Here is a 57,671-nt window from a genome sequence, read left to right as displayed (position 1 = left end):
CGAAATTCAGGCAATCCAGATTGAGCTTTACCAAAAAGATCACCCTCGCCACGCATTTTAAGGTCTTCTTCTGCTAATTTAAAGCCATCATTGGTAGCAGCAATTATTTTCATTCTTGCTTTACCAGAATCAGTCTTCGGATCAGCTATAAAAACGCAATAACTTTGCGTCTTACCACGTCCAATTCTTCCGCGAAGCTGATGCAGTTGACTTAATCCGAAACGATCCGCATTATAGATGACCATCATATTGGCATTAGCCACATCGACTCCAACTTCAATTACGCTAGTTGTAACCAAAATATTTATTTTTCCACTAGCAAAAGCGGTCATAATTTCGTCCTTTTTAGGACCGGGCATTTGACCATGAAGCAAAACCACATTTTGATTAGGAAAATCATGACTTAACTTAGCATGTAATTCCTCCGCATTCTTTAAATCCAATGTTTCAGATTCAGTAATCAGCGGCGTAACAGCATATATTTGAAAACCTTGTGCAAGTTGCTCCTGCATTTTCTGATAAACATCTTTCATCTGACTACTAGTCTTCCAAGATGAAATGATTGGTTTTCTACCGGCAGGCATATGATGAATTTCAGAAACAGTCATATCTCCATATACTGTTAAAGCCAGCGTTCGAGGAATTGGAGTGGCCGTCATAGCTAGAATATCAGGCTGATCACCTTTATTAATTAAAGCCTGTCTTTGTCCAACGCCAAAACGGTGTTGTTCATCAATGATTACCAAGCCTAACTTTTTAAAAATGACACTGTTCTGAATTAAAGCGTGTGTGCCAATTACCACATTAATTGTGCCATCAGTTAATTCACGATAAATTTCTCTACGCTCGAGTGTTTTGGTATTACCTGTTAATAGAGCAACTCTTACGCCCAAGGGCCTCAGTAATTCATCAATCTTTTTAAAGTGCTGTGTAGCTAAAATTTCAGTTGGCACCATCAAAGCTGCTTGATAACCCGCAGTAATCGCCGCAAAAATAGCATAAACTGCAACAACAGTTTTACCAGATCCTACATCCCCTTGTAACAGACGACGCATTTGACCTGATGAATGCATATCAGCAAAAATTTCATTAACAACTTCTTTTTGATCGTCTGACAATTCAAACGGTAAAGAAGAGGTCAATTGAGCTATTTCTTTTAAATCATAATTTTTAGGATAGCCTGCTTGTTTGCCATCATGGCTAGCCAAAAGAGCTAGCTGCAATTCAAAAATAAAAAATTCTCGAAAGATTGCACTTCTTTTAGCTAGATTTGCTTCAGTACTATTTTTAGGATGATGCATTTTTTGAATAATCGCTTGATCAGTCAACAAACGATATTTTTCTCTAATGCTCTGGGGAACAATATCTTGTACTTTATCTAAGAAACTATCTACCGCTAAATTAATCAAATTAACTAGCTTTTTTTGTTTAACATGACGATTAACAGGATAAATTGGCGCCATGCCACTATCATTTTCTTTTACTGCAACAAATTTAAAGGCAGAAAGACTTTGACGAGCAACATTATATTTACCATAAATTGCTACTTCTTCGCCAATTTCAATCTTGCTCTTAAGCCATGGCTGATTAAAAAAATTGACCATGATTACATCATGGTCAATTCTCATTTTAAAACTTAGGCGACTCTTCTTATAACCAAAACGACTAACAAAAGGTTCGGTGGCTACAATTCCCTTTAGCATTACTTTTTGACCATCCATGATTTGATCTAAAGGCAATGTCTGCAATTCGTCATAACGAAAAGGAAAATAAAAGAGCAAATCATAAATACTATAAATGCCTAAGCTACCTAGATCAGCCGCAGTTTTTGTTCCTACACCTTTTAAATCTGTTACAGGAGCAAATAATGCGTTTTCTATCATTTTTTATTCAACTGATACTAAGAAGTGATATACAGGTTGACCACCATCATGAATTTCAAATTCAAGATCATCATGACTGGCTTCAAGAGCTTCAACAACCTGTTGTGCCTCATCTTCGCTTGCATCACGACCATACATAATAGTGATAATTTCTGAATCTTCATCAAGCATCTTTTCGATCATTTCGATAGTAGTATTGATCAAATCAGCGTTATCAACCTTAATATTACCGTCGATGATACCAAGGTAATCATTCTTGTGAATTTCTACGTCGTCAATTTCAGTATCACGAGTAGCTTGAGTTACTTCACCTGAAACTACAGTGTCGAGATCTTCTGACATAGCTTCAACGTTATCATCAACGGAAGCATCTGGGTTAAATGAAAGCATTGCAGTGAGACCTTGTGAGATAGTCTTGCTTGGTACGATACCTACTGGAATGTCACTAACTTCTGCAGCTTGCTTAGCAGCCATCACGATATTACCGTTGTTTGGCAAAACAATTGCCTTCTTAGCACCTGACTTCTTGATTGCATCAATAAAGTCTTGGGTTGATGGGTTCATTGTTTGACCACCAGAAATAATTCTGTTTATGCCTTCGCTTTCAAACAATTTTCTAATACCGTTACCAGAAGCTACGGCAATAACAGCAAAGTCAACTGATTCTTGTTGTTCTTTATCTTGATCAACGATGCTTTCGTGTTGGATACGCATGTTGTCGATCTTGATCTTGCCTAATTGACCGAATTGACTACCGTACTTGAAGACATCACCAGGGTGTTCGGTGTGAACGTGAACCTTAGCAATTTCACCATCAGATACAGCTAAAAGTGAGTCGCCCAAACCTGACAAGTGCTTTCTGAATTCTTCCAAATCGAATTTCTTCTTGTTTGGCACGTCAGCGTTAAGGTCAACCATAATTTCAGTACAGTAGCCATTCTTGATATCTTGAGTAGCTAGTTGACTTTGTACAGAAGATTGGTGGTGCATTGCGTTGATCATTTCATCCATTTCAGTTTCGTCAGGTTGATATTGATCAGCAAAGTTTTCACCAAGAAGACCTTCTAAGAAACCTTCATAAATGAACAAAAGTCCTTGACCACCTGAGTCAACAACACCAACTTGCTTCAATACTGGAAGTAAATCTGGAGTTGATTTAAGAGCCTTCTTAGCACCTTCAACAACTGCCTTCATTACTTCAGTAACATCATCAGTGTCATTAGCCTTAGAAGCACCTTCTTGAGCAGCAACACGAGCTACAGTCAAAATAGTACCTTCGACAGGTTTCATTACTGCCTTATAAGCAGTAGCTACACCATTTGAAAAGGCGTTAGCCAATTCTTGTGCAGTTAAGGTCTTCATGCCTTGAGTAGCCTTGTAAAAGCCGCGGAACAACTGTGAAGTAATAACACCACTGTTACCACGTGCACCCATCAACATTCCTTTAGCTAAGCTTTCAGTCAAATCACCAACATTGCTGCTAGGATTTTCAGAAACGGCTCTTGCCCCACTTTCAATAGTTAAATTCATGTTGGTACCAGTATCACCATCAGGAACTGGGAACACGTTCAATGAGTTAACAAACTCAGCGTTCTTACCAATTCTGTGGGTGGCAACACGCACCATATCTCTAAATTGCTTACTATCTATTTCATTTAAAACCACTATTTAAAACCTCCGCTTACGTTATTCGTCAAGTACCTTTACACTTTGAACGATTACATTAACGGCTTTAGTGTTAATTCCTAATTGATTAGAAAGATTAAATTTAACACTATCTTGAACATTCTTACTTACTTCAGAAATCTTAAGCCCATAGCCTACGATAATGTATACATCAACAGTGATTTCGTTATCTTCTGACTTGACAACAACACCGCGCTTATAGTTGGCACGGTTAAGAATTCCATCGAATCCATCACGAATGGCATTTTTTGAAGCCATTCCCACAACGCCATAATTAGACGTAGCTGCGCCACCAACAACAGTTGCGATTACACCGTTTGAAATATCAATCAAACCATCTTTTGTCTTGATCTTAACAGCCATGTTCTTCCTCCGTCTTATTATCTACATATACGATTATTATTTTATCATAGTACTGCCGTAATCAATAAATAAAATACGTCCTAAAAAAAGTTGAATTGCGACAAAACATATGATAACCTAATTAAGTATGACACCATATATAAAGGAGGTTTAGCAAATGGCTAAAGATTACGTAACAGGTAAGAAGACCACATTCGGTAACAAACGTTCACACTCATTGAACTCAGCTCGTCGTGCTTGGAAGCCAAACCTTCAAAAAGTTCGCATTCTTGTTGACGGTAAGCCAAAGCGCGTATGGGTTTCAACCAAGGCTTTAAAGTCTGGTAAAGTTACTCGTGCCTAATAACCAGCCTTGCAGATTTATCTGTAAGGTTTTTTGTTTGCTAAAAATTTTGTACATCAAAAAAGGACAACTGATTTTTCAGCTGTCCTTTTTTAAATTATTTCATAATATTATGATTTTTATCATCATCTGAAATTTCATCAGCCATTCTTTCCTTAATTGGAGTATAGGCATATTCAGTAATCATTTCGCCCAATTTAGTTGGCAAGCCCAAGTCTTGGTAAGTAACGTTTCTAGCAAGGCCATTAATAGTTGCTACTTCCTTCTTCTTTTTCTTATCAAAAACGTGAACATGGTTTTTGTGCATTTAATTTTCTACATTTTGTTTTGCGCGATCAAGTCTTGCTTCATAGCGACCATCTTCAAAAGCGGCCACATTCTTTTCAAAATCAATATATTTCATAATTAATCCTTGATTCTTTTTCATCTATTTTAAACCAATCATTAAAGATTATGAAAGCGATTAACATCTTTTGAATAAATCGCCGCAAGCATCCCTTTTTCAAAATTAATTTCAAATTGAGAAGTATTCGGCAAAAATTCATTTGAAGAAAACACTCGTGGATAATCTCCAGAATAATGGTGCAACTCATAACGGGCACCTAAAATATTAAAATCTTTAATTGCAGTTAAAGCAGCAAAACCAATATATGGGTACTCTGATACTTTCTTTATTACATGACGTCCCGGATTGAAAAAGACAATTTCATTTTGCTTATCCATTATTGAGACCTGTTCAGCGAATTGTCGCAGAGATGGATCGAGCAGCATTAATAAATTAATTAAAAAATGATCTATTCTGCCCCCTGTTGCACCCAAAATATTTAAATTATCAATCTGATAATCATCAAAAACTGTATGCAGCATCAATTCAGAATCAGTCAAATCTTTAACCGGATTTGAATAACGAATATCTCTTACATTACTTTCAATTTCCGCTAGATCTGCTTTTTTTAATGAGTCAAAATCCCCCAGCGCTACATCAGGAGTTATTCCTAATTCTTCTAAGTACAAAGAACCACGATCTACTCCAACAATAAGATTATTTGTCTTTCTTGCATCTTTAAGTATTTCTTTGATGTTAACAGGCCACAAATCTGTTGGTCCACCTAATAATGCATATGCTTCCATTACTTAATAATTTTTTCTAATTTAAGTACTTGATTTGCAATATTACCATTTTCATATAAATAAGAGCCAACTACAAAGACATCAGCACCTGCATCTTTGGCAATTTTAATCGTACGGTCATTAATGCCACCATCAACTTCAATTGCCATGTTTGGTCCTACAATTTCTCTGACTTGCTTAATCTTCTCAGCTGAATCAGCAATAAAGCTTTGACCACCAAAACCAGGATTGACGGTCATGACTAAAACTTGTTTAATTTTTGGCAAAAATTTTTCGACAACGTCAGCTGGAATATCCGGTTTAATTGCTAAAACAGCCTCAACTCCATTAGAAGCCAAATAATCAAGCCAATAATTCAGCTTGGATTCACTCATCGCACCATAATGCAGCTCCATGATATCTGCTCCGGCTTCAACAAAGGCTGGAATAAGATCATCAGGATTATTACTCATAAAGTGAATCTCAGCATCTGTCATGGGAAATTCACGTTTAAAATCACTAATTAATTGTGGTCCAAAAGATAAATTTGGCACAAAATGTCCATCCATAATATCAATATGGAAACGATCAATGCCTACTGCAACAGCATCTTTAATATTTTCTTTTAAATTTAAATTATCTGCGTTCAAAATTGATGGCGCAATAATCATTTTCTTCTCCTATTATTTTAAATATTCGGGTAATCGGCCTTCACTAATTTCTGTCCGCATTGCCAGATAATCATCATAACGATGAGGCATTATTTGGCCTTCTTCAAGCAACTTTTTAACTTCACAGCCAGGTTCCTTTAAATGTTGGCACCCTCTAAATTTACATTTGCTGCTAGCACGTTTAAATTCAACGAAATAGTTACATAATTCATTCAATTTGATCGGTGTTAAATCAATCGAAGAAAAACCTGGTGTATCAGCTAAGAAACCTTCACCTAATTTAAATAATTCGACTTTTCTAGTAGTATGCTTACCACGGTTTAAACTAGTAGAAATTGCTCCCGTTGCCTGATTAGCATCCTTCTTCAAATGGTTAAGTAAAGTAGATTTACCTGCACCAGATTGTCCTGCCAATGTCCAAATTTGCCCCGCTTTAATCATTTGAGGAATTTGAGCTTCTACATCATGATAATCAGTAAACACTGGATAACCAATTTCTTGATAATATGATAGTTCTTCTTTAATTTTAGCTAACTTGTCACCTTTTAATAAATCGCTTTTAGATAAATAAATAGTGACTTGTACTTTTTGCCAAGAAAAGAAAGTTAAAAAGCGATCCAATAATTCTAAAGAAAAATCAGGTTCAACCGCAGAAATAACTAACAATACATGGCTGACATTTGCTACAGCGGGACGACCAATTCTGTTGAGTCGCGGTAAAATCTTTACCAAGTAACTCATACCCTGATCATCTATTTGAATTTCTACATGATCACCTACTGCAGGTTTTTGCTTTTTTTGACGAAAAACGCCGCGAGCACGCGTTCTAACGATACCCGCAGCAGTTTCCACATCATAATAACCAGCAATTAACCCGACAACGGTTCCTTCTGCTAGTTTCATTTATTTTGTCACCTTTTCATTCAAAACAGTTTCTCCGTTACGAACTACGCGCAACTGGCCGTTTCCATCCTTAATTGAAAATGGAATTGAGAAACTCATATCACGTTTAATATATAAGTCACGATAGATATTACTCAAGGAGTGATCATCATCTTTGATATAAATCTGAACATGGTCGCCTTTACTATTGTCTTCCTTAGTGTCAGTTTCTCCACTTTTACCATCGAATTTATCATCCTTTTTCAGATCGCTGCCAACATAATTAACAGTAAATGTCTTCGTAACAGTAGTATCTTTTTCTTCTTTTGGACCGCGTGAAACTTTAATGGTTACCGTAGATCCACGATCAACCTTAGTACCCGCTTCCGGCTGCATTGAGATAACCAAACCTCGCTCAATTTCATCAGAATATTCTTGATTAATCTGTAAAGTTAAGCCATGTTCCTTAGCATAATCTTGCGCACTCTTTAATGAGTAATTGTGCAAATCTTTTAAGGTAACGGTATTTATCTTTGGCTTTATCTGTTTTCCTCGAGAAACCACCAAAGTAATTGTAGTCTGCGTTGGTTTTACTTCTACACCAGCAGCAATACTCTGAGAAATGATGTTGCCTTTAGCCATTTTATTTGAATATTGATCTTCTCTAACAACATCGAAGCCTTGATTTTCTAATTTTTCTGCAGCTTCATCGTAATTATCCCCGACTACATCAGGTACCTTTACCATGCTGGTACCACTAGAAACAATTAAAATGATAGCCTTTCCTTGATCCACTCTATTACCGGCTGCTGGTTTAGTACCAATTACATTACCTTTTTTAATGTCATCAGACTGGCGTCTAATTACTTTTCCCACTTGTAACCCGGCGGCTTCTAACCGTTTTTCAGCACGCTTTTCAGTTATATTAGTTACATCAGGAATATGAACTTGACGTGGTTTATTATTATTGCCACTTAGTGCGAAAATCATAATAAAAATAATTAATCCAGCGGCAATAACTGAAAAAATCCACCACCATTTATGACTTTTAACATTTTGCCAAAAGTCTTTTTTCTTTTTCTTTTTATCAGGTTTATTTCCCTCTTCAGATTCTACAGTCTGCTCTTTTTCGGGGGCTTTAAAACCTGGCAGAACGATTGTTTTATCATTATTGTTACCATGATTAGGCACAAAAACCGGCTCATCTGCTCTTTCGGGATCTAAGCTACTATCTAGGTCAGCCTGCATGGCTTGTGCTGTAGCATATCGATCTCGTGGATCCTTAGCAGTTGCTTTTAACACAACATTTTCTAATGCTTGCGGAACACTTTGATCCTTCTTTCTAATAGAAGGTATTGGTTCCTGCGCGTGTTTTAACGCAATTGAAACAGGAGTATCACCATTAAACGGCACAGTGCCTGTAATCAATTCATACAGAATAATCCCTAAAGAATAAATATCGGACTGCTTAGTAACCAATCCGCCTCTAGTTTGTTCAGGTGACATATAATGAACTGATCCCATGACAGAATTAGTCTGCGTCACAGAGCTCTGATTCAAGGCAACCGCAATACCAAAATCAGCAATCTTAATATTGCCTCTCTTGTCCATCAAAATATTTTGTGGTTTAAGATCACGGTGGATGACATTATGTTTATGAGCCAAAGCAACTGCACTTAGAATTTGATCCATAATGCGAATCACTTCATGCAAATCCAAAGGAGCATTTTGACGAATATACTCTTTCAAATCTGGACCATCAACATATTCCATTACCATATATGGCAATCCATGATCAGTTCCTACATCAAGAACAGAGACAATATTAGGATGACTTAATTCACTAGTGGCTAAAGCCTCTCTTTGAAAACGAGCTTGTGTTTGAGGTTCATTTTGTAAATCTAACCGTAATATTTTAACTGCTACTTTACGTTGCAGAATAATATCTTCAGCCAGATAAACATTGGCCATACCGCCTTCGCCTAAAGTATCAATAATGCGATAACGTTCACCAAGCAGATAACCTTTATCGATCACTGCTCTCGTCCTCCTTATTCCAAATTAGGCAAACGGTAATATTGTCACCACCACCTAATCGATTGGCTTCACTAATTAATTTATTGCATCGTTCTTTTAAGCTTAATTCTTTTGTAGCTAAAACTTGTTGTATTTGTGGATCACTGAGTGAGTTTGTTAATCCATCAGTACATAGCAAAATGATGTCGTCATCATCAAGCTTAATTTCCTTAACTTCAGGATCAATTGTACTAGATACACCTAGGGCTTGAGTAATGATGTTCTTTTGGGGATGATGCTTAGCCTGTTCCTTAGTAATTTGCCCCATTTTGACTAGCTCATTAACTAAAGAATGATCTTCAGTTAATTGGACAAACTTTCCTTCGGAATAACTATAAGCACGTGAATCGCCCAAATGAGCTATCAACGCATTATCCTTAAATGCAAAAGCTAAAACAATTGTCGTACCCATTCCATTTAAGTCAGGAAATTTATCAGCTGTTTTTAAAATTGTTTCATTTTCAGAATTTAATTGCACATCTAGCCATTTTCGAGCAATATTAGCATCAGTAAAATCTGTTATGCCAAAATTATGTCCTAAGTGAGTGACAGCCATTGTAGAGGCAACATCGCCGCCTTGATGGCCACCCATACCATCACAAACAATTGCTAAGGTAATTCCCTTACGATTCTCAAAAACTTGTACAAAATCTTGATTGCTTTTTCGTACCTTGCCGATACTTGAAGCGTATGCTGTTTCAATCAAAAATCTAACCTCGTAATCTAAATTTTGCAATGAAAAATCCATCATTGCCATCTTGATCAGGCATTATTTTTAACATTCCTGTCTTGGACTCAAGCTTGCTTAATAAAAATGGTTTTAATTCAAAATCAGGATGAGTTCGCAAGAATTGCTTAACTACTTCTTCATTTTCTTCCATTGAAATTGAACAAGTTGAGTATACTAATTCTCCCTCAACTTTTAACAATGTGCTAACAGAATCTAAAATCCCTGACTGAATTTTTTGTAAGCTCTTCAAATCTTGCAAACTCTTGGTATAACGAATCTCAGGCTTGCGTCTTAATAGTCCCAAACCTGAACATGGAGCATCAACTAAAATTTTAGTGAACTCACCTGCATTAAACATTTCTTGCGCTTTTCTAGCATCACATGCCTTAGTTATTACTTTGTCCGACACATGCATGCGGCGAGCATTTTCTTTTACTAGACGTAATTTCTTTTCATGAATGTCTAGTGCAGTTACATCACCAGTGATATTTTCAGCAATCTGGACAGTTTTCCCGCCAGGTGCACTACATGCATCTAAAACATGTTCAGCTTGATTTTTATCAAAATCAAAAGCTTCTACCACTAAGCTAGCGGCTTCATCTTGAATTGTCAACTTTCCTTGTTCAAATAAATCACTTTCGCTAATGCCACCATGACTTAAAACGGCGTCATTAAGAGATAAATTTGACCATTTCGGTTGATATCCTTCTTTTGTTAATTGATCAAAAACATGATTTTTATCTGCTAGTGATGAAATTCGCACACTATTTTTGGCTGGTTCATTAATACTGCTTAAAACTGATTTTGCTTTTTGCATTCCCCAATTGTCAATTAAATACTTAACTAACCATTTAGGAACGCTTTCTTTAATACTTAAATATTTAACGGTATCCTTTTCATCAGGTAAAATCACACCGCGTCTAATAAATGCACGCAAGATTCCGTTCACTACTCTATAGCCTGAAGAATGATGTTTGCCAAACTGCTTAGCTAGTTTATTAGCTTCATCTAGTACAGCACGGTTAGGAACCTTGTCTAAGAATATTATCTGATAAAGTGACATCAACAAGAGCGGCTTCAAATATTTTTCAGTGATTTTTGTTTTAAGCAAACCGGTCAATTGATATTCCAAAAAAAGGCGATATTGAATCGTTCCGTAAACAATTCTAGTTGCTAAATTTTGATCAGCAATCGATAAATCAGAATGCTTTAAACTATTGTTCAAACTAATATTTGAATATGAGCCATTTTTTAAGACTTTAATTAAAGTATCTAAGCTAATTGCACGGGCACTTTTATTTGTCGACAATTTCTTCTCCTGGGGCAAATTTACTACCTTGACCATTTAAAAAGTTCTTAATATCCATCTTCTTCTTGCCGCTTGGTTGTACCTCGAGCAAGTTTAAAACAGTACCATTAGCAAAGCTAATTGCAAAGCGGTCCTTATTAGCTACTACGCAACCTGGCTTTAAATCAGTACTATCCTTAGCAACTTCTGCTTTCCAAACCTTGAAGCGCTTGCCTTCAAGCATCATATAAGCACCTGGATCTGGATTAAGAGCACGGATCATATTGTTAGCTTCAGCAGCTGTCATAGTAGGAACGATGCGTTCTTGTTCTTTAGTAATATTAGGTGAAAAGACTACCTTATCTGGATCTTGAGGAATCTTTTTAACGCTGCCATCAATAATCGAAGGTAAAGTCTTCAAAAGTAAGTCTCTACCTACAATTGATAATTTATTAAATAAAGTTCCTGCATTGTCATCTGGCTCAATCTTAATTGCTTTTTGAGAATAAATATCACCAGCATCCATTTTCTTTACCATTTCCATAATGGTGATACCAGTTTCTGCATCCCCATTAATGAGTGAATATTGAATTGGTGCACCACCACGATATTTTGGCAAAAGTGAACCATGGACATTAACAGCAGCAATTTTTACTGAGTTTAAAAACTTAGTTGGCAAGAACTGACCGTATGCGGCGGTGACGATTAAGTCAGCATGCATATCAATCAATTGTTGCATTTCTTCTGAGCCAGACAATTTCACTGGTTGAAAAACAGGTAAATTATGCTTTTCTGCAGCAATTTTAGCTGGGGTCTTAGTGATCTTTTGTTTACGACCAACCTTTTTATCAGGCTGCGTTACAACAGCCTTAATTTCATAATTATTTTTGATTAAGCCTTCTAATACTGGAACTGAAAACTCTGGTGTTCCCATGAATATTACTGATGTCATTAAAACAACTCCTTACATTACTCTTTCTGGTTCATTATCGATAAAAATACTTAAACCATATTTCTTAGCTTCTTGAGCAGAATCTTGAACATGGTGCAATAGTTTATTTAAATTTGGTTCTTTTTTATATTTTACCAGTATTTGGTAATAATATTGATTTTTTACTCTAGAAATTGCACTTGGCGATGGTCCTAAAATTATTGCTTGATTATTTAAATGCTGCAATAAATATCTTTTTATCTTGAATGCTTCTCTAGCCGCATTTTGCTCTTTTTTAGCAGCAACTGATATTAATACTGTATAAAAATATGGTGGGTAATTGCCAGCATGACGCATATGCATTTCATAACCATAAAATTTTTCATAATCCTGCGTTTGTGCCAATTGAATGGCATAGTGTTCTGGATTATAAGTTTGAATTAAAACTTCGCCTTCCTTGTCAGCACGACCTGCACGTCCTGCGACTTGCGTCAGCAACTCAAATGTTTTTTCTGATGCATTATAATCCGATAACCATAATCCCGTATCTGCGTTAATTACGCCAACTAAAGTTACATTTGGAAAATCTAATCCTTTAGCAATCATTTGAGTTCCTAACAAAATATCCGCCTCATGGTTACCAAATGAATCCAAAATCCGCTTATAACTGCCTTTTCTCCTAGTTGTATCAACATCCATTCTTAAAATTCTAGCTCCTGGTAAAAGTTCTTCAAGTTCTTCTTGAACTTTTTGGGTTCCAGTACCTAAAAAACGGATTTTTGAACTTTGACAATTAGGACACCGAGTAGGAATTGGCTCTGTATGTCCGCAATAGTGACATTGCATACTATTAGTATCTTTATGCAAATTAAGTGAAACATCACAATTAGGACATTTCAAAACAAAACCACATTCCCGGCAAAGCATGAAATTAGCAAATCCTCGCCGATTAAGCATCAAGATGACTTGCTCTTTTTTCTCTAGTCTTTTCTTAATTGCATCGACTAATTCAACAGACAAGTCAAATTGCCCACCTGCAAATTGAACATGCTTAAGATCAATCAAATTAACTTTAGGTAATTTTTTATGATTTGCACGTTTAGTTAAACGTAATAGATGATATACATCTTTTTGAGCACGTGCTCGACTTCCTAGTGATGGAGTAGCACTTCCTAGTACTAATGGACAATGGTGATATTTACTACGCCAGAGTGCCACATTTTTAGCATTATAACGAGGATTGGTCTCTTGTTTATATGATGATTCATGCTCTTCATCAATTATGATTAATCCAATATTATCTAGCGGAACAAAAACTGCACTTCTTGCTCCAACTACTACTTGAATTTCACCACGACGAATTCTACGCCATTCGTCATATTTTTCCCCTTCAGATAAAGCACTATGTAAAACGGCCACTTTATCACCAAAACGTGCCTTTACTTGCTTTACCATTTGCGGTGTTAACGAAATTTCTGGCACTAGCATCAAGGCATTTCTTCCTTGAGCTAAAGCTTGTCCAATTGCATGCAAATATACTTCTGTCTTCCCACTACCAGTAATTCCTTCAAGTAAAAAGGTCTCTGCATTACGCTGATCAATTGCGCTATTAATTTGATCCAACGCAGCCTGTTGTTCATCATTTAAAGTCACTAGAACTGGCTTTTTTTCATCTTCAAAACCAGCTAAGGGATTACGATAAACTTCGACAGCTTTTCTTTTTAGCCAACCTTTTTTAACAGCTGAATTTAAATTAGCTGCCGATAAGCCTAACCCTTTTGTCAAATCACTTTGACTTTTAGGATAATCATCTTTATTTTCAATAATATCCATCATCAATTGCTTTTGCTTAACCGCATTTTGACGCAAAGTATTGTAAATCTTGGTGTATTCTGCAGAATCTAGCGCTAATTCATACTGATTTTCTTTTTTCTCTTTAGCTCTATTTTCTACAACATATTCTATTTTGGCATCATCATTTTTCAGCAATTGATGAACTTTTTTTATTTGCTTCAGATCCATCATTTTAGCTAAATCAATGGGATCACCTTGAAAGAACGGCATCTTTTTAGCTTTTTCATTTGCAGGTACTAACAGTTTACGATAGCCTGCCCGCATTACCCATGGCAACATTGCTTGTAAAATGGTAATTCGATATGAAAAAATATTTTGTGCCAAATTTTCAGACAATTTTATTAATTCTGGTGTAAGTGGTGGCATTTCATCCACTGTCACTAAAAGATCTTTTAACTTACCTGTAAATTGACTTTTTGCCTCTATGCCTACTACAAAGCCTTGAACTTTTCTTCGACCAAACGGTACTATTACTCTTGAACCAATTTTGACATCTTTTTCTAATTCAGCCGGAATATGATATTCAAAAATACGATCTGTTTGCTTGGTTGCAACATCAACAATAACCTGAGCAATCATCTAATCACCTGTAAAAAAGACCTCCACCCAAAGGATGAAGGTCAGTAAATTAGTCTTCGAGGTTAACCTCGGCATGAGCTGGGTCAACCGTTACTTTACCAGCGGCAATTTCTTCAAGTGCCTTACCAACTGCCTTATCACACTTGAAATGATCTAAAGTTGGTGGATCGCCAGCTTCAAGTTCATGTGCTCTCTTAGCAGCAAGTACAGATAATGAATAACGTGAATCAACACGTGACAACAATTTATCAATTGATGGATAAGTAATTCTCATGATTAATCCTCCTTGACCATCTTACGATAGTCATCAATTACACGCTTAACACTGACATGCTCTGCATCAACAATTGCCTTGATATGGTCTACTGCATTAGCAACTGTATCATTTACAACTGCATAATCATATTCTTCCATTTCCAAGATTTCATTTCGAGCTTGTTTAATTCTACCACGAATTACATCTTCTGACTCAGTACCACGATGTTCTAATCGCAGGTGCAATGTATGCAAATCTGGTGGAGTTAAAAAGATGAACACGCCATCAGGCATTTTCTCACGGACCTTAGCGGCACCGTTAACGTCAATCTCCAATAAAACGTCTTTGCCATCATGTAACATCTTTTTTACAGGACCTAATGGCGTACCATAATAATGTCCAACGTAATTATTATATTCTAATAACTCACCATTTTTAATAGCTTCTTGAAAACGTTCTTCACTTACAAAGAAATAATCTTTTCCATCGACTTCGCCGGGACGAGGCTTACGAGTAGTCATTGAAACTGAATACTCAAATGGAAAGACTTTGTTTTCAACAATAGCACTTTTTACAGTTCCTTTACCAACACCTGAAGGACCCGAAAGTACTAATAACAAACCTTTATCTGCCATGCTGAACTCCTCTTAGTAACTATTAATATATCTAGTTTGCACTAAAATCAATAGTTTTTCAAGTTTTCTCTTTATGTAGTTCAACCGTAGACGTCTCAAGGCATCAAAAAAGTAGACTGATAGCCTATTTTTTGCCTCAATCTACTTTTTCAAAAGTCTCACAAACTACTTCAGTATTTTCACTAAAAATAGTGTTTAAATTTTCTCGACATTCCCATGCAAAAAAATTTTCATGAATTTTTCGCCAATAATCATATGAGCGATCTCCTTCACCCTCTAAATATGCATGTTCAGCAGAAACATTTTTAAATGGCATAATTTCCACGGTTTTATTTCGAATTACGCACACTGGTTTATTTTCTCCATTTAAAACAATAGCATATTGACCGACTGTGGGAACATCTTCATCTGGATCATATACGCTTGTAGTAGCGGTTTTAATGCCACGATTAATTAAATCGCTTAATACATCAGCATCTTGGCTATTTCCGCCAAATGCATAAGCACCTTCTAATTCTCCCGGATTAACATGATGTTTTTGACAAAAATCCATCCAAAACTTATTGATACTATTCATCTTTAATACTCTTAATCAAATCAGCAGCGTTCTTTTTAGCCGCATCTGTTACATCTTGTCCTGCCATCATTTGAGCAATTGCAGTAATAGTTTCTTCCTTGCTTAAAGGTCCTATTTGAGTAAACGTAGAACCATCTTTTACTTGTTTTGCAACTAAATAACGTTGATCACCTGCAGCTGCAACCTGTGGAGAGTGGGTTATAGCAATTACCTGCTTGTCTTGACCAATAGAATGCATCTTTTTACCAATTGCGGCAGAAACACGTCCTGAAACACCTGTATCAATTTCGTCAAAGATCATCGTTCCAACAGGTTCAACATGACTAAAGATAGCCTTCAATGCCAATATTAATCTCGATTGCTCACCGCCTGAGACAATTTTTACTAACGGCATTAGATCTTCACCTGGGTTAGGTGCAATCAAGAATACAATTGCATCTGTACCTTTAGCCGTAAAAGTTTTGGTTTCTTCAAAATTAATAGAAAAGCGGGCCTTTTCCATATAAAGATCTGCTAATTCTTGTTTTATTTGCTCTTCTAGTGAATGGGCAACTTTTTCTCGAATTAGGTGCAATTGTCTAGCTTCTTTGGTCATCTTTTCTTCAACTTGTGCCACTTCTGCTTGCAGCTTTTCTTCATCTAAACCGCCAGTTTCAAACTGACCAAGTTCTTTTTGCACTTTAGCGTAAAAAGCAAAGACATCTGCCAACGTTGGACCATACTTTTTCTTCAATGAGTTCAACGTATCTAAACGATTAGTTACATATTGGAAACGTTCTTCATCAAAATCCATCTGATCCATCAAATTAGACAACTCACTACGAGCGTCGTTTAAAGCATACACTCCGTCATCAACAGTTTTAGCAAAATCTTTAAATTTTGAACCAAATTCCGTTAAATCTGTCGCTGCATTTTGTGCATCCCCTAATAACGTTGCAATTCCGTGCTCGTCATCATCGTACAGCTGCATAAAATAATTGGCAGTATCTGCAATTTTTTGATAATTATTTAATTCGTTAAATTCTTCCTCTAATTTTTCATCCTCATCAGGATCCTCCAAATTAGCAGACTCTAACTCATCATTTTGAAATTGAAGAATATCTTGTTTTTGAGCCAATTCTTGTGCATCTTGACGCAAATGACGCAGTTGATTAATTAACTTTTGCCAATGGCGATAATCCTCTTGATACGCTGATAATTCTTCTTTAAAAGAATCAGATGCATAATCATCAACTAAATCAATTTGACGATCTTGATCCATTAATATTTGCTGATCATGCTGACCATGAATATCAACTAAATAATTGCCGATTTCACGTAAAACATTGATAGTAGTTAATTGACCATTAATACGTACTATATTTCTACCCTTGATGGCTAATTCTCGGCTAATCACTAATTGATCGTCATCATGTGGCAGACCATACTTTTCACAAAGCTCCGCAATCTTTTCTTTTTGATTATCAAGTACAAACAAACCCGTAATTACAGCCTTTTGTTCTCCAGAACGGATCATCTCTTTTTGACTACGGCTTCCCATCAATAATGAAACCGCATCAATGATTATTGATTTACCAGCACCAGTTTCACCGATAATCACGGTCATTTTTTCTTGAAAGCGAACTTTTAAGCTTTTAATAATCGCAAAATTTTTAATATCTAGTTCAACTAGCATTTTTCCACTCCTAGAGACTATTTACAGCACGTTCTACTACTTCTGCTGGGGTACTTGACCACAAATTACGACCACCGTTAGCTTCGTCTTTTTGCAAATGAATCAAAAATTCAATGTTTCCTTTACCACCTTTAATTGGTGAATAATCAACATCTAAAACATTAAAACCAATTTCCATTGCCTTTTGCATAGTATGTTCAATTACATTTTTATGGACTTCATGATCGTGAACAATACCATGCTTACCAACGTTTTCTGGACCTGCCTCAAATTGTGGCTTAATTAGACAAACAGCATCACATTGATCCTTTAGGATTTCATACATTGGCGGCATGATCAAATCAAGTGAAATAAACGAAACATCAGTCATCGCAAAATCAGGTAAGCCTTGATTAAAATCTTCAGGTTTAGAATAACGGAAATTCTGCTTCTCCATTACTACTACACGTGGATCATCTCTTAATTGCCAAGCTAATTGATTGTAGCCTACATCTAACGCATAAACCATCTTGGCCCCGTTTTGCAGAGCAACATCGGTAAAGCCACCAGTTGAAGCTCCAATATCTAAACAAATCTTATCTTGTAAGTCGATGTCAAAAACCTTCAATGCTTTCTCAAGTTTGAAACCACCACGAGAAACATATTTTTTACCATCATCTTTGACGTAAAACTTCTCGCCTTCAGGGAACTTAGTTCCGCTCTTATCAATTCTTTGATGATTATGATCTGAAACTAAGCCCGCCATAATTGCTCTTTGCGCAGCAGAACGAGAATGAAAGATTCCTTGTTCAGCTAATAAAACATCTGCTCTTTGCTTTGCCATTTACAACACCTTTTGATATAGATTCAAAAAACCAGCTAATACTTCTCCATTCAAGCCATGCAAATCATCTTTAGCTTGATCAATCAAATCCCTTAATTCCTTCCGGCTTTGATTAATTCCCAATAAAGTTAAAGTATTATTTTTGCCTTCTTCTTTATCCTTATGAGTAGCTTTGCCGGCTTCTTCACTTGTCTCAACCACATCAACTAAGTCATCATAAATTTGATATGAACGACCAAATGCTTTGGCAAAATCAATTAATTTAACTTGTTCAATATCGCTAGCCTTAGCATAAGTAGCTGCCATTTCCACACTGGCTTGAATTAAACAACCGGTTTTTAGCCATTCCATCTTGTTGATAAACTTAGCGTCATCAGCCACACTTGCATTATTAGTGGAATCAATATCAAGATATTGACCACCAACCATACCGTTAGGCCCGACTGCCTGTGTAATGATGGCAACTAACTTGGCAGAACGACTACCTTCTGCTATCCATTGAATGCCTAATGGTAAAAGTGCATCCCCAGCTAAAATAGCCTCAGCTTCACCCCATTTTTTATGACTAGTTAACTTACCACGACGATAATCATCATTATCCATTGCAGGTAAGTCATCATGAATCAAGGAATATGTGTGAATTAATTCAATCCCACAAGCAATTCTAATTTCAGGCTCTTCTATTTTGCGTCCTAATGTATTCAAGATTGCCAAAAACAAAAGGGGTCTTAATCTTTTACCACCAGCCATAACTGAATAAGCCATGATCTGACTAATTTTCTTGTCATCAACCTCTGAAGCTAAATGTTTAGCTAGATAATCATCAATTACTGGTGTCCAATCTTCTTTAAAATATTCAAATGCTGTCATATTAATCCTCTGGAGCTGCTGCATTATTTGGATCTAGTTCATGTTCAGTACCATCACTATCAATCAACTTGGCTACAGTTTCTTCTGCACTAGTCAACTTTTTATCTAGTTCACGACTAATCTTTACTCCTTCTTGAAATTCCTTTAAAGCATCTTCAAGTGGTACATTTCCGTTTTCAAGATTAGTGACAATTTTTTCTAAACTATTTAATTGTTCTTCAAAATTATTTTTCTTTGTTGGCATATTTATTTCCTTACCTCTGTAACTGTTGCTGTAACTTGTCCATCTTTAAAATGAAGATTTAAATGATCATCTTTTTTAATTTGATTAACTGAACTAATAGTTTCTCCATCTTCATTAGTAGTATAAACAAAGCCACGTTCTAAAGTTTTAAGTGGACTATAATCATCAAGTTGTTGAACTACTTTACTAAAATCACTACGCTTACTCTTTAGATAATGACGCATATTGTCATTTAACTGTTTAGTCAAAAAATTTTCTTGTTGTTTCATTCCTGCAATTTGCTTATCAGGACTAACGCTGAGCAAACGCTGTTTTAATAAACGATAATTTTGCAAAGAATTATTCACTTTATTTTGAATACTATTTTGCAGGCGCTGCTTTAATAAATCAACTTGTTGAATTTGTTGATCATAAAGTCGGGTAGGTTCTCTCATAATTACAGAGTTTTTAATTCGATTTAAACGATCTCGTTTTTGGCTAATATTATTTTGCATTCCTGCAATTAACCGACTCTGTAATTGATGAATTCCTGCCAATTCATCTGCCAAATTAGGCGTCGCATACTCAGCGGCTGCAGTTGGCGTAGCCGCCCGTGCATCAGCTACTAAATCACATAAAGTAGTATCTGTTTCGTGTCCTACTGATGAAATAACCGGCATTGGCATTGCATAAACTTGCCGTACTACTTCCTCTTCATTAAAAGGCCACAAATCTTCTAGTGATCCACCACCACGACCAATAATCATTACATCATATTTATCGCCTTGTGCAGCAATCTGGCGCATGGCTTTAACTAATGAATCAGCCGCAGTATCGCCTTGTACTTGTGCTGGGAATAGATCAATTTCCGCATGAGGAAAGCGGCGGTTAGCTGTCACCATAATATCATGAATAACAGCTCCAGAAGCACTAGTTACGACTGCGATCCTATCAGGAAAACGTGGCAGTTTTCTTTTATGCTCTGGATTAAATAAGCCTTCCTTAGCTAATTTAGCTTGAAGTTGCTTTAATTGTTCATAAAGCGCTCCAAGTCCGGCCGGTTCCATATTCTCCGCATAAAACTGATATGAGCCCTGTGGTCCATAAACGCTAACATAGCCAACTACATATACCTTCATTCCTTCTTCAGGCTTGAATTTCACCTTATCAAAGTAGGAACGAAACATCACCACATTAATTTTAGACTTTTCATCTTTTAATGAAAAATACTGATGTGAATTTCGACGATAACGAAAGTTAGACAATTCACCTTGCAAAAACACCTTATGCAAGTAAGGATCATTTTTAAATTTTTGCGTAATATAATAATTTAAATCTGTAACCGTTAAATACTTATTATCGGTCATTTATTTTGTCTCCTAGTCAATTTAACTACTGCTTCCATCAAGAATTGCACAGTTAAGGGACCTACACCACCTGGAACAGGAGTAATATAACTGGCCTTTTCTTTTACTTTATCAAAATCTACATCACCGACTAATTTACCATCAACGTGGTTCATACCAACATCAACCACAACTGCACCATCTTTAACCATATCTGCTTTAACTAAAAATGCCTGACCAGTTGCAGAAACTAAAACATCTGCCTTTTTAGTAATTTCACCCAAATTCTTAGTTCTTGAGTGCGCAATCGTAACTGTAGCATTTTGTTCCAACATTAAAGCTGCTAAAGGCTTACCTACAATATTGCTACGGCCAATAATTACAACGTTTTTACCTTCAAGTGGAATTTCATAATGCTTAAGTAAAGCAATGATCCCTTCGGCAGTAGCTGGTTCTACAAAATGGTTACCCATCCAAAGATGACCAATATTAGCTGGAGTTAATCCATCTACATCTTTATTAGGATCAATTCTTTCTAGCAAGGCATCCGCATCAATTTGTTTAGGAGCTGGCAATTGTACCATTAAACCATTGATTGCTGGATCTGCATTTAATTTATCAATTAAAGCTAAAGCTTCTTCTTGCTTTGTATCAGCCGACATTTGATAAATGTCTTGGATAATACCCATTTTTTCAGCACGACGCTTTTTAGTTCGAACATAGATTTTGCTTGCAGGATCGTCCCCAATATTTATTACGCAAAAATGTGGCGTTATTCCCTCATCTTTTAATTTCTTAACCTTTTCTTTAAGATTTTGACCTAATAAATTTGCAAATGCCTTACCATCAAGAATTTTTTCCATTATTTTTTCTCCTTATTACTAAAAAATAGCCGGCAAAGCTGCCGGCTATTCAATCGTTATTAAACAAAGTTTGCTAACATACCATTAATAAATGGTTTTTCTTTTGGCTCAGCAAATTCGTCACATAAATTTAAAGCTTCATTAACTGCTGCCTTAGGATCAATTTCATCACTATTCTTAATTTCAAAAAGTGCAACTTCCATAATAGCAACAACTATTTGACTTACACGTTCAAGACGCCAGCCCTTTTTCAAATGACTAGTTAATTCAGACTGCAAATCTTCACGATTTTCAAGTACGCCTTCAATTAGTTTCTTTGAATAGGCAGAAAGCTGTTTTAAATTAAGTGTTGCGACGACTTTTGCTTCCACATCTTCAGCAGTTAAATCTGGCTCTTGATTAGCCAAATATACTGCTTGCATAGCAACTTTTCGACTTTCGTGTTGGTTCATTATCTCTCTATTCATCCTCCGGAAACAGCTCTGAGGTGGTTTGACTTTCTTCAGCGTCATTTTCATCTTCTGGGAAAGCTAAGCCTACCACATGAACATTGATTGACTTAAGTTCAAGGTCAGTCATTTGTAACAATTGAGCCTTCAATTCCTTTTGAATTTCCATTCCCACTTTAGGAACATTAACGCCACTTTCAAGGTAGACATAAACATCAGCAATTAATTTATTATCTTCGTCAACTTTTACGTTAACGCCCTTACCGTGATCTTCACGGCCAAGAACCCAATTAAGTCCTGACTTTAAGCTACCACGCATTCCAGCAACGCCATCAATTTTTTCAGCAGCAATCCCCAAAATAACTTCTAGAACACTTGGATCAATTTTAATTTGTTCGCTGTTTTCTTCACCACTTAAGAGAATTTTTGAACTATCTGCCATTTTGTTACCTCAAAAAACTACTTATTTGCACGTGATACGTATGTACCATCAGAAGTGTTGATAGTTAATACGTCACCTTCGTTAATAAAGAATGGTACGTTAACTACCAAACCAGTTTCCATAGTAGCTGGCTTACCACCACCTGATGAAGTATCACCCTTGATGTTTGGTTCAGTCTTAGCTACCTTCAAATCAACAGTATTAGGTAATTGAATACCTAAAGTTTCACCTTCGTGCATGATTACGTTAACTACCATGTTTTCTAACAAGTAGTTAGCTTCATCCTTGATTTGTTCATTTGGAATAGCTAATTGATCATAAGTTGAAGTATCCATGAATACGTAACTTGAACCGTCATTGTACAAGTATTGCATTGACTTAGTTTGAATATCTGCAGTTTCAACCTTTGCAGTTGAACGGAAAGTATATTCTTGGACAGCACCGGTTCTCAAGCTCTTAAGCTTTGAACGTACGAATGCACTACCCTTACCTGGTTTTACGTGTTGGAATTCAACAATACGCCATAAATCGTTATTGTATTGAATAGTTAAGCCATTCTTGAATTCGTTTACTGAAATCATTGTCATAATAAGTCCCTCATTTCTACAATTATTATCTTACCAATCTTAGACCGTTTTGGCTATAACTTCGGCCTATTAAAATATTAACTATAATGAAATTAACTCATCTTTAGGCAAAGTAGATAAAGTTTCAGGCGCTTGATCATGAATCAAAATATCATCTTCGATTCTAACGCCGCCTTTATCAGGTAAATAAATCCCTGGTTCAACAGTGTGAACCATATTATTAACTAGTTTAGTTGTCCTAAAAGGCAGAGCAGGTTGACATAATTCATGGATTTCAAGACCAATTCCGTGACCAATACCATGACCAAAGTATTTACCATAACCTTGCTCAGTTATATAATCACGAGCTGCCTTATCAACATCGTGGCCTGTATTTCCCACAACGGCTGCTTCAATACCTCGGCGCTGTGCTTCATGGACAATATCATAAATCTTGTGCATTTCCTCATCAACGTCACCTAAGGCAACCGTTCTAGTAATATCAGCCGCATAACCATGATAAAAACTACCAAAATCAATGACGATCATATCGCCTTCTTCAAGTTCCTTGTCACTAGCTACGCCGTGAGCCCAAGCCGAGCGCACACCTGAAGCAACAATTGTCTCAAAGTCTGGGCCGTCTCCACCATTTACTTTAAAAAGATAATCTAGTTTAGCACCAATTGCACGTTCCTTTACGCCAGGCTTGATCATTGGCAAAATACCTTTGAAACTTTCCATTGATATATCAATAGCTTTGCGTAAAGCAGCAATTTCAAGTTCATCTTTTACATTTCTGACACGTTCGACTAGTTCTTCAACCATTTTAAAATTAAGATCTGGATTTAATTCCTTTAATTTTGAAAATTCACTAGCTGAAACAAATTCGCCTTCTACCAAAACCTTTTTGATATCCATTTTCTTAAGGGCTTTAGTCAATTCTTCATAGTCACTTGAATGTTTCATTATTACATTCATTTCACCTGGAGCTTGCGCCTTAATTTGCCCTGCAAAACGTGAATCTGACAAAAGAATTCGCTCACCACTGGCCGTCAATATTAATTGTGCCTCTTCGCCGGTAAAATTAGTAAGATAACGATAATTAGCTTGATTAAAGATAATCATAGCATCTGCGTTATGTTCCTTAATCAAAGCTGTAACTTGATTAATACGATGGTTAATTAATGTAAGTAATTCCTCTTTATTTTCCATAATCAGATACCTTCTTTGCGTAATATATTTATTAATTATACTAAATCTGCTATGGAAAATACCATAAAAAAAGACGGGTGGCACTAGCTACCCGCCTTATTTTATATCTGAATTACTTAGCTTCTTCAGCTGGGTATACAGAAACTTGCTTCTTGTACTTGCCAAGACGTTCAAACTTAACAACGCCGTTAACAAGTGCAAATAAAGTGTCGTCTCCACCTTGACCTACGTTCTTGCCTGGGTGAATCTTAGTACCACGTTGACGGTAAATAATAGTACCTGCGTGGATAGTTTGACCGTCACCAGCCTTAGCGCCTAAACGACGACCAGCTGAGTTACGACCGTTGGCAGTAGAACCGCCACCCTTGTGGTGGGCAAATAATTTCATACCTAAAATATTCATAATCATTTCACCTCTGAATTAAGCTTCAATCTTTTCAACTGTAACCTTAGTGTAAGGTTGACGGTGACCATACTTGCTGTGTGAGTGCTTCTTAGGCTTGTACTTGAAAGTTACAACCTTCTTTTCCTTACCTTGCTTTTCAACTTTAGCAGTTACCTTAGCACCATCTACTAATGGAGTACCAACCTTAACGTCGTCACCATTAGCAACAAGGATAACTTCGTCAAAAGTTACTGAGCTACCTTCTTCAGCATCAAGCTTTTCTACAAATACGCTGTCGCCTTCTGCAACTTTGTATTGCTTACCACCGGTCTTAATAATTGCGTACATTTGTACACCTCCGAAAAAATACTTAGACTCGCCGAACTGAGGTGCTTCTTACTCAAGAAGACTTCTAACCCCGAGCCGTGCGGTTGCAGATGTGGAGGTCTCCACAAATACAACTCTTATAGTTTACTACCTAAAAAAGAATTTATCAATAAAAACAAAGCAGATATTAGTTATCTTTTGCTTCTTTATAGTCAATTGTTTGTGTTCCTTCGTAAGCAGGTAATTTATTTTCCGCACGATATAGTGCTCTTTCAAATGACCTATAACCTTTTGATGACGAAACTGCAAATTTCACCCCATATTTTGAAGCAAATTCTTGAATATTCCAAGTCGCATCATGAGCAGCATATGCTGTCATCAAAATCACAATATCAAGATCTTTAATTTGGCGTTCCATGACCTTCTTTTTACCTTCAAAGGCATCAATTGGAATCGGAATGCCATTATAACGATTAACTATTCCCTCTAAAACTCCTTCGTTTTGATTATCACCAATTGCAATACCTACTCGTTGATAGTGCAGATTCATATCTAATTTAGTTAATTCTTCTGCTGCTTTATCTTTGCTCTTGTCTTTCTTCTTATAAGAAAGGTCTGATTGTTTAGGTGGATCTACTTGATAAATCCAGCGAATTTGTACGGCATCAGCAGGATTTTTCTTAATGCGAACATCCCCAGTATACCAAGCTAAATCAACAATTGAGCCATCTTCCAAATGAATATTTTCACCTTGATAATAGCTTGAATCTACTGGAATGGTTATTGCCTTACCTCTGATGCGTAATTTTTGTCCTTTAATATTACGCGTAATTGCCAATTGTCCAGTTCGACCTTGCACAACCGCATAACGAAATTCCTCAATAGGATCATAATCTCGCGTACGTAATTTGCGATAGCCAACAACACGCAAAATTTCAGCTTCAAAATGAGGATTCTCTCGATCTTCTAGTGCTTCTACAATATCTCCGCTTTTCAAATTAAGCGAATGAATTTGTGATTCCTTAATGCGATAAACAATTTGACCATCATCATTAATTAAATTGCAACCAGAAAGTGCACGGATAACTGTATAGCGTCTACCTTTACGATAATCACGCTTAGGTTGCTCTTTAGGCTTCATCGCATCTTCAAAAATCTTTTTATTGACTGCCTCTTTAGTAGTCTTTGACTTTTGAATCGCTTGGTCTAGTTTGCCTAAAACATTGCCATAACGTTTACCCACACCAGGAACAAAAGTTAATTTATGTAGAGCTTCCAATGAAGTTTTCTTAGCTTTTTCATTCCCTGGTGTTTCGATTAAATTAGTTAATCCCATCAATAGTTGCTTAAATTGCTTCAAATCTGCATTTCGTTGGGCAATTGATTGAGTATTGGCATTTTTCTTTGGAGCGCTTTTTACTTTTGGTTTGTCCACATTTCCGCCATCAGCCATAGCAATAATTGCTTTGATGGCATTTAAACTGTTGGCTAAACTTTTGTCGTCTGCCTCCGTTTTATTTAAAATTACTTTGATATTATTACGATAATCGTACATATTTTCACCACTTTTTCAATTTAGCTATATTGTTTTATTTTTACTTACTTTAAGTATATATCAAACCTTTTGTTTTTTAAGTTAAGTCTCACTATAATCTAATAAAAATGATATTGAGACAACGAGGAGGACAATTATGGCTAAAACTCATCCCGAAGACTTAGACTGGAATAAACTCGGCTTTAAGTATCACGATTTGCCTTATCGCTGGGTTGATGAATTTAAAGATGGTAAATGGCAAGGCGGCCACTTAACCCAAGACTCATCAATTACCTTTAATGAAGCAGCTGAAGAACTGCACTATGGCCAAGAGGTCTTTGAAGGACTTAAAGCTTATCGCAGAAAAGATGATGGCATTAATTTATTTAGACCTGAACAAAATGCTAAAAGAATGGCTAACTCTGCAAAACGACTATTAATGGAGCCCTATCCTGAAGACGAATTTATTAAAGCCGTTAAGGAGGTTGTTAAAGCTAACCAAGACTTTGTTCCTCCTTATGGTTCTGGCGGAACGCTCTATATTCGCCCATTCATGATGGGGATGCAGCCAATTGTCGGCGTGTCACCATCTGAGACTTATCAATTTAGAATTTATGCCACTCCAGTCGGAGCTTATATTAAAGGACTTAAGCCAATGACTTATGAGGTCAGCGATTACGACCGTGCAGCTCCAGCCGGTACTGGCCAAGCAAAAACTGCCGGTAATTATGCCAGCAGCTTAATGCCATCATTAATTGCCAAGAAAAATGGATTTGCGGATGCTCTTTATTTGGATCCTAAAGAACACAAATACATTGATGAATTTGGTGGTGCCAATTTCTTCGGTATTACTAAAGATGGTCAATTCCAAACACCTAACTCAGATTCTATCTTGCCATCTATTACTAAGCGTTCAATTTTAAAGATTGCGGAAGAGCTTGGACTTAATCCAATTGAAACAAAAATTCCAATCGATGATGTTGATCGCTTCGTTGAAGCAGGTGCAATGGGAACGGCCGCAGTTATTTCACCAGTCGGCTCACTTACCTACCAAGGTAAAAAGCATGCCTTCGGTGACGAAACCAAAGTAGGCCCAATTACACAAAAACTTTATGATACGTTATTTGGCATCCAAGTCGGCGATTTAGAAGACAAATATAATTGGATAGTTAAGTTAAATTAATTTTATCAAGGATTTATCTCGATATTTTATCGAAGTAAGTCCTTATTTTTTATCCAAATTTTCATACAATGGCGCCAAGTCCATAATTGCCTGTGTAATAAAGTCTTCCATATTAACATCATGTTGCTGATCTCTAAAAATAAATTTCCCTATCAAAAACGTTGCATCTTTGAGATCTGATTTAAATTGTGTCTGAATATCGCTTTGCTTTAAATAATCATTTAATTTTGTATGCTTATCAAATTCAGAAGACATTTCGCCATTCCAAATATACCAGTCTTGCAAATCAATTTGCTTACTCCAACTAGGAATGTCAGCCAATAATTTATTATATTGTTCAGGAGCCATTCTTCTTTTTTCACTCTTATAATGCTGAAACATCAAATATACTTGCAATTGTTTCTTATCCAGCATTACGCCAATACAAGGATTAGCATCTGCTAAGTCTTGCAAACGATATGAAGCCCAGTAATGATCGCGCAAATTCCAACCATTAGTCCAGCTCTCTACATGAACTTTAGCAAATTCGCCCGCTGGCAATTTTTTTGCTACAGCCTGATTAACAGCCTTCCAAGTTTGCCATACGCCTTTAAATTTGTCCTTTAATTCTGCTACTTCTGCTTCAGTGTGCTGCATTTTGATCTTCTTAAAAGAAAATTCTGGTTGATCAAAAATTTGAAACATTTCATCAGTTAATTGCGTCATATTTATCCCCTAATCCTAAAACGAAAAAATAATCTTTCGCCGATGCAAAAGATTATCTTCAAATTATTAAGCCCTCCATTCTCCGCCTTGACCGTATGAATGCTTACCTAATTCATTAATAATGACATGAATATGTTCCTTAGGAGCGCCTGTATTTTTATGAACGGCTTCAGTAACATCCTTCATTAAGTTAGTAATTTGTTCGTCAGAACGACCTTTAATTAATTCAATGTGTACAAATGGCATAATTCATCCTTCTTTCTTTTTTCCTTTAATTATACAAGTTTTTTCATCGTTTTGTTTCTAAAATTCTTCGATTAAAAAGCACCTCCGCCGCTGCCGCCACCTACACCGCCGGAGGAGCCACCGGAAAAGCCGCCACTGCCGCCAGATGAGGACGACGAACCATAAGATACACCTTCAGAAAAACTACTAGTAAAGTTTCTTTCAAAGCCATCACTACCCGTACTATAGAAAGAACTGCCAACGATGAAGCCAGTCGCATTCAATTCGTCTTCAGAGAATTCAAGTCTTAATTGCTTTAAAACTTTTTTCGACAAACCAAAGGCAACCGCGTATGGCATAATATCTTCCCATAAAATCAGGTCACCGATATCTTTCATTTTAAATCTGCCAATGTCATCTAGCATCTTTTCAAATCCACGCACTTGACCAGTTTCAAGCGCGCCTTTTTTTGTATACAGACTAATCTTATTATTGCCGATAAAGAAAGCGATAAATTCAATGATAATTAGTAAAATTCCACCAACAACACTAGCTGTAGATGAACCAAGTTGAAATATTGCAATCGCCCAGGCAGCAATACTAATCATAATTCCTATGATAGCTAGACTACGATAGTGACTTCTAACCATTTTTAATCCATGATCTAAAAATCCATCTTTTTCGGTCTGTTTATATCTTTTCTTGCACCAGCTATCGAATTTTTTGCCTAATTTTCTGGAAGTATAATTCCTTAATCCCTTGGTTGTAAAAGATTTTCCATCTCCTACCTGTTTAAAGAGAAAATATAACAAATCATCATCTAAGATACTTTCATCTACAATAGAAATTCGATAATTGGTCTTCTTTAAGTGCTTTGTCTTAAACTCCTCAATTTTAATTTTCTTTTTACCAGCAAGTTGCATTAAATATGCTGTAAATGCCTTTGTATCTGGCCAGGTAGCATTATCTAAAACCTGAGCAGTTACTGGATCCACATTAGGAATTTCATAATTATGAGCAAGATCCCGCTCCTTTTTAGGTTTAAAACCTAATTTTTTACCAAAGAATCCCTTGATAATAACTGCTAACCCACTAATCAAAGAAACAAAGGCTAAGCCCCAACCAAAGTATGATTTTCTTTTTCTTCTTTCATTAGCTTCTTTGGCTAGTTGCGCCTCTTGCTTTTCAATCGCTGCTTTTTTATTCTGATCAACAAAATTTTTATTTGCTGCTGTGACAGCGGTAGGGAAAATCGCATGCACTTCGATTCCAACATCACCTGCTACGCCGTCTGCTTTCATAATGACTTTACCCTTTTGTGGCAAAACTTGAGTATAGCCATCTAACGAGCCATGAGCCCATGCTTTTAGCCCTTTTACCGGTTCAGGAAAAACAACTGTAGCTTGAGCATGATCAATGTCGGTATCCCAACCATTTCCAATAATTTTAAAATTTAATTCAGCAGTATCTTTATAATTAGTGATTAAATTTAAAATTTTATAAGAGTATTCAACTTTAATCCGGCTATCTTCCGAAATTCGATGAAAAACCTTAAACCTATAGGAATTATCTTTCTTGGTTAATTGATAAGTATTATTTTTCTCGTTATTTGCAGCAACCACCAGTTGATTATTTACCTTTACTTGAATATCCTTAATTTGCTGTTTTTGCGTTAAATTTTGTCGATAAAAAACGCCATGTGCATCGCTGTCAAAATCATAATATATCTTTCGATGGATCATAACTGAACCATCACGATTAACCTTAGCAGTAACATTCATATCAGTAATGTCATAATCAACATCAGCCTTTACAGGTTGAGTCCAAATTACAAAAATACTTATTAAACTAAGTATTCCTATTAAGTTTAGAAGTTTCTTTTTCATTATTTCCCTCCTTACTTTTTCCAACTTATTTGAAATAATCATATCTTGCCAACACAAAAAAGCGCAAGCAAATTCTGATAAACGAATTCACTTGCGCTTCTATTTATTTTTTATTAATTAAAAGTTACCACACTTAACATACATGTTTTTACCAATACGGTAATAGCTCTTACCATTAATGTGGAATTTTGAACCATATGTCTTAATTGGAGTGCCTTTTCTTAATACACGCCAGCTAGCACGAGAATAACCATTATTCTTATAAACATAAGCATTATGCCTTAAGACACGAGAGTTACCTAAAACATTGCTTGCCATAATGTAACGGTCTGTGCCAACTCTAATAGCGGTCTTACCATTATCAAGCTTAGTTGCTCCACCATAATAATTAATATTGGTATATGCAGCATATGAACCACTTACACGTTCACCCTTCTTATTGTAAACGTATGACTTCTTCATAATGTAGCCAGTAGTTGTTGGTTCATTGTTAGCTGGTTTTGAACTAGTAGCAGGCTTACTTGGAGCTTGAGAAATAGCACCATTGTTTGAAGTTACATTTCCATCAATTGACAATGGAAGAACTGCAACATTACCGTCAACGTTTAAGCCACGCCAGTTATCAGTAAATTGCCAAATTGATACACCGTCCATTGATGGGAAGTAATTAAAGTTAGGATTATCAATTCTACCTGAAATAGCATATGAAGCTACCCATAATGAGTTAGGGTACTCAGCAATTACGCTGCTGGTATCAATGTTGTTTTGCAAAACTGATGAACTTGCGTAAAGAAGTGGTTGGTAACCAGCTGCCTTGATTGTGTCCATGAATGCAATGATTGCGTTAGCAGTTGGCGTCTTACCACCATAAATGTTGTTGCCTTGGCCAGTTTCGTAGTCACAAGCAATGTATGAACCCTTAGGCAAACCAAATGCTTGAGCTGCCTTAATAGCGTAATTTGCTTCAGCAACTGCTGCATTAGCATTTGAACTAAATGTAGCAAAATGATATGCCATTGGCATCATATTATTAGAAATAGCTGTTGAGATTTGGTTAGATGCTTTTGGATTACGATAAGAGGTTCCTTCACTTACCTTAACAATAGCAAATTGTGAACCAGCTTGAGCGTGACTTGATAAATCAGCACTTTGGTAACTAGCAACGTCAACCCCAAGAGCACGAGCTGCTACAGAAGTAGTTGCAGCATTAACAGTAACTTGTGGTCTATTTACTTGAGTTACTGCTACGCCAGCCGCACCAAGAGCTGTTGCACATGCCAGTTTCATAATAATCTTTTTGGTAGTAGTCAATCTTCTTTCCCCCGTTATGCGAAAATAATATAAATTCACACTTATTTTTTAAGAAATCAAATTTAGAATAATATCGTTAGCAAATTTAGTCAACAGATTAAGCTTCAATGTAAGAATAACTTAATTATTGTCATGAATTTGTATTATACAATTTTTAGTGGTCAAATGGTGATCAACTTATTTTAAGCACAAAAAAAGCAATACACGCAGTATTGCTTTTATCAGTGATCCGGGTGAGATTCGAACCCACGACCCACAGTTTAGAAGACTGTTGCTCTATCCAGCTGAGCTACCAGACCATTTCGTATGTTTGTATGTCCTCAACAGAACATAAATTATTATAGGTAATATCTTTTAAAAATGCAAGCATATTTTTTAAAAAAATATTTTTTATTTTTAGTTTGAGTATAATTAATTGTGAAAGCGTTTGTTTTTAGAAAAGAGAATAAGAAGATGGAACTTACAAATAAAATTAAAAACTTCCTTCATGAGTATCGCAGTAGTTGTAAGAAAAGCGATGATCATCGTGACAGTGATCTGCCTCATGACATCCCAGAAGTTGAAAGAATCGACAATTTACCTTACGGTCCAGACGAAAAATGGCATACATTAGATGTTTATCTTCCTAAAAAAGAAAGTGCACCCTTCCCTGTCATTATTAATATCCACGGTGGCGGTTGGGTTTATGGTACCAAAGAAACCTACCAATACTATGGCATGGGGTTAACTAAGCGTGGATTTGCATTTATTAATCCTAACTACCGTTTAGCCCCAGAACATGCAGAATTTCCAGATGAATTAGACGATGTTGATCGTTACATGCACTGGGTCGATGATCATGCAGAAGAATATCGCTTAGACAGAAATAATGTCTTCATTATTGGTGACAGTGCAGGCGGTCAAATGGCAGAGCAATACGTTACCATTTTGGCCAATCCAGATTATGCTAAATTATTCTCATATAAGCCACTTAACTTAAAATTTAGAGCAGTTGGCTTAAACTGTGCCGCATCCTTCGTCTTAACGCCAGACAGCCTTGCAGGCGTGGAAAGTCTTTACTTTACTAAGAATGCAGTTAATAAATATCATGAACAGTTGGATGTAGAAAAATACATTGACCACAATTTCTTGCCTACGTTTTTAATTACTGCCAATAACGACTTTTTACACGACATGCAATTTACACTTTTCGGCTTTTTGCTTGGTCGCGGCGTTCATGCTATTTGTAAATCTTATGGTGATGAAGATAATCCTCGTGGTCACGTCTTTTTCGTTAACCAAAAAGACAGAATCGCAGATATCGCTAACGATGAAGAAATCGAATTTTTCAGACAACACATGAGTAAATGAGGTAATTTATGATTAAATTTTACGGTTATAAACGTTGCTCCACTTCTAGAAAAGCACGCAAATGGATGGACGACCATCATGTTCAGTATGAATTTCAAGATTTAGTTGCAGAGCCGCCTAAAAAAGACGATTTGCTTAAATGGATGACTAAGTATCAAGATCGCGGTTTGAAATACTTCTTTAATACACACGGTCAACGTTATCGTGCGGACAATTTAAAAGAAAAAGTACCAACGATGACCATTGAAGAAGCAGCAGAAATGATGTCACAAGATGGCAAGTTAATTAAGCGCCCTCTTGTCGTAGATGAGCAACATTTAACCTGCGGCTTTAAAGATGATATATTTAAACAAACTTGGTTATAAAAAATAACCCCTACAAGACTCTATGAAATCTTGTAGGGGTTTCTTTACATTAAATCAATTTTACACATTTACTATGTTTATTCTTCATCTTGGCCCAGTTATTGAAAAACAATACTCCAAAGCCAAGGACCATCACAACACCTAAAAAGATAATCGCATTAGTGGAATTAGCTACAACTAATTCATGTGCAGCGTTAAAATCTGCTGCTTCGTTCATTTGAATAATCAGTCCTGAAAACAACATGGCTAAGCCGTTTAAGGTTAGCAAACCACACAAGACTGTTAGGATTTTCACTTTAATAAGCTTCATAAAACCATGTCCTTCCTTAAATATAATTAGACAAATATTATACACGGTCTAACTTCATAATCAAGAAAAAGACATTGTTAAAAATTATATTTTCAGAATTTGCTTCTTTTTAGCTTGAAATTCTTCTTCTGTTAAAATCCCTTGATCCAGCAATTCTTTCAATTTTTTGATTTGCTCAAGCTGCTGATCAAAATCATCATCTTCACCCTGAGCAATTTTGAACCACTTTTTAATATTATCGGCCAAAATCTCAGCGGGAACTTTATTAATTGAATTAATATCTAAGCTCCGATTACCAACAATTAAAGATAATTCACCATACATAAGCTGATTCTTTAAGATGACACTTTTAACCTGCTTTAAATCAATAATCTGAGGTTCATTGCTACGTTTTTTCTTCAATATAATCAAATTACGATTGCTGCAAACAAGCATTACATTTTCACTATGCTCATTAATGCCAATCGCTGCATATTGAATTATTTCTTCATCTTTAATAGCTGTAGCCAGCGGTGCTAAATCCTCATCGTTAAACCAAATATCGAATACCCCAGCATCGATCATTTGCTTTTTCAAGCGCTCAGGCAAAGCTAATTTATTAATTTTTGCAATTGCTTGTTGTCCGCGCTGCTCAGCCAAAAATGATTGATTAGCATTCTTTTGTTTTTTACTAAATAAATCGAACAGTCCCATAAAAATATCCTTATATCAATAAAATCTAATTACTTATATTATGGACTATTTTTACTTTACTTAAAATATTTCTTTATTGATTTCATTTTTTATTGGTTCTCTCACTTCAAACGGGTAAACTATAAGGTAATAATACTGACAAAGGAGAAAAATATGAAATATAACCAATACGCTTATGTTGAAACTGATTTTCAACAACAAGTTAAAGAATTAATCGATATCAACTTCTTACCAAAAAATTATCAAGACTGGGACTTCAGTAGTCTTTTAGCCAAATTAGTTAAAAATGCGATCGCTGAAGCTAAAACCGACGCTGCTAAAAATGCCAAACTTGCTGAATTTGCAGTTTCCGATCACCAGACCTTGGCTGATTTTCTTAAAGAAAAGCCAACAGAAATCGGCACCGAACAATTCTATAATGTAGCTTTGCAACTCCTCGGCTACCACGTTCACTACGACTATGAATTTGCCGATTCAACTGGTTTTATGCAAAGAAACGCTTTGCCATTTATGCAAGACATTAGCGATAATCAAAAGTTAATTTCTGCTTTCTACCGCTTGCTCAATACTCGTGCTAAGAACGGACAAATCTTGCTTGATGTAATGGCAGGCAAGGGCTACTTCACTCAGTTCTGGGGTCAAAACAAGTTCAAATTCTTCAATGGCAAATCTATCCCTGTTTTTGACACAAACAAAGTCATCCGCGAAGTCGTTTATGTCGAAACTGATCTTGACACTGATCATGACGGTAAGAGCGATTTAATCCAAGTTACTGTTTTCCGTCCTGCAGAAACCAATAAGGGATTAAAAGTACCCGCACTTTACACCGCATCCCCATACTTTGGCGGAATCATTGCCAACGAAAAGCGTAACCACAATGTTGACGAAAATCTTTCTGATTCTACCACTTGGGATGACCCACAATACGTTCACTCACCAATCGTTAAGGCAGAAAAGCCAGATGGTTCAAGCCACCCAGCAACTGAAGAAGCAGTTCACAAGTCATCTTACCCATTAAACGAATATATGCTTGCTCGTGGTTTTGCTAGCGTCTTTGCTGGTGCCATCGGTACGCGCGGCAGTGACGGTGTCCGCATCACCGGTGCACCTGAAGAAACTGAATCAGCTGCTGCAGTTATCGAATGGCTGCATGGCGATCGTATTGCCTACACTGACAGAACTAGAACTGTTCAAACTAAGGCTGACTGGTGCAACGGCAACATCGGGATGACTGGTCGTTCATACTTGGGTACTTTGCAAATCGCTATTGCAACTACTGGCGTCAAGGGTCTGAAGACTGTTGTTTCTGAAGCTGCTATTTCATCATGGTACGACTACTACCGTGAACACGGTTTGGTTATTGCTCCTGAGGCTTGCCAAGGTGAAGATTTAGATTTACTTGCTGAAACCTGTCAGTCAAACTTATGGGATGCTGGTTCATACCTTAAGATCAAGCCTGAATACGACAAGATGCAAAAGGAATTACTTGAAAAAGAAGACCGTGAAACTGGTCAATACTCTGACTTCTGGGAAGCTAGAAACTACCGCCACCACGCTGATGGCATCAAATGTTCCTGGATCTCAGTTCACGGTTTAAACGACTGGAACGTTAAGCCAAAGAACGTTTACAAGATCTGGCAACTAGTATCCAAGATGCCAATGAAGCATCATCTCTTCTTGCACCAAGGCCCACACTACAACATGAACAATTTTGTCTCAATCGACTTCACAGATTTAATGAATCTTTGGTTTGTTCATGAGTTGCTCGGTCTTGAAAACAATGCCTACAATCAATGGCCAACAGTCATGATTCAAGATAACCTGCAAGCTGATAAGTGGCATGAAGAAAAAGACTGGAGCGATGAATTAGGTCAAGAAAAGATCTACTATCCAACAGATGACCATGAACTTTACCAAGATGGTAACGGCAAGGCAAAGATGAGCTTCACCGATGTTGGTGGCACTGAATTTAAGAAATCTGGCATCTCAGAAAGCGACTGGCAATACAAGTTTATCTGTGGCGATGAAAAATGGGCTAAACCAAGCCTACGTTTTGAAACAGATGAATTTATTCATCCTACTACGATCGTGGGTCGCCCAGAAGTCAAAGTAAGAGTCTCTGGTAGCCTTCCAAAGGGTGAAATTTCCGTTGCTTTAGTTGAACTTGGTGAAAGACAACGATTAACTGCTACTCCTAGGTTCTTAATGCGCGGCGGACAAGAATTAGGCTACCGTTTTGGTACTGATACCTTGCAAGAATTTGTTCCAGATAAAAAGACCAAGGCTAAGTTAATCACTAAGGCTCACATGAATTTACAAAACTTTAAGGATATGAAGAAACCTGAAGCAATCGATGCCGATAAGTTTTATGACTTAGACTTCTTGCTTCAACCTACCTACTACACTATCCCATCCGGTAGCAAACTTGCTTTAATCATCTACTCAACTGATCAGGGCATGACTAAGCGTCCACTTGAAGATGAGACCTACACAATTGATTTAGCTAATACCGAGATTAAGTTTTACGAAAAATAATTAATAGTAAATAAAGAGACAGATATTCGTATTGGAATACCTGTCTTTTTTATTATTTAAATATTTTTTTATATTCTCCGTATCCAGCCTGATCAAGCTTATCATACGGAATAAATTTTAACGCAGCCGAATTAATGCAGTATCGCAATCCGCCTTTGTCAACTGGTCCATCGGTAAAGACATGGCCCAAATGTGAATCAGCTTCAGGGCTTTTCACTTCTGTTCGTTCCATGCCATGAGATTGATCGCGATGATATGCCAATTTCTTAATCGGTTTAGTAAAGCTGGGCCAGCCGCACCCTGCATCATATTTATCTTCACTAGAGAAAAGCGGCTCACCGGACACCACATCAACGTAGATTCCTTTGTCATAAAAATCATCATATTTTCCTGTAAAAGGGTACTCGGTCGCAGCTTTTTGGGTAACGTTGTATTCTTCTTCGCTTAACTTTTTTAACGCTTCTTCTTTATTAAACATGTTCCGTTCCTCCTGGAAAGAAATTATCGATTTTCTTTTCATAGATATCGAAACGATATCTAGTCAAAAATTCATTAGCAGGATCATAGATTCTTACTTGCAGCATTTCATCTTTGCCATTCATATGTACTTCTTTATTTGGCATATCTAAAAATGGCTTAAAGGCGGCAATCACATTTTGATATGAACTATAAACATGGACGTTTTGTTCAATTACTTCACCATTTTTAGCATATCGCCGTGCACAGATTACATATACAACGTTGTCATTCATAGAAGAGGCTCCTAACTTTTACTTTTCTTGTTTCTTACTATTTTAATTCATTTGCTTACTAAGTAGATAAAAAAAGCAACAGATATCTAAATTAGACATCTGTTGCCAATTTGTTAAAATACTGAAGTTAAGACAGCACCAGCTACAATTAATACCAAACCAATTGCAGTATAGATGTAACCCTTCTTGGTCTTTTGTTCATGTAAGAAGATGATACCACCAAGAGTTGAAATAACCACGCAAAGTTGTGACATGACGAAAGCTAAGTTAACACCGTTCATCTTTACTGAAACGATATATGCAAGTGCAGCTACGGCATAAATCAAACCTGCAGGAATAACTTGGTAGCTTTCCTTTTCTTTAACAACGTCAATTTTCTTAGTTGCAAGTAAGTAAATCACAGTGGTGATCAACATACCAATGGTTTCACCGAAGAAAATCATGGTGTTATCACCCTTCAAAGCCTTAGGAATTGAGCTTGATGTGATGTAACCCAAAGTAGTCAAAACCAAAACAATCATAGTAGTTGTTTGGTTCTTCTTGCCACCTTCGGCAGTACCCTTATCAGTCAATGAAGTACATGCAACACCGATGATCAAGGCCAAAATACCTAAGAAACCAAAGATCTTAGATTGAGTACTTGCCCATTCACCGAAGATTAATACTCCGACAAGTGGTACACCAATTAATTGCAAACCGGTTGAAATTGGCATTGTTTCAGAAACACCAACTTTAGAATAACTGTAATACTGTCCGACCTGACCAATTACCCAGGCAGCTCCAGCAAGCATTGCTAACATAAATGTAGTGCCATCAAAAGTTGGACGTTTAATGAGAGTCATTACAGCACCAAAGATAAATGCACCGAGCACAGTACCTAAAATTTGGTGGTAAATGTTACTCTTCTTGACCCCAGCAACGAACATCGGCATAAGTCCCCAGCCGATTGCTGGAATGAATAGAAATAAATAACTCATTATTTTTCTCCCCTATATTTGTAAAAAAGTTACAAGGAGCATTGTATCAATGAAAGCGGATACGTTGCAAACGAAAAACAAGTGCGAGTTAAAAAAGATGATCTTTCGATCATCTTTTTTACTTCTTATTTACCTTTAATCCAAACTCTTAGTCGCAAATGATATATTTTCTAGCGATTTAAGCAAGGCATCCGCAGTGTCCAAAGCTGTTAATAACGGAACGTTTTGTTGGATTGCCATTTGTCTAATAATGAAGCCATCTGAATTCTTTTCAATATCATGTCCCATCGTATTGATCACTAAATCAATTTGACCATCGCGTAATTCGTTCAGGATGTTATCGTCAGCATGCTCATCATCATGTACTTTCGTCACGAGTTCTACGTGCAAGTCATTCTTTTTAAGGAAGTTGGCTGTACCCTTAGTTGCAAAGATTCTGTAACCAATTCGTGCAAAGCGCTTCGCAATTGGCAAAATCTTTTCTTTATCTCTATCTTCAATAGTAAGAAGAACATTGCCATTCTCAGGTAGTTGCATCTTAGCACCCGCAAATGCCTTGTATAATGCCTTGGCAAAAGTATGATCACTACCCATTACTTCACCAGTTGATTTCATTTCTGGTCCAAGGTATGAGTCAACATCAGCTAACTTACTAAAGCTGAAGACTGGTGCCTTAACTGAGATCATATCAGGTTCTGGTGCCAAGCCATCACTGTAGCCTTGTTCAGCCAAGGTTTCACCCATAATTACACGCGTAGCAACTTGAGCCATTTCAATACCAGTAATCTTACTCAAGAATGGAACAGTTCTACTTGCTCGCGGATTTACCTCAATTACATAGACATCCCCATCGCGCACAATAAACTGGATGTTCATAATTCCCTTACAGTTCAGAGTCAAAGCCAATTTTCTAGTTACGTCGGTAATCTTTTCCTTAACTTCTTCAGTGAAGGTTTGTGGTGGGTAAACTGCCATTGAGTCACCTGAGTGAACACCAGCGTGTTCGATGTGTTCCATAATACCTGGTAAAAGCACATCCTTACCGTCACAGATCGCATCAACATCACATTCACGACCATCCAAGTAGTCATCGACCAAGATCGGGTGATCAGCCGCAATATCTACGTGGTCTTGCAAGTATTCTTCAAGTTCATCCTTGCTGTAGACAATTTCCATTGCCTTACCACCCAAGACATAACTTGGACGAACCAAAACTGGGTAGCCTAATTTTTCTGCAGCTTCGATAACGCCTTCGTGAGTAGTTGCAGTTAAACCCTTTGGTTGGTTAAGCTTCAAGTCCTTGATGATTTCATCGAATAACTCACGGTCTTCTGCACGGTTAACGTCCTTAACCTCGGTACCCAAGATCTTAACGCCATGCTTTTCAAGACCAGCTGCCAAGTTGATTGAAGTTTGACCACCGAATTGAACGATTGTACCTACTGGCTTTTCCAAGTCACAGACGTTCAAAACATCTTCAAGAGTCAATGGTTCAAAGTAAAGCTTGTCAGAGACTGAGAAGTCAGTTGAAACAGTTTCAGGGTTTGAGTTAATAACAATAGCTTCATAACCCATCTTTTGTAAAGCCTTAACACAGTGAACAGTTGCGTAGTCAAATTCTACACCTTGACCGATTCTGATTGGGCCTGAACCAATTACGACAACTGATTTCTTACCTGACTTATGTGATTCGTTTTCTGCATCATAAGTTGAGTAGAAGTATGGGGTCTTTGATTCAAATTCTGCGGCACAGGTATCAACCATCTTGTAGACTGGAATGATGCCGTTAGCTTTTCTGAAGTTTCTTACATCATCTGCGGTTTCGCCCCACAAGTTGGCAATGGTTGGATCGCTGAAGCCGTATTTCTTAGCAAGGCGCAGTGTATCTACATCGTCTTTGTTTTCTTGCAAAGTCTTTTCCATTTCGACCATGTGCTTTACGATATCCAAGAAGTAGAAGTTAATCTTAGTTAATTCATGCACATCTTCCAATGTATAGCCACGTCTGAATGCTTCAGCTAAGTAGAATAAACGGTCGTCTTGTGCTTTTACTAGTTTTTGTTCAAGCTTATCATCACTAGCTACATGAGCTTCTTCAGAGTAAAGATCCTTTTCATCGATTTCAAGAGATCTAACAGCCTTTTGCATAGCTTCTTCTGCGGTTCTACCGATGGCCATAACTTCACCGGTAGCCTTCATTTGAGTACCTAAAACTCTGTCAGCCTTAGGGAACTTATCGAATGGCCAGCGAGGGATCTTGCAGACAACGTAATCAAGAGCTGGTTCAAATTCGGCATAAGTAGTACCAGTTACAGGGTTCTTGATTTCGTCCAAAGTCATACCAACGGCAATCTTGGCAGCCATCTTAGCAATTGGATAACCAGTAGCCTTTGAAGCCAAGGCGCTTGATCTAGAAACTCTTGGATTAACTTCGATAACGTCATAGTTAAAGCTGTTAGGATCAAGGGCAAGCTGTACGTTACATCCCCCTTCAATCTTAAGCGCACGAATCAAACGGAGTGAACAATCACGAAGCATTTGGTATTCCTTGTCTGACAAGGTTTGACTTGGTGAGAAGACAATTGAGTCACCGGTGTGAATACCAACTGGATCGAAGTTTTCCATACAGCAGACGATCATCGCATTGTCATCGTGGTCACGCATTACTTCAAATTCGATTTCCTTGTAACCAGCAATGGATTTTTCAATCAAACATTCAGTTACTGGTGAAAGTTCCAAACCGTTCTTTGCAATTTCAGCTAATTCTTCACGGTTGTGACAAATACCACCACCAGTACCACCCATTGTGAAGGCAGGACGTACAATGATTGGGTAGCCGATTTCGTCACCAAATGCCAAAGCATCTTTAACTGTATTAACAGTCTTTGATGGTGGCACAGGTTCGCCTAACTTCTTACATAATTCCTTGAACTTCTCACGGTCTTCAGCTTGTTCAATTGAATCAAGCTTAGTACCCAAAAGTTCAATGTGAAGTTCATCCAAGATACCAGTTTTTGCAAGAGCCAATGCCATATTTAAACCTACTTGACCACCCAAGGTTGGCAAAATAGCATCTGGGTATTCTTGACGAATGATTCTTGAAATTGATTCAACAGTCAAAGGTTCAATGTAGACTTTGTCAGCGATTGTCGTATCAGTCATGATAGTTGCTGGGTTGGAGTTAACCAAAACAACTTCGTAACCTTCTTCGCGAAGAGCCAAACAAGCCTGAGTACCAGAATAGTCGAATTCTGCGGCCTGACCAATAATAATTGGACCAGAACCAATCACCATAATCTTATGAATATCTTTTCTCTTAGGCATGACGCTCTTCTTCCTTTCTTTGGTCAATCATTGACATAAAGTCATCAAATAGTGAAACCTCATCGTGTGGTCCTGGAGTTGCATCTGGGTGGAACTGTACTGAAAATGCTGGATACTTTTTGTGGCGAAGACCTTCAACAGTACCGTCGTTTACTTCAACGTGAGTAATCATTAAGTTGTCTTTATCAACTGAGTCAGCATCTACAGCATAGCCGTGGTTTTGTGAAGTAAAGCCGATGTTGCCCGTAGCAATTTCACGAACTGGATGGTTGAAACCACGGTGACCGAACTTCATCTTGTAGGTATTAGCGCCGTTGGCTAAAGCAAAGACTTGGTGTCCCATACAAATACCCATCAATGGCACATATTTTTCTACTTCACGAACCATGTTTGTAGCACCATTTGCGGCCATTTCTTCTGGGTCACCAGGGCCGTTTGAAAGAAGAACACCATCTGGATGAAGGTTTAAGACTTCTTCAGCAGTTGCAGTATATGGCAAGACGATACAGTTACAGTCACGTTCGGCAAGTTCACGTAAAATACTGTGCTTGATACCAAAGTCGATCACTACGATGTTGCGCTTTGAACCTGGAACCGGATATGGACTCTTAGTTGATACGCGGCTGATTATGCCTTGAGTTACATTTTCAGTTTGTAAAATCTTGGTGATCTTTTCTGCATCTTCCTTAGAATCTACAATCTTACCTCTTAAAGTACCGTGAACACGGAGCTTTTTAACTAAAGCACGTGTATCGATGCCTTGAATACCTGGGATATCCAAGTGCTCTAAGAATTTAGGCAAAGTAGTTTGCATTCTCCAGTTATCTGGGTGACGTGCTACTTGGTGGCAAATCACACCCTTGATCTTTGGTTCAAGTGATTCATAGTCGGCTAAGGTAATACCGTAGTTGCCGATCAATGGGTTAGTGAAAACCAAAATTTGGTCTGCATAACTTTGATCAGTAATTGCTTCTTGATAGCCGGTCATCCCTGTTGTGAATACAACTTCACCGGTTGTTTCACGATCGGCGCCAAAGCCTTCACCGGCATAAACACTGCCGTCTTCTAAAATTAAATAGCGCATTGACATTTACTCTGCTCCTTCCTGGTATACAACCTTACCATCAACCATTGTCATCACAGTTGAGCCATAAACCTTATGACCAGTAAATGGAGTGTTAACTCCCTTAGACTTGAAGTCTGCTTCCTTGATTTCTTTTTCATGTTCCAAATCAAAGATTGCGATATCAGCTGGCTTGCCTGGTTCAAGAACGCCGGCGTCTTTAAGACCAAAGGTCTTAGCTGGTTTATCGCTAAGCCATGACAATAATTGTTCGAGAGTAAAGACCTTTTCGTTCTTTACAAACTTAGTATATAGCGTACTGAAAGCAGTTTCGCTACCTGTGATACCAAAAGCTGCACCTTTCATTCCGCCTTGCTTTTCTTTCTTAGCATGAGGCGCATGGTCAGTAGCAATCAGATCAATTGTGCCATCAAGAAGTCCTACTAAAAGTGCTGCTTGATCTTCCTTAGTTCTTAGTGGTGGGTTCATCTTGAAGTAGCCGTTGTCTTTTGGAATATCGTCACCAGTTAAAAGAATGTGGTGAGGAGCAACTTCACAAGTAACATTGATTCCGCGAGCCTTTGCCATGCGGACAAGTTCAACGCTAGTCTTAGTTGAAACGTGGCAGATGTGGTAGTGAACGCCAGTCTTTTGAGCCAAGAGCAAGTCACGAGCAATTTGCGTGGTTTCAGCAAGGTCAGTGACAGGTGGTAAATTCAATCTTTCTGCAGTCTTACCTGCGTTAACGGTACCGTGGTTAAAGAGTGAATCGTCTTGTGCGTGGGTCGCAACGATCAAGTTATTTTCCTTAGCTTTTTGCATAGCCAAGTACATGGTTTGAGCTGTTTGTACACCGTGGCCATCGTTACTCAAAGCAAAGGCACCAGCTTTTTTCAGGGCTGCATAGTCAGGAATGACATCGGTTGTCTCATCATTGGTGATTGGACCATATTGGAAAATGTGAACTACGCCTTTTTCCTTGTTTTCCTCAACCATTTTCTCCATTAATTCTGGAGTGTTAGGCACAGGAGTTACGTTAGGCATAGCACCTACTGTGGTAAAGCCGCCGCGAGCAGCTGCTTCACTACCTGTTCTAATATCTTCCTTATATGTTTGACCAGGATCACGGTAGTGAACGTGGACATCAACTAAACCTGGGCTGACCAACTTGCCTTTGGTATCAATTACTTTATCGCCTGTTAAATCAGTACCGATTGCCTTGATTTTGTCATTTTCAATTAAAACGTCTGCTTTAACTAAGTGACCATTTTGATAAACGGTACCGTTCTTAATTACTGTTGTCATTATTCGAGACCTCCGAGCTTTCTTCCGCGTAATACTGCTTCAATCATGGCCATTCTCATAAATACACCATTTTGCATTTGACGGACAAACATGCACTTGTCGCTTTCTACCAAGTCACCGCTAAGTTCAACGTCGTGGTTGATTGGACCTGGATGCATGATGATTGTGTCAGGCTTTAATTCGTTGTAGCGTTTATGGTTGATGCCGTATTTTTCATGGTAAGCTTTAGCATCAAATTTCTTTTCATTAGGATCACCTGCGTGACGTTCATGTTGTACTCTTAAAAGCATCATGACATCCATGTCAGGGATTAATTTATCTAATTCTTCATACTTGCCGTATTTATCAAATTTTTTGTCGTACCAGTAGCTTGGACCTGAGAAATAAACTTCTGCACCTAATCTAGTAAGAAGTTCCATGTTACTCTTAGCTACTCTTGAGTTAGTGATGTCGCCGACGATGGCTACCTTCAAGCCCTTAAAGTGGCCGAAGTGTTCGTGAATAGTCATCATGTCGAGCATACATTGACTTGGGTGTTGGCCGCTGCCATCACCTGCGTTGATCACACCGATGTTTAAGTGTTGGTGTTCTTTCAAGTTGATCAAATCGTCGTAGTATTCATTTTGTGAGTGGCGGATCACTTCAAGATCGACGCCCAAAGCGTTCATGATTAATGAAGTGTCGTATAAAGTTTCACCTTTGTTAACAGATGAGTGAGCTGGATCAAATGGGATAACTGTTAAGCCCAATTTTCTTTCAGCCATTTCAAAACTCGTATGCGTTCTGCTTGAGTCTTCGAAAAACATGTTGGTTACGTAAACCGGCTTAGTTAAGCGAGGTGTTGCGCCGCCCTTTTTGAAGTATTCAGCTCGTTTGATTAAAGCTTCAACTTCATCGACATGCAAATTTTCAACACTAACAAAATGTGGTAAACTGAAAAGATTTAAATTTTCCATTTTCTATTCTTTCTATCAAAAAAGCCTGAAGCATTTAATTGCTCCAGGCTTTTTCTTCGCACTTTTGTATACGAAAAACTAAGCAACCCTTCTGGCCCTCTCTGGAGTCAATTAAATGGTTGAATTATTTACTTTTTCTATTTTTTATTTTGGCAAACCCTTCAATTCAACTGAATCTTTGCCGTCCTTTTCAACTACATTAACAGCGACTTGTTCGTCGGCAGAAGTTGGAATGTTTTTACCAACAAAGTCGACACGGATTGGCAATTCACGGTGACCACGGTCAACCAAAACTGCCACTCTGATCGAACTTGGTCGACCAACGTGCATCAAAGCATCCATCGCAGCTCTAATTGTTCTACCAGTGTAAATAACATCGTCGATCAAGACAACGTGCTTGTCATCGATGTTAACACCAACTTGATCAGAGTTAACAACTGGATCTTGCTTTAAGGATGCATCATGACGATCATCACGGTAAAGGGTGATGTCAAGTTGACCAACTGGAACATCAACACCTTCAAGTTTTTGAATTCTGTCATGGATGCGATTAGCCAAGTAAACGCCTCGCGTCTTAATTCCAACTAATACTAGATCATCGGTACCCTTATTTTGTTCGATGATTTCGTACGTAATACGCGTAAGCGCACGCTTCATTGCAAGTGCATCCCAAATTTCTTTTGCCAATTTAATAGCCTCCTAATTTTTGCCCATTAAAAAAGCTCCCATTCTTCTCTGAGACTAGGAGCTTTCTGTAAAGTCGAAACTTAATTTAAGCCTGCCTTGCTAGCCTCACGGGACTAATTTTAAAGGACATTCATTGCTTTAAAGTTACTGTAAATGACAGCGTTTGTCAAGGGATTAATTAAGTTTAACTTGTCCAACTAAATCATTGATATCATCGACGCCTAATTCTTCAAGTTCTGCAGGTAAACTATCAGCGATATGCTTGGATGCGATGCTGTCGTGGAAGTGTGCAGTACCTACTGCTACGGCACTTGCACCGGCAAGCATGAATTTAACGACGTCTTCAGCTGAGCTAATTCCACCCATACCAATGATTGGTAAATCGACTGCTTGGTGAACATGCGCAATCATGCGAATAGCAACCGGTCTCACAGCTTCACCTGACAAACCGCCCATGTTGTGACCAAGGACTGGCTTTCTAGTTTTCACATCGATTTCCATGCCAAGCAAAGTGTTGATCATGGAAATACCATCTGCACCGCCCTTTTCGGCAGCTTTTGCGATAGTAACGACATCAGTTACGTTTGGCGTTAATTTGACGTAGATTGGAACGTTAACCACGTTTTTGATTTTTTTGGTTAATTCTTCAACTACGTCGGGATGCACACCAAAACTCATGCCGCCGCGATCAACGTTAGGGCAAGAAACGTTGATCTCTAGTGCGTTGACTAATCCTGAAACAGATAACTTCTTTGCAACTTCAACATAGTCATCTTCACTGTCGCCACCCACACTAGCCATAATTGGCAAGTCTGGATATTGCTTTCTAAGCGGTGTTAATTTTTCACTAATTACTGCGTCAACACCAGGATTAGTTAAACCCACTGAGTTAAGTACCCCATCGTCTAAAACAGCGATCTGAGGTTGCGGATTACCTGTTGTTGCGTGTGGCGTGGTTGTCTTAATTACCATTGCACCTAAGTCATTCAAATCGAACTTCTTAGCTGCTGGCACATCGCCAAAACCAAAGGTACCACTTGCTGGCATCACCGGGTTCTTCAAATCTAATCCTGGTAACTTTACGCGTGTATTTGTCATAATTTTCCTCCAAAAATGAATGCTCACGGACATTCGCTTATTTTTTAGAACAGATTGTACACGCCTTTTTTGATTTTTAAAAGTCTAAAATTTTATTTGTATTTTATTTTCGATGGTGTTAAACTTCGTTTTGATCAAACTTTAAACGGTACAGAGAGACCGCAAGTTCAAAATATTGACTTAAATTATCTGGGGAAAGTCTATACCTGGTGTCTCTCTGCGCCACGTATAGACTTTTTTTGTGGAGGAAAAATGACTAGACCTGTTATCGTTGCCCTCGATTTGGACAATGAAGAAAAATTACACGAAATTTTGTCAAAACTAGGCAAACCGGAAAATGTTTTTATCAAAGTTGGCATGGAATTGTTCTATAATGCCGGCATTGATGTAGTTAAAGAATTAACCGATCAAGGCTACAAGATCTTCTTAGACCTTAAGATGCATGACATTCCAAACACTGTTTATAACGGTGCTAAGGCTTTGGCAAAACTCGGCATCACCTTTACTACGGTGCACGCACTTGGCGGCAGTCAAATGATCAAGGCCGCTAAAGACGGCTTAATCGCTGGCACACCCGCTGGCAAGAGCGTACCTAAGCTTTTGGCTGTCACTGAATTGACTTCAATTTCAGACGATGTTTTAGCCCACGAACAAAACTGTTCTTTACCAATGGACAAACAAGTACTCAGCCTGGCAAAGATGGCAAAAGCTGCCGGTGCAGACGGCGTTATCTGTTCACCACTTGAAGTCAAAGAATTGCACGAAGCAATCGGCGACGATTTCTTATATGTCACTCCCGGCATTCGTCCAAAGGGCAACGCCAAGGATGACCAATCAAGAGTTGCAACACCAGCCGATGCTAAGGAATGGGGTTCAAGTGCCATCGTTGTTGGCCGCCCTATCACTTTAGCCAGTGATCCAGAAGCTGCTTATGAAGCAATCAAGAAGGAGTTTAATTAAAATGCATAAAGATCAAATTATTTCTCAACTTATCCAAGAAAAAATCATCACTATCTCACCTGACAAACCATTTACCTATGCAAGTGGGATGCTTTCACCAATCTACACTGACTTGCGTTTGACTGTATCTTACCCAGAATTACGCGACATGATTGCCAGCGACTTAGCCAACTTGATTGCCAAGGAATTCCCTGAAGCAACCATTATCGGTGGTGTTGCAACTGCCGGCATCCCTCACGCAGCTTGGGTTGCTGACAAGTTACACCTTCCAATGATTTATGTTCGTCCAAAGCCAAAGGATCACGGTAAGGGTCGTCAAATTGAAGGTCGTTTCTCAAAGGATGATAAGATTGTTTTAATCGACGACTTAATCACTACTGGTGGTTCAGTTTTGAACGCTGTTAAGGCAACTGAAAAAGACGGTGGCAACGTAATCGGCGTATCTTCAATCTTCACCTACTACTTGCCAGACGCAAAAGAAAACTTTGCCAAGAGCGGCGTTAAATATGCTCCACTTCTTTCTTACCCAGAACTTCTTAAGAAGGAAAATGAATCAGGTCATATCTCTAGTGAACAATACGATGTATTGAAGACTTGGCACGAAGACCCATGGGCTTGGGGCAAGAAGTTTGAAAAGTAATAAAAATAGATAGTTTAATATGCTTTAATCGGCACTTATCTTAGTGATAAGATGCCGATTTTTTATATAAAAAAAGACAATAATTGTAACTAATAATTTAATGCAATTATTGTCTAGGAACAGAAAAGTTAATATGCCGGTGGAAATTTCTTCGCGGAGATGATGCCAATAGAAATATAAATTGGTCTTCAAAATCTTAACGAAAGGAGGTCCAAAATATTTAACGGATCATCTTGTATGGTTCATTTTCGGCTTAATAAGCTCACTTACTGCATTAAACGTTGCTGTTCAAGAAGTTACCAAACTTTTTGAAAATGCACAAAAAATGTTGAAATCATATCAGCAGCTTATTAAGCAATTTCACTCGTGGCGAAAATAAAAACCGCTACTAACTTTTGGAAACGGTATAGCGGTTTTCATGAACTAAAACAATGTACCAATCAATGTCATACATTTTAATTTGAATTAAGCAAACGATTTGCATTTTCCTCTAGAACAGCACGTCTTTGACCGAACATCATCCAAATTGTAAAAGCTAAAGGCACTGCTACCATTAATATTTCTGAAATATAGTCGGTAGCCCATCCACTAAATTGCCACCCAGCTGAATTCCAACCCGACTGAAGATCAGCTAGATAATCCATTAAGAAGTGGAAAATCATTGGCAGCCAAAGTTTACCACTGTAAAGATAGAGAACAGCCCACAAGAAGCCGCTACCCATTACACCAATAACTTGCGCAATTGTTGCAGACAAGTTTTCGCCATTCCAACCAACATTGCCAGCGTGGGATAAACCAAAAAGAATACCAGACGCATAAACTGCGATTGGCACGCGCCATTTAGGGAAGCGATTAAAGCCAGCAATAAAAATGAGAACCATTAAATAACGCTCTGTTTCTTCCAAAATTCCTGGTTCAATTGCGGACGTGAGATTTGGAATTGTCAGGTATTTTGATTGAATATCAATCGAGTAGCTAAAGAAAGCTGTCCAAATCTGTTTGTCATAATCACTGAAAGCATTGTAAAACAGATCGATTGTCGCAAAAGCTATAACAATAATGAAAATTGACATTTGGAAATTGCGACTTTTGACAAATTTTAAATTTGGATTTAAACGATATCCCCAGGCATAGCCTAAAAAGCAGGCTAAAATTAATAAAGCTAATGCTGCAATTACGCCTTGCCAGGTAATGGAATGCATTATACGCAAGTTTTTGCTGACCAATAGTAATTGATCAGGCCCATATTGCTGATCAAGTAAATAAACAGCAATTAACCTAAGATACCATTTCTTTAAATCCCCTGCATAAAGAACTGCTAGTGGTAATAGTAGAACTAAATAAGCCGCCCAAAGTAGAAGAACACACAGTATTTCTAGTTGCTTAGAATTAAGAAGAAAATAGTTGCCCACTTTTAACCATGCATCAATAAAAAGGTCGCTAAGCAGCCAAAGAGTAACCCATCGGTTAATTTCATAACTAATCTTACTAGGATTTTTACGCTTAAATTGAACGTAAAAATTTAAACCAATGACTAAAATTAAGCATACTAACTGAAAAATATTACCTGCATTGCGCTCTCGCTTAGGAATCATTTCTAAAATTGTTACGATCAGCATAATGATCATTTGCACGTTGAAGATTTGTTGCCAACGTTTACGTGGCAGAATCACATCATTCATATTTACCCCTCCAATTTATGATTTTTTATTATAATGCACTTAGAGGCAGAGCAAAATATCCCTTAAATTTTTATTGCCAAAAATAATCCCGTATGTTTTAATTTATACTATATATAGGGAGTAACCGACAAATAATTGTATTTACGGCGTCATATCACGAAAGCAATTTCCGCTGTAAATTTAAATGGTGAGACTATGCATAAACTTTTTTAAAGTTTGGGCATAGTCTCTTTTTTGTCTAAGATTGCCCAATTCTGGAGGATTTTATGAAACAGTATTATTTACAAACCAAGGACGAGGTTTTAAAAGAATTTAAAACCAGTACTGATGGTCTATCGACTGGCCAAGCCAAAGAAAATTTGGCTAAATACGGTAAAAATGCCTTAGTCGAAGGTAAAAAGAAAACTGCCTTTCAAGTTTTCTTAGAGCAGTTCAAGGACTTGATGGTCATCATCCTGATCATCGCTGCCGTCATTTCTGCTTTTACCGGTGACTTAGAAAGTACTTTAGTTATTATCGCTGTGTTGATCCTGAACGCTATTTTGGGTACGGTGCAGCACGTTAAAGCAGAAAAGTCCCTTGAATCACTCAAGTCGCTATCTTCACCTAGTGCCAAAGTTCTGCGCAATGGTGAAAAAATCGAAATTGATTCCAAAGACGTTGTACCTGGCGACATCATGCTTTTAGAAACCGGCGACATGGTTACCGCCGATGGTCGTATTTTGGATAACTATTCATTGCAAGTTAACGAAAGTTCTTTAACCGGTGAATCAACCAACATCGATAAAGCCGACGTTGACTTCGATCATGAAATCCCATTGGGTGACCGTCTCAACATGGTTTACTCAGGTTCACTAGTTACTTACGGCCGCGCTAATGTTTTAGTTACTGGTACAGGGATGAACACTGAAATCGGTAAGATCGCTTCCTTGATGAATGAAACCAAGGAACGTCGTACCCCACTTCAAGTCTCACTTGATAAGTTCTCATCCAAACTGGCCACGGCAATTTTGATCATTTGTGCCATCGTACTTGGCTTGCAAATCTGGCGCGGTCAACCGATTATGGATGCACTTCTTTTTGCAGTTGCCTTAGCTGTAGCCGCAATTCCTGAAGCCTTGAGTTCAATCGTAACCATCGTGCAAGCTATGGGTACACAAAAGATGGCTAAAGAAAATGCCATCATCAAACACTTGGCTGCCGTTGAATCTTTAGGTTCCGTTTCCGTTATTTGTTCCGATAAAACTGGTACTCTAACCCAAAACAAGATGACCGTTGAAGACATCTACATTGGTGGCGAAGTCTTAAAGCCTGATCAACTAGACTTAGGGAATCAATTACATCGTTACTTACTATATGATGCAGTATTAAACAACGATTCTAGCTTAGTTGATGGCAAGGGTATCGGTGACCCAACGGAATACGCATTATTAGAAATGTACCGCCAAGTACCTGGTATCGACTTAGGTGATAAAGGCTTAGGCTTAACTGAAGAAGATTTAAGAGGGCTTTTAACTCGTAAGCAAGAAGTACCTTTTGACTCTGATAGAAAATTGATGAGTACTAAGCACTTGATTCATACAGTTCCTACTATCTTTGTTAAGGGTGCCATCGATGTCTTGCTTGATCGCTGCGTTAACATTAGATTAGATGACGAAGTTCGTCCAATCACGGAAGAAGATAAGAAGCAAATCTTAGCTCAAAACCAACACTTCTCCGAAAATGGTTTGCGTGTGTTAACTTTCGCTTATAAAGAAAGCGATGAGGACTTAACACCTGAAACAGAAAATGGCTTTACCTTCATTGGTTTGGTTTCTGAAATGGATCCACCTCGTGAAGAAAGTATTGCAGCTGTTGCCAGAGCTAAAAAAGCTGGTATCCGTACTGTAATGATTACTGGTGACCACAAGGTTACTGCAGTTGCTATTGCTAAAAAGATTGGTATCTTCAACGATGGTGACTTAGCTGTTACTGGTCTTGAACTTGATAAGATGAGCGATGAAGAGCTTGAACAAAAGATTGAGAAGATTTCTGTTTATGCTCGTGTATCTCCTGAAAACAAGATCAGAATTGTTAACGCATGGCAAAAGAAGGATCATATCGTTTCTATGACTGGTGACGGTGTTAACGATGCCCCTGCTTTAAAGAAAGCCGACATTGGTGTTGCCATGGGAATCACCGGCACGGAAGTATCTAAGGACGCTGCCAGCATGATCTTGGCTGATGATAATTTTGCAACCATCATCAAGGCTGTTGCTAATGGTAGAACTGTTTTTGAAAACATTAAAAATGCTATTATGTACCTGCTTTCAGGTAACTTGTCAGCTATTATTACGGTATTATTTGCTTCAATTGGTGGTTTCTCAGTACCATTTATCGCTGTACAATTACTGTTCATTAACTTAGTTACTGACTCTCTTCCAGCTTTAGCAATCGGTGTGGAACCAGGTGCTCCAGATGTATTGGACAGAAAGCCACGTGATCCTAAGGTTGGTATTTTGGATAAGTCATTAGTTACCAAGGTAGGACTTCAAGGCTTGATCATTGCAGTCGGCGTAATTACCGCCTTCATGATTGGTCGTCAAACTAGTCCAGCTGTTGCATGTACGATGGCTTTCTCTACTTTGACATTTGCTAGATTGCTTCACGGTTTCAACTGTCGTTCACAACACAGCATTTTCAAGATTGGCTTTAAGAACAACTGGTACAGCTTAACTGCATTTGCTGTAGGTACATTGCTTTTAGCATTAATCTTGTTTGTACCAGCATTGCACGGTTTGTTTGCCGTAACTCCTTTAACTGGCAAGCAACTTTTTTGGATTATTGGTCTTGCAGTAATGCCAACTGTATTGATTCAAATCGTTAAAGTAGTTAATGAAAATAAATAATTAGGCAAGCAAAAAAGCTTCGTTTCTTATGAGACGAAGCTTTTTCTTTTTACTCAACTATTTCTAAATCAGAATTTACGCTTTCTTTTTTACCTAGTGTAATCATGATCACAATGAAGCTAAGTACAAATGCTGAGACATTAATCATCCATCCTAAGTCGTAAGATCCAGTTTGATCGAAGAATAAACCGATCAAGTAAACCGAAGCTGACATGGCAAATGCACCAATCATATTGACGACCGAAAGAATGTTACTATAGTCTTTTTCACCAAAAATTTGACGAATTAAATATGGCAATGCAACTAAACAAACTCCCTGACCAAGACCGAGAATTACGGCAGCTAAAATCAATAAATTGCTTTCTCTAAGCATTGCCTGGCCGCCCCAACCGATTACACCGAATAAAGAATAAACGGCTAAAACTAACTTGGCATTAAACTTATCAAGGAAATAACCAATAGAAATCTTACCAATTGCGGCACCAATCATTACTCCTGATACAACAGTTGCGGCAGTGATTGGTGAAATTCCGATATTAGTAATATGTCCTGAAATATGTTGGACAGAACCGGAAACAAATTGCAGTGCAAGCATGGCGAAAGCTACAGCGTAAAATACTGGCATCTTCAAAGCTTGCTTCAGGCTTAAACCTGTTAAAGCCACCTTTTTGCTTGATTGCATTGCTTTGCCATATGCAGGATATTGCATCGTTGGTTCAGGCTTAATTGAAATAGCTAAAGGAACTAAAATCAGTCCAATCAATAGAGCTTCACCAACAAAGCCGCCACGCCAACCAAATTGCTTAATTACTTCGGCAATAATCGGATTAAAAATCGTTCCACCTAAAGCAGAAAGTCCGAGCGAGATTCCCATCACTGTGCCGAGCTTTTGGTTAAACCACTTGCTAAGCAAAACAGGAATTGACAAAGTAATTGCGATCGGCTGACAAATCCCAATGATTGTCCATGCAAGATAAAAATGAACTAATGAATTGGCAAAAGTTAAGCTAAGCATGCTAACGGCAATTAAGACAAAGCAAGCGGTTAAAAGCCAGCGTAAATTTACCTTTTCCATGATTTTACCAGCAAAAAGCAAGGCAATTGCGGCAGCCGCATTCTGAAATGTCGTCATTAGTGCAACATTAGCACGTCCTACATTAAACTCTTGACTGATTGGCCCGAAGAATAATCCAATTGTATTAACCAACAAGCCAAACCCAATCATTGAGATAAAACAACAAACGATAAATATCCACCACGGAAAAAATGATTTTTTATGTGTCACTTCTTTTCCAACTTTCTAAAAAATTGTCTTTTACTATTATATGTGAAAAATATCACTTAATGTTTTAAGAAAATTTAAAATTAGTCATGAAAAAATGCCCCACAACAGTGAGGCATTTTAATGATCTAATGAATTTAATCTCTTTTAATGTAAGGCTTTACTATGTCAAGCAATTCTGTCAATGCATTCAAGCTAGTTAAGGTTTGAACAGAAAATGGTTTGCCTGGTTCTGCTGGCGTTCCGTTGTCTAAGAACAAATAAGCATATCCTTTGAAGACATCAATGTTAACACCTAATCTATCTGCATTAGTATTAGTTTTACGAAGCATTAATGCAGGTGAACCTAGGTTATCTGTTAAATGATGATATACTTCCCAATTTTCTGAATTTTTAACGCCTTGTTCAATCTTTTGCAAAATTTCTTTGTCTGTCATATAACTTCCTCCGAACTTATGAATATAAGTTCATAACTATCAATAGTTTTTTAATTACTCTTCATATCTATGATAGCATATTAAGTTACAGCGCTTACAAAATAAGAATAAAAACTATTATTCTATGTTTAGTAATTTATTCTTTACTAAAACAAGCTAGTCATATATTCGCTAACTGCACGCTGTTGCATTTCTTCCCAGCTATTAAAATTAGTTTCCTTCTTAACAAAATCATCTACCACTTTTTGACCTAATTGTTCAATCCCAGGAAAACTTCTTGCGCCTAACTCTCTTACAAAAACATCAATCGTAGTAAAATGCGTATTCTTTTGCATGAATCTTGGATTAAACAAGTCTTGATAAGATACTGCTTGTTGTCCGCCCTGTTCTTCTACTACCTTTTCCAAATTTTTCTTCAATTCATCTTTTTCTTTAGTCATTATCTTCAACCCCTAGCTAATTTTTAATTACTATTAAAATAATACATTGATTAGTAATAATTCGCTATAATGAAAGCAGAATACTTACTTGGAGATACAGAAATGACGAATCGTTACAAAAGCGTATTTGATATTATCGGGCCCATCATGGTAGGTCCATCTAGTTCACATACAGCTGGTGCCGTCGCAATCGGCCGAGCTGGAAACAAACTTTTTGGTGGAGTTCCTAGAAAAGTAACAGTCCATTACTATGGCTCTTTCGCCCAAACTCATCGCGGCCACGGGACAGACTACGCTATCGCCGCGGGAATTTTAGGCTTTGACACAGATGATCTGCGTGTACCTAACGCACCTGAGATTGCTAAAAAACGTGGCGTCGATATTCGCTTTGTCGAAGAAGATGGACCTAGTCCAATCGATCATCCCAATACAGCAATCTTAGATATGTCTAGCGGAACCAAAAAGGCACAGATATCGGGCTGTTCTATCGGCGGTGGATCGATCGAAATTCGTCATTTAATAATTCACGACACCGAAATCACCCCAACGGGTTCGTTGCCAATTATTATTTGGCTTGATTATGAAAAAGATATTCTTAACGAGCAAAATTTGACTTTCTTATTACAGGAAAAAGCTCCTTTTAGTAAGAAGCGAATTTTTTACACCAAAGATTGCAATATCTACGAATACGATATCGACAACTATCTCAAGCCCGCCTTAGTAAAAGAGTTAAAAGAAAAGTTTGAAAATATTATTTGTCTTTAAAACGGAACAAGATTATGTATAACCATATTAAAGAAATTGTTGCTGATTCTGAAAAGCAACATAAACCTATTTCGGAGTTAATTATTGAACAAGAATGCGAGCTATCTGGTCTGCCGCGGCAAATAATCTGGAACCGAATGAAACATAATTTGGCTACAATGCGTGCCGCAGTGGAGCGTGGAAAAAGTGGTGATGGCGTATTTTCTAAAACAGGCTTAACTGGTGGTGAAGCTGTCAAAATTAAAAAGTATCGTCAAACTCACCATACTTTATCTGGTGACACTATCATGGCCGCAGTGCAAAATGCGGTTGCCACCAACGAAGTCAATGCTTCAATGGGCGTAATTTGTGCCACACCTACAGCTGGCTCCTCTGGTACCTTGCCTGGTGTCTTGTTTTTATTAGAAAAAAGAATGGATCTTAGTGAAGAGCAAATGATTCGCTTTCTTTTTACTGCTGGTGGATTCGGCCTTGTTATTGCCAATAACGCAGAAATTGCCGGCGCAACCGGTGGCTGCCAAGCCGAAGTTGGTAGTGCATCTGCCATGGGCGCCGCTGCCGCAGTTGAGTCAGCTGGTGGCAGTGCTGAGCAGAGCGCACAAGCAATGTCGATTGCAATGTCTAACTTGCTCGGTCTAGTCTGCGACCCAATCGCTGGCTTGGTTGAAGTTCCTTGCGTTAAGAGGAATGCGATCGGTGCAGGCAATGCTTTAATTTCGGCAGACATGGCGCTTGCGGGATGCACCAGTGTAATTCCGGCCGACGAATGTATCGACGCCATGAAAAAAGTTGGTCATCAAATGCCAGCATCCCTCCGCGAAACCGGAATCGGCGGCTTAGCTGGCACTCCAACCGGCCAAGCAATCAAAGCTAAAATTTTTGGCAAGGATGCGTGATAAAATGCGTGACGGTGAAACAATTAAAAACGATATTATCAATCAATTGGCGACAGTCATTGATCCTGAATTGAACGTTGACGTAGTCAATTTAGAGCTAATTTATGAAATCGACTTGGACAAAGATGGGATCTGTCTGATCAATATGACTTTGACCACCCCTGCTTGTCCGCTAACTGGTTACCTAATTGATGGCATTACTCAAGCGGTTAAAAAAGTGCCAGAAGTAAAAAACGTTGATGTGGAATTTGTGTGGTATCCGGTCTGGACGCCGGATCGTATGAGCGATGCAGCGAAGAAATATTTTAATATAGATACAAAAAAGTGTCTGGGAAAAAACTAATTCCTAAGACATGAAAAAAGAACGATGATTTCCT

The 57,671-nt window shown here is 37.7% G+C and carries 58 protein-coding genes, 1 tRNA gene and 1 other annotated feature (1 of these 60 running past the window's edge); of the genes, 11 read left to right on the top strand and 48 right to left on the bottom strand.

Annotated elements, in window-relative coordinates; translation table 11 throughout:
* The 3 genes in view from recG to CP368_RS01590 are tightly spaced (at most 21 nt apart) and all read right to left on the bottom strand, a layout consistent with a single transcriptional unit that may run on beyond the window.
* Positions 1-1,883: the 5' portion of an ATP-dependent DNA helicase RecG gene (recG, locus tag CP368_RS01600; protein WP_098045687.1), read on the bottom strand. 148 nt of this gene lie to the left of the window's left edge; the window shows 1,883 of its 2,031 coding nt (coding positions 1-1,883); its start codon is at positions 1,881-1,883; the stop codon falls past the left edge of the window.
* 3 nt (positions 1,884-1,886) lie between these two features.
* The gene (locus CP368_RS01595; protein WP_098043915.1) at positions 1,887-3,548 is read right to left on the bottom strand and encodes a DAK2 domain-containing protein; all 1,662 of its coding nucleotides are present in this window, start codon (positions 3,546-3,548) and stop codon (positions 1,887-1,889) included.
* Positions 3,549-3,569: 21 nt separating this feature from the next.
* Positions 3,570-3,932, bottom strand: a complete 363-nt coding sequence (locus CP368_RS01590; RefSeq protein WP_003547910.1) for an Asp23/Gls24 family envelope stress response protein — start codon at positions 3,930-3,932, stop codon at positions 3,570-3,572.
* Between the two features lie 157 nt (positions 3,933-4,089).
* Between CP368_RS01590 and rpmB the strand changes: the two genes are divergently transcribed.
* Positions 4,090-4,275 (top strand): 50S ribosomal protein L28, encoded by a 186-nt coding sequence (rpmB, locus tag CP368_RS01585; RefSeq protein WP_025005840.1) that lies wholly within the window; start codon positions 4,090-4,092, stop codon positions 4,273-4,275.
* A 97-nt stretch (positions 4,276-4,372) separates the two neighbouring features.
* Here the strand turns inward: rpmB and CP368_RS01580 are convergent, their stop codons facing one another.
* From CP368_RS01580 to CP368_RS01460, 25 genes are all read right to left on the bottom strand, one after another.
* Positions 4,373-4,582: a hypothetical protein gene (locus tag CP368_RS01580; RefSeq protein WP_087235451.1), complete on the bottom strand. Its 210-nt coding sequence runs from the start codon at positions 4,580-4,582 to the stop codon at positions 4,373-4,375.
* A gap of 137 nt (positions 4,583-4,719) precedes the next feature.
* Positions 4,720-5,406: a thiamine diphosphokinase gene (locus tag CP368_RS01575; RefSeq protein WP_098043916.1), complete on the bottom strand. Its 687-nt coding sequence runs from the start codon at positions 5,404-5,406 to the stop codon at positions 4,720-4,722.
* Positions 5,406-6,056, bottom strand: a complete 651-nt coding sequence (rpe, locus tag CP368_RS01570; protein ID WP_087363636.1) for a ribulose-phosphate 3-epimerase — start codon at positions 6,054-6,056, stop codon at positions 5,406-5,408. The genes CP368_RS01575 and rpe overlap by 1 nt, the downstream gene beginning before the upstream one ends.
* Positions 6,057-6,068: 12 nt before the next feature.
* Positions 6,069-6,959, bottom strand: coding sequence for a ribosome small subunit-dependent GTPase A (rsgA, locus tag CP368_RS01565; protein WP_087176438.1), 891 nt, complete (start codon positions 6,957-6,959; stop codon positions 6,069-6,071).
* On the bottom strand, positions 6,960-8,975 hold the full coding sequence (gene pknB, locus CP368_RS01560) for a Stk1 family PASTA domain-containing Ser/Thr kinase (protein ID WP_098045686.1): 2,016 nt from the start codon (positions 8,973-8,975) through the stop codon (positions 6,960-6,962).
* On the bottom strand, positions 8,965-9,720 hold the full coding sequence (locus CP368_RS01555) for a Stp1/IreP family PP2C-type Ser/Thr phosphatase (RefSeq protein ID WP_025005845.1): 756 nt from the start codon (positions 9,718-9,720) through the stop codon (positions 8,965-8,967). Before CP368_RS01555 ends, pknB begins: the two co-directional genes overlap by 11 nt.
* A 4-nt stretch (positions 9,721-9,724) precedes the next feature.
* Positions 9,725-11,089, bottom strand: a complete 1,365-nt coding sequence (gene rsmB / locus CP368_RS01550; RefSeq protein ID WP_098045685.1) for a 16S rRNA (cytosine(967)-C(5))-methyltransferase RsmB — start codon at positions 11,087-11,089, stop codon at positions 9,725-9,727.
* Positions 11,040-11,984 carry a methionyl-tRNA formyltransferase gene (gene fmt, locus CP368_RS01545; protein ID WP_098045684.1) on the bottom strand — a complete coding sequence of 315 codons (945 nt, stop codon included), beginning with the start codon at positions 11,982-11,984 and terminating at the stop codon, positions 11,040-11,042. The genes rsmB and fmt overlap by 50 nt, the downstream gene beginning before the upstream one ends.
* Positions 11,985-11,996: 12 nt before the next feature.
* Positions 11,997-14,396 (bottom strand): primosomal protein N', encoded by a 2,400-nt coding sequence (priA, locus tag CP368_RS01540; protein ID WP_098045683.1) that lies wholly within the window; start codon positions 14,394-14,396, stop codon positions 11,997-11,999.
* Between the two features lie 49 nt (positions 14,397-14,445).
* On the bottom strand, positions 14,446-14,670 hold the full coding sequence (rpoZ, locus tag CP368_RS01535; protein ID WP_003627587.1) for a DNA-directed RNA polymerase subunit omega: 225 nt from the start codon (positions 14,668-14,670) through the stop codon (positions 14,446-14,448).
* A gap of 2 nt (positions 14,671-14,672) precedes the next feature.
* Complete coding sequence (gene gmk, locus CP368_RS01530) at positions 14,673-15,287, bottom strand: guanylate kinase (RefSeq protein WP_025005848.1); 615 nt, start codon at positions 15,285-15,287, stop codon at positions 14,673-14,675.
* A 136-nt stretch (positions 15,288-15,423) separates the two neighbouring features.
* Positions 15,424-15,864, bottom strand: a complete 441-nt coding sequence (locus tag CP368_RS01525) for an ASCH domain-containing protein (protein ID WP_025005849.1) — start codon at positions 15,862-15,864, stop codon at positions 15,424-15,426.
* A complete protein-coding gene (gene recN / locus CP368_RS01520) occupies positions 15,857-17,539 on the bottom strand; it encodes a DNA repair protein RecN (protein WP_087176432.1) in 1,683 nt (560 codons plus the stop codon). The genes CP368_RS01525 and recN overlap by 8 nt, the downstream gene beginning before the upstream one ends.
* Positions 17,540-17,549: 10 nt before the next feature.
* Complete coding sequence (locus CP368_RS01515) at positions 17,550-18,362, bottom strand: TlyA family RNA methyltransferase (protein WP_056945479.1); 813 nt, start codon at positions 18,360-18,362, stop codon at positions 17,550-17,552.
* Positions 18,363-19,232 carry a polyprenyl synthetase family protein gene (locus tag CP368_RS01510; RefSeq protein WP_098043920.1) on the bottom strand — a complete coding sequence of 290 codons (870 nt, stop codon included), beginning with the start codon at positions 19,230-19,232 and terminating at the stop codon, positions 18,363-18,365. It abuts the gene before it with no gap.
* A gap of 1 nt (position 19,233) precedes the next feature.
* Complete coding sequence (locus CP368_RS01505) at positions 19,234-19,476, bottom strand: exodeoxyribonuclease VII small subunit (protein WP_025005852.1); 243 nt, start codon at positions 19,474-19,476, stop codon at positions 19,234-19,236.
* A gap of 2 nt (positions 19,477-19,478) precedes the next feature.
* Complete coding sequence (gene xseA / locus CP368_RS01500; RefSeq protein WP_087176430.1) at positions 19,479-20,822, bottom strand: exodeoxyribonuclease VII large subunit; 1,344 nt, start codon at positions 20,820-20,822, stop codon at positions 19,479-19,481.
* On the bottom strand, positions 20,819-21,664 hold the full coding sequence (locus CP368_RS01495) for a bifunctional methylenetetrahydrofolate dehydrogenase/methenyltetrahydrofolate cyclohydrolase (RefSeq protein ID WP_098043921.1): 846 nt from the start codon (positions 21,662-21,664) through the stop codon (positions 20,819-20,821). The genes xseA and CP368_RS01495 overlap by 4 nt, the downstream gene beginning before the upstream one ends.
* A gap of 59 nt (positions 21,665-21,723) precedes the next feature.
* Positions 21,724-22,116: a transcription antitermination factor NusB gene (gene nusB / locus CP368_RS01490; RefSeq protein ID WP_025005855.1), complete on the bottom strand. Its 393-nt coding sequence runs from the start codon at positions 22,114-22,116 to the stop codon at positions 21,724-21,726.
* A gap of 7 nt (positions 22,117-22,123) precedes the next feature.
* Positions 22,124-22,555 carry an Asp23/Gls24 family envelope stress response protein gene (locus CP368_RS01485; protein WP_025005856.1) on the bottom strand — a complete coding sequence of 144 codons (432 nt, stop codon included), beginning with the start codon at positions 22,553-22,555 and terminating at the stop codon, positions 22,124-22,126.
* A gap of 17 nt (positions 22,556-22,572) precedes the next feature.
* Complete coding sequence (gene efp, locus CP368_RS01480; protein WP_025005857.1) at positions 22,573-23,142, bottom strand: elongation factor P; 570 nt, start codon at positions 23,140-23,142, stop codon at positions 22,573-22,575.
* Positions 23,143-23,223: 81 nt separating this feature from the next.
* A complete protein-coding gene (locus CP368_RS01475) occupies positions 23,224-24,333 on the bottom strand; it encodes a Xaa-Pro peptidase family protein (RefSeq protein WP_098045682.1) in 1,110 nt (369 codons plus the stop codon).
* Positions 24,334-24,445: 112 nt separating this feature from the next.
* Entirely contained in the window at positions 24,446-24,736 is a 291-nt protein-coding gene (rpmA, locus tag CP368_RS01470) for a 50S ribosomal protein L27 (protein WP_007125344.1), read from the bottom strand.
* An 18-nt stretch (positions 24,737-24,754) separates the two neighbouring features.
* The gene (gene rplU, locus CP368_RS01465) at positions 24,755-25,066 is read right to left on the bottom strand and encodes a 50S ribosomal protein L21 (protein WP_003627604.1); all 312 of its coding nucleotides are present in this window, start codon (positions 25,064-25,066) and stop codon (positions 24,755-24,757) included.
* Positions 25,067-25,080: 14 nt separating this feature from the next.
* Positions 25,081-25,161: a sequence feature (ribosomal protein L21 leader region), on the bottom strand.
* A 71-nt stretch (positions 25,162-25,232) separates the two neighbouring features.
* Complete coding sequence (locus CP368_RS01460; protein WP_025005859.1) at positions 25,233-26,600, bottom strand: DUF2325 domain-containing protein; 1,368 nt, start codon at positions 26,598-26,600, stop codon at positions 25,233-25,235.
* Between the two features lie 133 nt (positions 26,601-26,733).
* Between CP368_RS01460 and CP368_RS01455 the strand changes: the two genes are divergently transcribed.
* Positions 26,734-27,762, top strand: coding sequence for a branched-chain amino acid aminotransferase (locus CP368_RS01455; protein WP_304441199.1), 1,029 nt, complete (start codon positions 26,734-26,736; stop codon positions 27,760-27,762).
* 42 nt (positions 27,763-27,804) lie between these two features.
* Here the strand turns inward: CP368_RS01455 and CP368_RS01450 are convergent, their stop codons facing one another.
* The 5 genes from CP368_RS01450 to CP368_RS01430 all read right to left on the bottom strand — a co-directional run bounded on the left by CP368_RS01450 (position 27,805) and on the right by CP368_RS01430 (position 32,188).
* Positions 27,805-28,467 carry an HI_0552 family protein gene (locus CP368_RS01450; RefSeq protein ID WP_098036806.1) on the bottom strand — a complete coding sequence of 221 codons (663 nt, stop codon included), beginning with the start codon at positions 28,465-28,467 and terminating at the stop codon, positions 27,805-27,807.
* Positions 28,468-28,533: 66 nt separating this feature from the next.
* Positions 28,534-28,713, bottom strand: coding sequence for a 2-hydroxymuconate tautomerase (locus CP368_RS01445; RefSeq protein ID WP_003547962.1), 180 nt, complete (start codon positions 28,711-28,713; stop codon positions 28,534-28,536).
* A 71-nt stretch (positions 28,714-28,784) separates the two neighbouring features.
* Positions 28,785-30,578, bottom strand: a complete 1,794-nt coding sequence (locus CP368_RS01440) for a DUF2207 domain-containing protein (protein ID WP_098045680.1) — start codon at positions 30,576-30,578, stop codon at positions 28,785-28,787.
* A 117-nt stretch (positions 30,579-30,695) separates the two neighbouring features.
* Positions 30,696-31,889: a GH25 family lysozyme gene (locus CP368_RS01435; RefSeq protein ID WP_087176585.1), complete on the bottom strand. Its 1,194-nt coding sequence runs from the start codon at positions 31,887-31,889 to the stop codon at positions 30,696-30,698.
* 225 nt (positions 31,890-32,114) lie between these two features.
* Positions 32,115-32,188: transfer RNA gene (locus tag CP368_RS01430), tRNA-Arg, on the bottom strand.
* Between the two features lie 154 nt (positions 32,189-32,342).
* Here CP368_RS01430 and CP368_RS01425 point away from each other — a divergent pair.
* Together CP368_RS01425 and CP368_RS01420 are read left to right on the top strand one after the other, a co-directional pair.
* Positions 32,343-33,239, top strand: a complete 897-nt coding sequence (locus CP368_RS01425; protein WP_098045679.1) for an alpha/beta hydrolase — start codon at positions 32,343-32,345, stop codon at positions 33,237-33,239.
* An 8-nt stretch (positions 33,240-33,247) separates the two neighbouring features.
* Entirely contained in the window at positions 33,248-33,604 is a 357-nt protein-coding gene (locus tag CP368_RS01420; RefSeq protein ID WP_098044114.1) for an arsenate reductase family protein, read from the top strand.
* Between the two features lie 49 nt (positions 33,605-33,653).
* On the opposite strand, the gene CP368_RS01415 is transcribed toward CP368_RS01420, so the two are convergent.
* Complete coding sequence (locus CP368_RS01415) at positions 33,654-33,914, bottom strand: hypothetical protein (protein WP_087176582.1); 261 nt, start codon at positions 33,912-33,914, stop codon at positions 33,654-33,656.
* Between the two features lie 84 nt (positions 33,915-33,998).
* The gene (locus CP368_RS01410) at positions 33,999-34,607 is read right to left on the bottom strand and encodes an SHOCT domain-containing protein (RefSeq protein WP_098044115.1); all 609 of its coding nucleotides are present in this window, start codon (positions 34,605-34,607) and stop codon (positions 33,999-34,001) included.
* A 153-nt stretch (positions 34,608-34,760) separates the two neighbouring features.
* On the opposite strand from CP368_RS01410, the gene CP368_RS01405 reads away from it, so the two are divergent.
* Positions 34,761-37,142, top strand: a complete 2,382-nt coding sequence (locus tag CP368_RS01405) for a Xaa-Pro dipeptidyl-peptidase (protein ID WP_098044116.1) — start codon at positions 34,761-34,763, stop codon at positions 37,140-37,142.
* 52 nt (positions 37,143-37,194) lie between these two features.
* Here the strand turns inward: CP368_RS01405 and msrB are convergent, their stop codons facing one another.
* From msrB to CP368_RS01360, 9 genes are all read right to left on the bottom strand, one after another.
* Positions 37,195-37,620 (bottom strand): peptide-methionine (R)-S-oxide reductase MsrB, encoded by a 426-nt coding sequence (gene msrB / locus CP368_RS01400; RefSeq protein ID WP_098045678.1) that lies wholly within the window; start codon positions 37,618-37,620, stop codon positions 37,195-37,197.
* On the bottom strand, positions 37,613-37,894 hold the full coding sequence (locus tag CP368_RS01395; RefSeq protein ID WP_056945464.1) for a hypothetical protein: 282 nt from the start codon (positions 37,892-37,894) through the stop codon (positions 37,613-37,615). The genes msrB and CP368_RS01395 overlap by 8 nt, the downstream gene beginning before the upstream one ends.
* Before the next feature lie 113 nt (positions 37,895-38,007).
* Positions 38,008-38,871, bottom strand: a complete 864-nt coding sequence (locus tag CP368_RS01390; RefSeq protein ID WP_087176578.1) for a GRP family sugar transporter — start codon at positions 38,869-38,871, stop codon at positions 38,008-38,010.
* A gap of 135 nt (positions 38,872-39,006) precedes the next feature.
* A complete protein-coding gene (gene carB / locus CP368_RS01385; RefSeq protein WP_098044118.1) occupies positions 39,007-42,195 on the bottom strand; it encodes a carbamoyl-phosphate synthase large subunit in 3,189 nt (1,062 codons plus the stop codon).
* The gene (locus CP368_RS01380; protein ID WP_087235473.1) at positions 42,188-43,279 is read right to left on the bottom strand and encodes a carbamoyl phosphate synthase small subunit; all 1,092 of its coding nucleotides are present in this window, start codon (positions 43,277-43,279) and stop codon (positions 42,188-42,190) included. The genes carB and CP368_RS01380 overlap by 8 nt, the downstream gene beginning before the upstream one ends.
* Positions 43,280-43,285: 6 nt before the next feature.
* Entirely contained in the window at positions 43,286-44,563 is a 1,278-nt protein-coding gene (locus CP368_RS01375; RefSeq protein ID WP_098045677.1) for a dihydroorotase, read from the bottom strand.
* On the bottom strand, positions 44,563-45,519 hold the full coding sequence (locus CP368_RS01370) for an aspartate carbamoyltransferase catalytic subunit (RefSeq protein ID WP_098045676.1): 957 nt from the start codon (positions 45,517-45,519) through the stop codon (positions 44,563-44,565). The genes CP368_RS01375 and CP368_RS01370 overlap by 1 nt, the downstream gene beginning before the upstream one ends.
* A 144-nt stretch (positions 45,520-45,663) precedes the next feature.
* The gene (gene pyrR / locus CP368_RS01365) at positions 45,664-46,206 is read right to left on the bottom strand and encodes a bifunctional pyr operon transcriptional regulator/uracil phosphoribosyltransferase PyrR (protein WP_098044121.1); all 543 of its coding nucleotides are present in this window, start codon (positions 46,204-46,206) and stop codon (positions 45,664-45,666) included.
* 174 nt (positions 46,207-46,380) lie between these two features.
* Positions 46,381-47,304 carry a dihydroorotate dehydrogenase gene (locus CP368_RS01360; protein ID WP_098045675.1) on the bottom strand — a complete coding sequence of 308 codons (924 nt, stop codon included), beginning with the start codon at positions 47,302-47,304 and terminating at the stop codon, positions 46,381-46,383.
* A 252-nt stretch (positions 47,305-47,556) separates the two neighbouring features.
* Here CP368_RS01360 and pyrF point away from each other — a divergent pair, with 252 nt between their 5' ends.
* Together pyrF and pyrE are read left to right on the top strand one after the other, a co-directional pair.
* On the top strand, positions 47,557-48,264 hold the full coding sequence (gene pyrF, locus CP368_RS01355; RefSeq protein ID WP_098045674.1) for an orotidine-5'-phosphate decarboxylase: 708 nt from the start codon (positions 47,557-47,559) through the stop codon (positions 48,262-48,264).
* A 1-nt stretch (position 48,265) separates the two neighbouring features.
* A complete protein-coding gene (pyrE, locus tag CP368_RS01350; RefSeq protein WP_098044124.1) occupies positions 48,266-48,904 on the top strand; it encodes an orotate phosphoribosyltransferase in 639 nt (212 codons plus the stop codon).
* Positions 48,905-49,359: 455 nt separating this feature from the next.
* On the opposite strand, the gene CP368_RS01340 is transcribed toward pyrE, so the two are convergent.
* Positions 49,360-50,586, bottom strand: a complete 1,227-nt coding sequence (locus tag CP368_RS01340) for a CPBP family intramembrane glutamic endopeptidase (RefSeq protein WP_098045672.1) — start codon at positions 50,584-50,586, stop codon at positions 49,360-49,362.
* 266 nt (positions 50,587-50,852) lie between these two features.
* Between CP368_RS01340 and CP368_RS01335 the strand changes: the two genes are divergently transcribed.
* On the top strand, positions 50,853-53,474 hold the full coding sequence (locus CP368_RS01335; protein WP_098045671.1) for a cation-translocating P-type ATPase: 2,622 nt from the start codon (positions 50,853-50,855) through the stop codon (positions 53,472-53,474).
* A gap of 49 nt (positions 53,475-53,523) precedes the next feature.
* Here CP368_RS01335 and CP368_RS01330 read toward each other — a convergent pair whose 3' ends face one another.
* The 3 genes from CP368_RS01330 to CP368_RS01320 form a co-directional block, all read right to left on the bottom strand.
* A complete protein-coding gene (locus tag CP368_RS01330; RefSeq protein ID WP_087176448.1) occupies positions 53,524-54,759 on the bottom strand; it encodes an MFS transporter in 1,236 nt (411 codons plus the stop codon).
* 134 nt (positions 54,760-54,893) lie between these two features.
* The gene (locus CP368_RS01325; protein ID WP_087176449.1) at positions 54,894-55,193 is read right to left on the bottom strand and encodes a hypothetical protein; all 300 of its coding nucleotides are present in this window, start codon (positions 55,191-55,193) and stop codon (positions 54,894-54,896) included.
* A 146-nt stretch (positions 55,194-55,339) separates the two neighbouring features.
* Entirely contained in the window at positions 55,340-55,633 is a 294-nt protein-coding gene (locus CP368_RS01320; RefSeq protein ID WP_098045670.1) for a hypothetical protein, read from the bottom strand.
* Between the two features lie 102 nt (positions 55,634-55,735).
* Here CP368_RS01320 and CP368_RS01315 point away from each other — a divergent pair, with 102 nt between their 5' ends.
* Genes CP368_RS01315 through CP368_RS01305 form a run of 3 tightly spaced genes read left to right on the top strand, consistent with a single transcriptional unit; the run spans position 55,736 to position 57,637 of the window.
* A complete protein-coding gene (locus CP368_RS01315) occupies positions 55,736-56,398 on the top strand; it encodes a serine dehydratase beta chain (RefSeq protein ID WP_087235976.1) in 663 nt (220 codons plus the stop codon).
* A gap of 14 nt (positions 56,399-56,412) precedes the next feature.
* Positions 56,413-57,294, top strand: coding sequence for an L-serine ammonia-lyase, iron-sulfur-dependent, subunit alpha (gene sdaAA / locus CP368_RS01310; RefSeq protein ID WP_098036639.1), 882 nt, complete (start codon positions 56,413-56,415; stop codon positions 57,292-57,294).
* Positions 57,295-57,298: 4 nt separating this feature from the next.
* Positions 57,299-57,637 carry a metal-sulfur cluster assembly factor gene (locus CP368_RS01305; protein ID WP_098045669.1) on the top strand — a complete coding sequence of 113 codons (339 nt, stop codon included), beginning with the start codon at positions 57,299-57,301 and terminating at the stop codon, positions 57,635-57,637.
* The last annotated feature ends 34 nt before the right edge of the window (positions 57,638-57,671 follow it).

It is taken from the genome of Lactobacillus sp. UMNPBX17, assembly GCF_002553735.1.
In the GTDB taxonomy this organism is placed as follows: domain Bacteria; phylum Bacillota; class Bacilli; order Lactobacillales; family Lactobacillaceae; genus Lactobacillus; species Lactobacillus gallinarum.
Note: the sequence above shows the minus strand (reverse complement) of the source record. Positions and strands in the feature narration are given on the sequence as shown.

Coding starts and splice junctions, on each gene's coding strand:
- CP368_RS01590 (WP_003547910.1), bottom strand. CDS start 3,932: ATGGCTGTTAAGATCAAGACAAAAGATGGTTTGATTGATATTTCAAAC.
- rpmB (WP_025005840.1), top strand. CDS start 4,090: ATGGCTAAAGATTACGTAACAGGTAAGAAGACCACATTCGGTAACAAA.
- CP368_RS01580 (WP_087235451.1), bottom strand. CDS start 4,582: ATGCACAAAAACCATGTTCACGTTTTTGATAAGAAAAAGAAGAAGGAA.
- CP368_RS01575 (WP_098043916.1), bottom strand. CDS start 5,406: ATGGAAGCATATGCATTATTAGGTGGACCAACAGATTTGTGGCCTGTT.
- rpe (WP_087363636.1), bottom strand. CDS start 6,056: ATGATTATTGCGCCATCAATTTTGAACGCAGATAATTTAAATTTAAAA.
- rsgA (WP_087176438.1), bottom strand. CDS start 6,959: ATGAAACTAGCAGAAGGAACCGTTGTCGGGTTAATTGCTGGTTATTAT.
- rsmB (WP_098045685.1), bottom strand. CDS start 11,089: ATGGTCAAGGTAGTAAATTTGCCCCAGGAGAAGAAATTGTCGACAAAT.
- fmt (WP_098045684.1), bottom strand. CDS start 11,984: ATGACATCAGTAATATTCATGGGAACACCAGAGTTTTCAGTTCCAGTA.
- priA (WP_098045683.1), bottom strand. CDS start 14,396: ATGATTGCTCAGGTTATTGTTGATGTTGCAACCAAGCAAACAGATCGT.
- rpoZ (WP_003627587.1), bottom strand. CDS start 14,670: ATGAGAATTACTTATCCATCAATTGATAAATTGTTGTCACGTGTTGAT.
- gmk (WP_025005848.1), bottom strand. CDS start 15,287: ATGGCAGATAAAGGTTTGTTATTAGTACTTTCGGGTCCTTCAGGTGTT.
- CP368_RS01525 (WP_025005849.1), bottom strand. CDS start 15,864: ATGAATAGTATCAATAAGTTTTGGATGGATTTTTGTCAAAAACATCAT.
- recN (WP_087176432.1), bottom strand. CDS start 17,539: ATGCTAGTTGAACTAGATATTAAAAATTTTGCGATTATTAAAAGCTTA.
- CP368_RS01515 (WP_056945479.1), bottom strand. CDS start 18,362: ATGGCAAAGCAAAGAGCAGATGTTTTATTAGCTGAACAAGGAATCTTT.
- CP368_RS01510 (WP_098043920.1), bottom strand. CDS start 19,232: ATGACAGCATTTGAATATTTTAAAGAAGATTGGACACCAGTAATTGAT.
- CP368_RS01505 (WP_025005852.1), bottom strand. CDS start 19,476: ATGCCAACAAAGAAAAATAATTTTGAAGAACAATTAAATAGTTTAGAA.
- xseA (WP_087176430.1), bottom strand. CDS start 20,822: ATGACCGATAATAAGTATTTAACGGTTACAGATTTAAATTATTATATT.
- CP368_RS01495 (WP_098043921.1), bottom strand. CDS start 21,664: ATGGAAAAAATTCTTGATGGTAAGGCATTTGCAAATTTATTAGGTCAA.
- nusB (WP_025005855.1), bottom strand. CDS start 22,116: ATGAACCAACACGAAAGTCGAAAAGTTGCTATGCAAGCAGTATATTTG.
- CP368_RS01485 (WP_025005856.1), bottom strand. CDS start 22,555: ATGGCAGATAGTTCAAAAATTCTCTTAAGTGGTGAAGAAAACAGCGAA.
- efp (WP_025005857.1), bottom strand. CDS start 23,142: ATGACAATGATTTCAGTAAACGAATTCAAGAATGGCTTAACTATTCAA.
- CP368_RS01475 (WP_098045682.1), bottom strand. CDS start 24,333: ATGGAAAATAAAGAGGAATTACTTACATTAATTAACCATCGTATTAAT.
- rpmA (WP_007125344.1), bottom strand. CDS start 24,736: ATGAATATTTTAGGTATGAAATTATTTGCCCACCACAAGGGTGGCGGT.
- rplU (WP_003627604.1), bottom strand. CDS start 25,066: ATGTACGCAATTATTAAGACCGGTGGTAAGCAATACAAAGTTGCAGAA.
- CP368_RS01460 (WP_025005859.1), bottom strand. CDS start 26,600: ATGTACGATTATCGTAATAATATCAAAGTAATTTTAAATAAAACGGAG.
- CP368_RS01450 (WP_098036806.1), bottom strand. CDS start 28,467: ATGACGCAATTAACTGATGAAATGTTTCAAATTTTTGATCAACCAGAA.
- CP368_RS01445 (WP_003547962.1), bottom strand. CDS start 28,713: ATGCCATTTGTACACATTGAATTAATTAAAGGTCGTTCTGACGAACAA.
- CP368_RS01440 (WP_098045680.1), bottom strand. CDS start 30,578: ATGAAAAAGAAACTTCTAAACTTAATAGGAATACTTAGTTTAATAAGT.
- CP368_RS01425 (WP_098045679.1), top strand. CDS start 32,343: ATGGAACTTACAAATAAAATTAAAAACTTCCTTCATGAGTATCGCAGT.
- CP368_RS01420 (WP_098044114.1), top strand. CDS start 33,248: ATGATTAAATTTTACGGTTATAAACGTTGCTCCACTTCTAGAAAAGCA.
- CP368_RS01415 (WP_087176582.1), bottom strand. CDS start 33,914: ATGAAGCTTATTAAAGTGAAAATCCTAACAGTCTTGTGTGGTTTGCTA.
- CP368_RS01410 (WP_098044115.1), bottom strand. CDS start 34,607: ATGGGACTGTTCGATTTATTTAGTAAAAAACAAAAGAATGCTAATCAA.
- CP368_RS01405 (WP_098044116.1), top strand. CDS start 34,761: ATGAAATATAACCAATACGCTTATGTTGAAACTGATTTTCAACAACAA.
- msrB (WP_098045678.1), bottom strand. CDS start 37,620: ATGTTTAATAAAGAAGAAGCGTTAAAAAAGTTAAGCGAAGAAGAATAC.
- CP368_RS01395 (WP_056945464.1), bottom strand. CDS start 37,894: ATGAATGACAACGTTGTATATGTAATCTGTGCACGGCGATATGCTAAA.
- CP368_RS01390 (WP_087176578.1), bottom strand. CDS start 38,871: ATGAGTTATTTATTTCTATTCATTCCAGCAATCGGCTGGGGACTTATG.
- carB (WP_098044118.1), bottom strand. CDS start 42,195: ATGCCTAAGAGAAAAGATATTCATAAGATTATGGTGATTGGTTCTGGT.
- CP368_RS01380 (WP_087235473.1), bottom strand. CDS start 43,279: ATGCGCTATTTAATTTTAGAAGACGGCAGTGTTTATGCCGGTGAAGGC.
- CP368_RS01375 (WP_098045677.1), bottom strand. CDS start 44,563: ATGACAACAGTAATTAAGAACGGTACCGTTTATCAAAATGGTCACTTA.
- CP368_RS01370 (WP_098045676.1), bottom strand. CDS start 45,519: ATGGAAAATTTAAATCTTTTCAGTTTACCACATTTTGTTAGTGTTGAA.
- CP368_RS01360 (WP_098045675.1), bottom strand. CDS start 47,304: ATGACAAATACACGCGTAAAGTTACCAGGATTAGATTTGAAGAACCCG.
- pyrF (WP_098045674.1), top strand. CDS start 47,557: ATGACTAGACCTGTTATCGTTGCCCTCGATTTGGACAATGAAGAAAAA.
- pyrE (WP_098044124.1), top strand. CDS start 48,266: ATGCATAAAGATCAAATTATTTCTCAACTTATCCAAGAAAAAATCATC.
- CP368_RS01340 (WP_098045672.1), bottom strand. CDS start 50,586: ATGAATGATGTGATTCTGCCACGTAAACGTTGGCAACAAATCTTCAAC.
- CP368_RS01335 (WP_098045671.1), top strand. CDS start 50,853: ATGAAACAGTATTATTTACAAACCAAGGACGAGGTTTTAAAAGAATTT.
- CP368_RS01325 (WP_087176449.1), bottom strand. CDS start 55,193: ATGACAGACAAAGAAATTTTGCAAAAGATTGAACAAGGCGTTAAAAAT.
- CP368_RS01320 (WP_098045670.1), bottom strand. CDS start 55,633: ATGACTAAAGAAAAAGATGAATTGAAGAAAAATTTGGAAAAGGTAGTA.
- CP368_RS01315 (WP_087235976.1), top strand. CDS start 55,736: ATGACGAATCGTTACAAAAGCGTATTTGATATTATCGGGCCCATCATG.
- sdaAA (WP_098036639.1), top strand. CDS start 56,413: ATGTATAACCATATTAAAGAAATTGTTGCTGATTCTGAAAAGCAACAT.
- CP368_RS01305 (WP_098045669.1), top strand. CDS start 57,299: ATGCGTGACGGTGAAACAATTAAAAACGATATTATCAATCAATTGGCG.